At 70.9% G+C, this 56,075-nt stretch carries 48 protein-coding genes, 1 tRNA gene and 1 pseudogene (2 of these 50 only partly in view); 26 read left to right on the forward strand and 24 right to left on the reverse strand.

What is annotated here, in order from left to right:
- On the forward strand, positions 1-212 hold the 3' portion of the coding sequence (gene ku / locus ACT3UL_RS02020) for a non-homologous end joining protein Ku (RefSeq protein WP_444576452.1). The gene continues 814 nt to the left of window position 1, outside the view; the window shows 212 of its 1,026 coding nt (coding positions 815-1,026); its start codon lies beyond the left edge, outside the window; the stop codon is at positions 210-212.
- Positions 213-254: 42 nt separating this feature from the next.
- Positions 255-551 (forward strand): hypothetical protein, encoded by a 297-nt coding sequence (locus ACT3UL_RS02025; protein ID WP_444576453.1) that lies wholly within the window; start codon positions 255-257, stop codon positions 549-551.
- Positions 552-1,029: 478 nt separating this feature from the next.
- Here ACT3UL_RS02025 and ACT3UL_RS02030 read toward each other — a convergent pair whose 3' ends face one another.
- On the reverse strand, positions 1,030-1,527 hold the full coding sequence (locus ACT3UL_RS02030) for a hypothetical protein (RefSeq protein WP_444576454.1): 498 nt from the start codon (positions 1,525-1,527) through the stop codon (positions 1,030-1,032).
- A gap of 440 nt (positions 1,528-1,967) precedes the next feature.
- Here ACT3UL_RS02030 and ACT3UL_RS02035 point away from each other — a divergent pair, with 440 nt between their 5' ends.
- A complete protein-coding gene (locus ACT3UL_RS02035; RefSeq protein WP_444576455.1) occupies positions 1,968-2,933 on the forward strand; it encodes a hypothetical protein in 966 nt (321 codons plus the stop codon).
- 16 nt (positions 2,934-2,949) lie between these two features.
- Here the strand turns inward: ACT3UL_RS02035 and ACT3UL_RS02040 are convergent, their stop codons facing one another.
- The 3 genes from ACT3UL_RS02040 to ACT3UL_RS02050 all read right to left on the reverse strand — a co-directional run bounded on the left by ACT3UL_RS02040 (position 2,950) and on the right by ACT3UL_RS02050 (position 5,855).
- Positions 2,950-4,164 (reverse strand): M20 metallopeptidase family protein, encoded by a 1,215-nt coding sequence (locus tag ACT3UL_RS02040; protein WP_444576456.1) that lies wholly within the window; start codon positions 4,162-4,164, stop codon positions 2,950-2,952.
- 84 nt (positions 4,165-4,248) lie between these two features.
- Complete coding sequence (locus tag ACT3UL_RS02045; protein WP_444576457.1) at positions 4,249-4,911, reverse strand: NAD(P)-dependent oxidoreductase; 663 nt, start codon at positions 4,909-4,911, stop codon at positions 4,249-4,251.
- Positions 4,908-5,855, reverse strand: coding sequence for an EamA family transporter (locus tag ACT3UL_RS02050; protein WP_444576458.1), 948 nt, complete (start codon positions 5,853-5,855; stop codon positions 4,908-4,910). The genes ACT3UL_RS02045 and ACT3UL_RS02050 overlap by 4 nt, the downstream gene beginning before the upstream one ends.
- A gap of 70 nt (positions 5,856-5,925) precedes the next feature.
- On the opposite strand from ACT3UL_RS02050, the gene ACT3UL_RS02055 reads away from it, so the two are divergent.
- The 12 genes from ACT3UL_RS02055 (at position 5,926) to ACT3UL_RS02110 (ending at position 18,863) form a co-directional block, all read left to right on the forward strand.
- Positions 5,926-6,444, forward strand: coding sequence for a MarR family winged helix-turn-helix transcriptional regulator (locus tag ACT3UL_RS02055; protein ID WP_444576459.1), 519 nt, complete (start codon positions 5,926-5,928; stop codon positions 6,442-6,444).
- A gap of 2 nt (positions 6,445-6,446) precedes the next feature.
- Complete coding sequence (locus ACT3UL_RS02060; protein WP_444576460.1) at positions 6,447-7,349, forward strand: SDR family NAD(P)-dependent oxidoreductase; 903 nt, start codon at positions 6,447-6,449, stop codon at positions 7,347-7,349.
- 149 nt (positions 7,350-7,498) lie between these two features.
- Positions 7,499-9,247: an ABC transporter transmembrane domain-containing protein gene (locus ACT3UL_RS02065; protein ID WP_444576461.1), complete on the forward strand. Its 1,749-nt coding sequence runs from the start codon at positions 7,499-7,501 to the stop codon at positions 9,245-9,247.
- Complete coding sequence (locus ACT3UL_RS02070) at positions 9,244-11,034, forward strand: ABC transporter ATP-binding protein (RefSeq protein WP_444576462.1); 1,791 nt, start codon at positions 9,244-9,246, stop codon at positions 11,032-11,034. The genes ACT3UL_RS02065 and ACT3UL_RS02070 overlap by 4 nt, the downstream gene beginning before the upstream one ends.
- Before the next feature lie 139 nt (positions 11,035-11,173).
- On the forward strand, positions 11,174-11,488 hold the full coding sequence (locus ACT3UL_RS02075) for a putative quinol monooxygenase (RefSeq protein WP_444576463.1): 315 nt from the start codon (positions 11,174-11,176) through the stop codon (positions 11,486-11,488).
- A gap of 262 nt (positions 11,489-11,750) precedes the next feature.
- Complete coding sequence (locus tag ACT3UL_RS02080; protein ID WP_444576464.1) at positions 11,751-12,647, forward strand: hypothetical protein; 897 nt, start codon at positions 11,751-11,753, stop codon at positions 12,645-12,647.
- Positions 12,644-12,991: a GntR family transcriptional regulator gene (locus ACT3UL_RS02085; RefSeq protein WP_444576465.1), complete on the forward strand. Its 348-nt coding sequence runs from the start codon at positions 12,644-12,646 to the stop codon at positions 12,989-12,991. Before ACT3UL_RS02080 ends, ACT3UL_RS02085 begins: the two co-directional genes overlap by 4 nt.
- Before the next feature lie 124 nt (positions 12,992-13,115).
- Positions 13,116-13,928 carry a DUF1684 domain-containing protein gene (locus tag ACT3UL_RS02090; protein ID WP_444576466.1) on the forward strand — a complete coding sequence of 271 codons (813 nt, stop codon included), beginning with the start codon at positions 13,116-13,118 and terminating at the stop codon, positions 13,926-13,928.
- A gap of 54 nt (positions 13,929-13,982) precedes the next feature.
- Positions 13,983-14,795, forward strand: coding sequence for a TVP38/TMEM64 family protein (locus ACT3UL_RS02095; protein WP_444576467.1), 813 nt, complete (start codon positions 13,983-13,985; stop codon positions 14,793-14,795).
- Between the two features lie 255 nt (positions 14,796-15,050).
- On the forward strand, positions 15,051-17,255 hold the full coding sequence (locus tag ACT3UL_RS02100) for a PTS sugar transporter subunit IIA (protein ID WP_444576468.1): 2,205 nt from the start codon (positions 15,051-15,053) through the stop codon (positions 17,253-17,255).
- A gap of 4 nt (positions 17,256-17,259) precedes the next feature.
- A complete protein-coding gene (locus ACT3UL_RS02105) occupies positions 17,260-18,405 on the forward strand; it encodes a mannitol-1-phosphate 5-dehydrogenase (protein WP_444576469.1) in 1,146 nt (381 codons plus the stop codon).
- A gap of 185 nt (positions 18,406-18,590) precedes the next feature.
- Positions 18,591-18,863 (forward strand): HPr family phosphocarrier protein, encoded by a 273-nt coding sequence (locus ACT3UL_RS02110; RefSeq protein ID WP_444576470.1) that lies wholly within the window; start codon positions 18,591-18,593, stop codon positions 18,861-18,863.
- Positions 18,864-18,966: 103 nt separating this feature from the next.
- Here the strand turns inward: ACT3UL_RS02110 and ACT3UL_RS02115 are convergent, their stop codons facing one another.
- Entirely contained in the window at positions 18,967-22,536 is a 3,570-nt protein-coding gene (locus ACT3UL_RS02115) for a glycoside hydrolase domain-containing protein (protein ID WP_444576471.1), read from the reverse strand.
- Between the two features lie 472 nt (positions 22,537-23,008).
- Entirely contained in the window at positions 23,009-24,727 is a 1,719-nt protein-coding gene (gene ptsP, locus ACT3UL_RS02120) for a phosphoenolpyruvate--protein phosphotransferase (protein ID WP_444576472.1), read from the reverse strand.
- Between the two features lie 144 nt (positions 24,728-24,871).
- Here ptsP and ACT3UL_RS02125 point away from each other — a divergent pair, with 144 nt between their 5' ends.
- Positions 24,872-25,825: an SDR family NAD(P)-dependent oxidoreductase gene (locus tag ACT3UL_RS02125; protein WP_444576473.1), complete on the forward strand. Its 954-nt coding sequence runs from the start codon at positions 24,872-24,874 to the stop codon at positions 25,823-25,825.
- Positions 25,826-25,932: 107 nt separating this feature from the next.
- On the opposite strand, the gene ACT3UL_RS02130 is transcribed toward ACT3UL_RS02125, so the two are convergent.
- Positions 25,933-26,020 (reverse strand) — tRNA-Ser (locus ACT3UL_RS02130).
- A 77-nt stretch (positions 26,021-26,097) separates the two neighbouring features.
- Here ACT3UL_RS02130 and ACT3UL_RS02135 point away from each other — a divergent pair.
- Together ACT3UL_RS02135 and ACT3UL_RS02140 are read left to right on the forward strand one after the other, a co-directional pair.
- Positions 26,098-27,075 carry an MDR family oxidoreductase gene (locus ACT3UL_RS02135; RefSeq protein WP_444576474.1) on the forward strand — a complete coding sequence of 326 codons (978 nt, stop codon included), beginning with the start codon at positions 26,098-26,100 and terminating at the stop codon, positions 27,073-27,075.
- Between the two features lie 2 nt (positions 27,076-27,077).
- Positions 27,078-28,055: an NAD(P)H-quinone oxidoreductase gene (locus ACT3UL_RS02140; protein ID WP_444576475.1), complete on the forward strand. Its 978-nt coding sequence runs from the start codon at positions 27,078-27,080 to the stop codon at positions 28,053-28,055.
- On the opposite strand, the gene ACT3UL_RS02145 is transcribed toward ACT3UL_RS02140, so the two are convergent.
- On the reverse strand, positions 28,010-28,876 hold the full coding sequence (locus tag ACT3UL_RS02145; protein WP_444576476.1) for an HAD family hydrolase: 867 nt from the start codon (positions 28,874-28,876) through the stop codon (positions 28,010-28,012). The genes ACT3UL_RS02140 and ACT3UL_RS02145 overlap by 46 nt on opposite strands.
- Before the next feature lie 103 nt (positions 28,877-28,979).
- Positions 28,980-30,242, reverse strand: a complete 1,263-nt coding sequence (gene serS, locus ACT3UL_RS02150) for a serine--tRNA ligase (protein WP_444576477.1) — start codon at positions 30,240-30,242, stop codon at positions 28,980-28,982.
- A gap of 63 nt (positions 30,243-30,305) precedes the next feature.
- On the opposite strand from serS, the gene ACT3UL_RS02155 reads away from it, so the two are divergent.
- Entirely contained in the window at positions 30,306-31,550 is a 1,245-nt protein-coding gene (locus tag ACT3UL_RS02155; protein ID WP_444576478.1) for a diacylglycerol/lipid kinase family protein, read from the forward strand.
- On the opposite strand, the gene pheA is transcribed toward ACT3UL_RS02155, so the two are convergent.
- The 6 genes from pheA to ACT3UL_RS02185 form a co-directional block, all read right to left on the reverse strand.
- Entirely contained in the window at positions 31,541-32,539 is a 999-nt protein-coding gene (pheA, locus tag ACT3UL_RS02160) for a prephenate dehydratase (protein WP_444576479.1), read from the reverse strand. The genes ACT3UL_RS02155 and pheA overlap by 10 nt on opposite strands.
- Before the next feature lie 81 nt (positions 32,540-32,620).
- Positions 32,621-33,208, reverse strand: coding sequence for a GNAT family N-acetyltransferase (locus tag ACT3UL_RS02165; RefSeq protein WP_444576480.1), 588 nt, complete (start codon positions 33,206-33,208; stop codon positions 32,621-32,623).
- A gap of 112 nt (positions 33,209-33,320) precedes the next feature.
- Entirely contained in the window at positions 33,321-33,860 is a 540-nt protein-coding gene (locus ACT3UL_RS02170; protein ID WP_443397795.1) for a GNAT family N-acetyltransferase, read from the reverse strand.
- Positions 33,857-34,438 carry a GNAT family N-acetyltransferase gene (locus tag ACT3UL_RS02175; protein ID WP_444576481.1) on the reverse strand — a complete coding sequence of 194 codons (582 nt, stop codon included), beginning with the start codon at positions 34,436-34,438 and terminating at the stop codon, positions 33,857-33,859. The genes ACT3UL_RS02170 and ACT3UL_RS02175 overlap by 4 nt, the downstream gene beginning before the upstream one ends.
- Positions 34,438-34,866, reverse strand: coding sequence for a GntR family transcriptional regulator (locus ACT3UL_RS02180; protein ID WP_444576482.1), 429 nt, complete (start codon positions 34,864-34,866; stop codon positions 34,438-34,440). The genes ACT3UL_RS02175 and ACT3UL_RS02180 overlap by 1 nt, the downstream gene beginning before the upstream one ends.
- The gene (locus ACT3UL_RS02185; RefSeq protein WP_444576483.1) at positions 34,863-35,819 is read right to left on the reverse strand and encodes a hypothetical protein; all 957 of its coding nucleotides are present in this window, start codon (positions 35,817-35,819) and stop codon (positions 34,863-34,865) included. The genes ACT3UL_RS02180 and ACT3UL_RS02185 overlap by 4 nt, the downstream gene beginning before the upstream one ends.
- A 200-nt stretch (positions 35,820-36,019) precedes the next feature.
- On the opposite strand from ACT3UL_RS02185, the gene ACT3UL_RS02190 reads away from it, so the two are divergent.
- The gene (locus ACT3UL_RS02190) at positions 36,020-38,104 is read left to right on the forward strand and encodes a hypothetical protein (RefSeq protein WP_444576484.1); all 2,085 of its coding nucleotides are present in this window, start codon (positions 36,020-36,022) and stop codon (positions 38,102-38,104) included.
- A 45-nt stretch (positions 38,105-38,149) separates the two neighbouring features.
- Here the strand turns inward: ACT3UL_RS02190 and ACT3UL_RS02195 are convergent, their stop codons facing one another.
- From ACT3UL_RS02195 to glsA, 4 genes and pseudogenes are all read right to left on the reverse strand, one after another.
- The gene (locus ACT3UL_RS02195; protein WP_444576485.1) at positions 38,150-40,027 is read right to left on the reverse strand and encodes a glycosyltransferase; all 1,878 of its coding nucleotides are present in this window, start codon (positions 40,025-40,027) and stop codon (positions 38,150-38,152) included.
- Positions 40,024-40,854 (reverse strand): DUF5926 family protein, encoded by an 831-nt coding sequence (locus tag ACT3UL_RS02200; protein ID WP_443353707.1) that lies wholly within the window; start codon positions 40,852-40,854, stop codon positions 40,024-40,026. Before ACT3UL_RS02200 ends, ACT3UL_RS02195 begins: the two co-directional genes overlap by 4 nt.
- Positions 40,855-41,346: 492 nt before the next feature.
- Positions 41,347-41,982: pseudogene (locus ACT3UL_RS02205) on the reverse strand (GNAT family N-acetyltransferase); the annotation flags it as partial.
- A gap of 174 nt (positions 41,983-42,156) precedes the next feature.
- Complete coding sequence (gene glsA / locus ACT3UL_RS02210) at positions 42,157-43,194, reverse strand: glutaminase A (RefSeq protein ID WP_444576486.1); 1,038 nt, start codon at positions 43,192-43,194, stop codon at positions 42,157-42,159.
- A gap of 88 nt (positions 43,195-43,282) precedes the next feature.
- Here glsA and ACT3UL_RS02215 point away from each other — a divergent pair, with 88 nt between their 5' ends.
- On the forward strand, positions 43,283-46,156 hold the full coding sequence (locus ACT3UL_RS02215) for an FAD-binding and (Fe-S)-binding domain-containing protein (protein WP_444576487.1): 2,874 nt from the start codon (positions 43,283-43,285) through the stop codon (positions 46,154-46,156).
- Positions 46,157-46,477: 321 nt separating this feature from the next.
- Here the strand turns inward: ACT3UL_RS02215 and ACT3UL_RS02220 are convergent, their stop codons facing one another.
- Both ACT3UL_RS02220 and ACT3UL_RS02225 read right to left on the reverse strand, forming a co-directional pair.
- Positions 46,478-47,872 carry an FtsX-like permease family protein gene (locus tag ACT3UL_RS02220; protein WP_444576488.1) on the reverse strand — a complete coding sequence of 465 codons (1,395 nt, stop codon included), beginning with the start codon at positions 47,870-47,872 and terminating at the stop codon, positions 46,478-46,480.
- A complete protein-coding gene (locus ACT3UL_RS02225) occupies positions 47,869-48,615 on the reverse strand; it encodes an ABC transporter ATP-binding protein (RefSeq protein WP_444576489.1) in 747 nt (248 codons plus the stop codon). Before ACT3UL_RS02225 ends, ACT3UL_RS02220 begins: the two co-directional genes overlap by 4 nt.
- A gap of 130 nt (positions 48,616-48,745) precedes the next feature.
- Between ACT3UL_RS02225 and ACT3UL_RS02230 the strand changes: the two genes are divergently transcribed.
- The 3 genes from ACT3UL_RS02230 (at position 48,746) to ACT3UL_RS02240 (ending at position 51,606) form a co-directional block, all read left to right on the forward strand.
- Positions 48,746-49,966, forward strand: a complete 1,221-nt coding sequence (locus ACT3UL_RS02230; protein ID WP_444576490.1) for a sensor histidine kinase — start codon at positions 48,746-48,748, stop codon at positions 49,964-49,966.
- The gene (locus ACT3UL_RS02235) at positions 49,966-50,652 is read left to right on the forward strand and encodes a response regulator transcription factor (protein ID WP_444576491.1); all 687 of its coding nucleotides are present in this window, start codon (positions 49,966-49,968) and stop codon (positions 50,650-50,652) included. Before ACT3UL_RS02230 ends, ACT3UL_RS02235 begins: the two co-directional genes overlap by 1 nt.
- Positions 50,653-50,823: 171 nt before the next feature.
- On the forward strand, positions 50,824-51,606 hold the full coding sequence (locus ACT3UL_RS02240; RefSeq protein WP_444576492.1) for a metal-dependent hydrolase: 783 nt from the start codon (positions 50,824-50,826) through the stop codon (positions 51,604-51,606).
- A 170-nt stretch (positions 51,607-51,776) separates the two neighbouring features.
- On the opposite strand, the gene ACT3UL_RS02245 is transcribed toward ACT3UL_RS02240, so the two are convergent.
- On the reverse strand, positions 51,777-52,208 hold the full coding sequence (locus ACT3UL_RS02245) for an Lrp/AsnC family transcriptional regulator (protein WP_444576493.1): 432 nt from the start codon (positions 52,206-52,208) through the stop codon (positions 51,777-51,779).
- Positions 52,209-52,386: 178 nt separating this feature from the next.
- Here ACT3UL_RS02245 and ACT3UL_RS02250 point away from each other — a divergent pair, with 178 nt between their 5' ends.
- Positions 52,387-53,415 carry an ornithine cyclodeaminase gene (locus tag ACT3UL_RS02250; protein WP_444576494.1) on the forward strand — a complete coding sequence of 343 codons (1,029 nt, stop codon included), beginning with the start codon at positions 52,387-52,389 and terminating at the stop codon, positions 53,413-53,415.
- A gap of 2 nt (positions 53,416-53,417) precedes the next feature.
- Positions 53,418-54,413, forward strand: coding sequence for a citrulline utilization hydrolase CtlX (gene ctlX / locus ACT3UL_RS02255; RefSeq protein ID WP_444576495.1), 996 nt, complete (start codon positions 53,418-53,420; stop codon positions 54,411-54,413).
- Here ctlX and ACT3UL_RS02260 read toward each other — a convergent pair.
- Complete coding sequence (locus ACT3UL_RS02260; protein WP_444576496.1) at positions 54,391-54,933, reverse strand: AAA family ATPase; 543 nt, start codon at positions 54,931-54,933, stop codon at positions 54,391-54,393. The two genes, ctlX and ACT3UL_RS02260, sit on opposite strands and share 23 nt — an antisense overlap.
- 47 nt (positions 54,934-54,980) lie before the next feature.
- A protein-coding gene (locus ACT3UL_RS02265) for an iron ABC transporter permease (protein WP_444576497.1) crosses the window boundary here: on the reverse strand, positions 54,981-56,075 show its 3' portion. 1,083 nt of this gene lie beyond the right edge of the window; only the last 1,095 of its 2,178 coding nucleotides appear in the window; its start codon lies beyond the right edge, outside the window — the gene reads right to left on this strand; its stop codon occupies positions 54,981-54,983.

Raw genomic sequence — 56,075 nt, forward strand, 5'->3', positions numbered from 1 at the left:
CGGAGACGAAGGCAGCACAGACGACGAAGGGGGCGGAGAAGACCGACGGACCGAAGAAGTCCGGGAGCTCCAAGAAGTCCGGCAGTGCGACAAAGACCGGTAGTTCGAAGAAGTCCGGCAGTACGAAGAAGTCCAGTAGTTCGAAGAAGTCCGGTAGCTCGAAGAAGTCCAGCAGCTCCAAGAAGTCGGGCAGTTCAAAGAAGTCCGCATAGGCGTCAGCCCGTACGTCGGCCCCCGCGAGTAGCCTGGCGCACGTGATCGACCGCGCCGGCCCCCAGCCCACAGCCATCGAGGTCAGGGGCGCCCGCGTCCATAACCTCCGCGATCTGGACGTGGACGTGCCGCTGCACCGCGTGGTGGGCATCGCCGGGGTCTCCGGCTACGGGAAGTCTTCGCTCGCGATGGGCGTGCTCTACGCCGAGGGCTCCCGCCGCTACCTCGACGCACTGTCCCGGGAGAGCCGGTTCACGGGATCACCTCGCGCTGAGAGCGGGGGTCTCGCGGGATGGGGATTGCCACGGTGGGTGGGGCGGCGAAGTGAACTGGCATGATTGCGGCCAGGGCTGCCGCGAGCTTAGGCGACGGTGGCCTATCCGCGCGGCAATCCCCGCCCGACCCCAAGCCACGTAGCTGCCCCCCATCTGCGAAGAACCGGGAAACCCTTGCGTGCTTCAGCATCTCGGGCAGCTCATTGAAGGACTCGAGGCCAACGTCCGCGGCGAGTTCGGTGCACTTCACGGGCAGAGCGAGCAGCCGGTGGACCCTCACCAGCTCCACCAACGGCGCCTCGCAGCGCAATCATGAGGATGAATCACTGCTCTTACGAAGGGCTGCAAAGACTATTGCGACCAGTGAAAAAGCGACGGCCGGCCAAATCTCGAGCAAGGTCCCACCAAGCGTTCTGCCTGTCAGAGCCGAATAGACCCAGACCCCGCCTCCAATAAGGATAAGCCAGAGAATCAGTCCCGTGACCAGACGGAAGGCTTTGTCTTCGAGGTTGGGCGAGATCTGCACGACGCGGCTCCCTTATTAAGGCTTCGGTGCGTTCTTCAGCGGAGCAAGCTGCGCAGCAGTCAGGCCAGCGGCCGACAATGCAGCGATAATCTTACCCTTGTACTTCCAGATCAATCGCGCAACCTTGATCACTACAGCCGAGCCAAGCGGGATGCCGACGCAGCTCATCACCGCATCCGCCAGCTGCATCATGACTGTGTTCTTGGTTGTCCCATTGCGGAAGATCCATGCGGATGCCAGCGCGCACTGAACAAGCGCGGCCGGGCCCGGGAGCGGAATTTTTGGAGTCGGCAACTCCCCCGTCGCCTGCCGCGCATACTTTACGACCTGCTCTTCGGGAAGTTCACCAAGTTCATCGAATGCCTTCTCGAGCTCCTCGTAGCTTTCGAACTTTGGTATCGAGGCGTCACATGATGCGGCCTCCCCAGCTGACTGCGTCTGACCGGGTTTTGGCACGGCGATGGCGGAACTCGAAAGTCCGGTCCCAACGCCACCGAGAACCAGCCCGGGCACAACTCGAAGCATAAGCGAACGACGGTCCATTTTGTCCTCTTCATTGAGTGAATACGAACGAGTGAAATACGTTACAAGCCCGCGCACTTATTCGTCAAATTGGCGCTCAGCACGCCCGCATCGTGAAGGACGGAGCCTGCTGATGCCCGTCTTGAGCGCGCTGGATGCGTGCCGTCGAGCCGTTCGTCATTGCTTCAACTCCGTTTTGTCAACAGTGCACCTCTGCCGAACTACCGAGCACCTCGGGACGCCTACCTCTAGGCCGGGTCCACCTCCACGTGCCGAGGCTCGTCGCCTCGGGTTCATGCCGAGATCGAGGAGTCCGAGAGCTTCGTGCTCGGCGGATCCCTCGAAGGCCGCGAGCAAGTGACGGAGGACGTCTTCACCATCGGCCGCGGGCGCCTGCGCACCACCAGGCCTGCACGGTTCGTGAGCTCGACATGGAGATCCCCCGCGGCCGGTTCACCGCGGTCACGGGCGTCTCGGGCTCGGGGAAGACCACGATGGTGCTCGAATCGCTGGTGCCGGCGCTGCGTGCCCGGATCGACGGGCGGCGCCCGCCGGCCCATGTGGACGAGATCGAGGACACCGGGCTGCGTCGGGTCCACCAGATCGATGCCACGCCGATCGGGGTGAACGTGCGCTCCACCGTCGCGACCTACAGCGGCGTGCAGGACGACCTGCGTCGGGCCTTCGCCCGCACCGACGCGGCCCGCGAGCAGGGGTTCACGCTCGGGGACTTCTCCTACAACACCGGCTCGCTGCGCTGCCCGCGCTGCGAGGGCACCGGGCGGGTCTCGCTGGACGTCCAGTTCCTCCCGGACATCGATATCGACTGCCCCGAATGCGGCGGGCACCGCTACGCCCCGGAGGCCGACGAGATCCTGCGACCGCGCCCGGATTCACCCGTCGGGGTGTCTCTGCCCCATCTGATGTCGCTCACGGCGCACGAGGCGCTCGACGCGGTCGGTGATCTGCCGGCGGTGCGCAAGAAGCTGCAGGCCCTGGTCGATCTGGGGCTGGGCTATCTCACGCTCGGCGAGGACACCCCGGCGCTGTCCGGTGGGGAGGCGCAGCGGCTCAAGCTCGCCGGGCAGATCGACCGCCGCCAGGACGACGCCCTGTTCGTGTTCGACGAGCCCAGCGTGGGCCTGCACCCGCGGGACGTGCGCACCCTGCTGTCCGTGCTGGATCGCCTCGTCACCCGCGGCGCGACCGTCGTGGTCATCGAGCATGATCTGGACATGGTCGCCAACGCCGACCACGTGATCGACATGGGGCCCGGCGGCGGCGAGGCCGGCGGCCGGATCGTCGCGACCGGCACCCCGGCGGATGTTGCCGCGGTCGAGGCCTCGGCCACCGGCCGGTATCTGCGCGACCACCTCGCCGCGGACGACGACCGCTGACCCCCAGCATCGCCGCTCAGATCCCGGGGTCACCCTCCCCCACCTCGGCCCGCAGCCGGTTCCAGGCCAGGGTTGCCAGCAGCAGCGCCTGGTCCGCGAGCACGGAGTCGTCGAAGCGGGCCTGCGGGGAGTGGTTCGAGGCGGGCAGCTGCTCCGGGTCGAGGTCCTTCGCCGCTCCCACGTAGCCGTACGCCCCGGGGATCTCCGCGAGCACGCGGGAGAAGTCCTCGGACCCGGTGCGCGGGTTCGCCAGCTCCTGGTAGCGCTCCGCGCCGAACAGGGCGCGGGCGGTGTCCGCGAAGGTCGCCGCCTCGACGTCGTCGTTGATCGTGGCGGGGAGGACCGTGCGCATGGTGGCGTGCACCGTGAGGCCGTGGGCGCGGCCGATGTCGGTGACGAAGCGGGGCAGCTCGGCGACCAGCGATTCGGTGGTGGCGTTGCTGAACGAGCGCACACCGGCCCGGAAATGGGTCTGATCGGGGATGATGTTCGGCGCGCTGCCCGCGTGGATCTCTCCGACGGTGAGCACCACGGGGTCGAAGGCGCTGTAACGGCGAGTGATGTGGGTGTACAGCGCGGAGACCATCTCGGCGGTGGCCGGCACCGGGTCCAGGGCCTCGTGGGGGCGTGAGCCGTGGCCTCCGCGCCCCACCACGCGCACGTCGAGCACAGAGTAGGCGGCCATCAGAGTGCCGGGGCGACTGGCGATCGTCCCGCTGGCAACGTCCGCGGCGACATGGATCCCGTAGGCGGCGATCGGCCGCTCCCCCGCCGCGTCGAGCACACCCTCCCGCAGCATCACACCCGCGCCGTCGTAGCCCTCCTCCCCGGGCTGGAACATGAAGATCACGGCACCGGGAAGGTCCGCGCGCCGGGCGGCGAGCAGCCGCGCCGCCCCCACCAGCCCGGCGACGTGCAGGTCATGACCGCAGGCGTGCATCGCCCCGTTGGTCGAGGCGAAGGGCAGGCCGGTGTCCTCCACGAGCGGGAGGCCGTCCATGTCCCCGCGCAGCAGCACCACCGGCCCGGGACGGCCGCCGCGGAGCACTGCGATCACCGAGGTGGTCTCGGCTCCCAGCGTGATCTCGAGGTCGAGATCGGCGAGCGCGTCGAGCACGAGCTGCTGGGTCACGGGCAGCTGCAGCCCGATCTCGGGGGTGGTGTGCAGCCGCCGCCGCAGATCGATCAGCTGCTCGAGGAAGCGGTCGTCACCGGGGGCGAGGTCTGCCATGCGAGGGTCCTTCCACGTGATCAGGGGTTATCCCATCCTGGCCCGCTGGCGGACCTGCCGCCACCGCGTCCCGCGCGCCGCACCTCAGGCACCGACAGCGATGACCCCGCGGAGCATGCGCGGCCCCTCGACCTCGTCGAGCACGGCGAGCGCGAAGTCCTCCATCGAGATGCGGGAGGTGCCGTCCGCAGCGATCACGAGGTCGGGGACGGACCCGTCACGCCCGAGGTGGAGGCGATAGGAGCCCTGGCCGAGGCCCGGCGCGCGGTCCGCGCCGGCCGGGAAGTCCGCGGCAGGCGCGAAGTCCGCCGCCGGCGCCAGGTAGGTCCAGGCACTCTCCCGACCGGCCGCCTGCAGGATCTCGAGCTGGCGGGTGCTCGCGGCGGCGATCGACCGGATCGTCGGGGGCACCCAGCGCGGGTCCTCGAGCGCCGTCCGCCCGGTGCCGGGCACGCGCAGCGGCGAGGCGCCGCCCACGACCAGCAGGCGGGCGCCCGCCCGGGCCGTTCCGGTGGTGAGACCCGCGGTCACCGCGACCACGTCGGCCTCTCGCCCGAGCGCCGGCCGTGTCGCCGCGATGACGACGTCCATGCGCGCCGCGGCCGCGGCCACCGCTTCGGTGTCGGAGGCATCCACCCTCATCCCCGTCGTCCGAGACGCGATGGTGATCGCGTGGCCCCGCCACTGCGCCTCGGCCGCGATGCGCGAGCCTGCCGCGCCGGTCCCCCCGATGATCAGGATCCTCATGCCGACCCCTCCCGTCGGCGCGACGTCCTCTGGGCGGCGACCACCGCGATCAGCGCGAGGGCGAAGCCACCCAGCTGGACGGCGGTGAGCTGCTCGCCGAGCACGAGGTATCCGAGCACGGCGGCGACCAGGGGTGAGAGCACCGGCAGGAAGGCGGCGCTCCCGGCCGGCATCCGACCCAGCCCCCGGAACCACAGCGCATAGGCGAGCAGCCCGCCCACGAGCGTCAGCCAGGCGTAACCCGCCACGGCCTGCGCGTCGAGCGCCGGCGGCGCACCTTCGACGGCCACGGCGAGCGGGAGGATCACCAGACCACCGGCCGTGAGCTGCCAGCCCGCGAAGGCGATCGGGCCGACGGGTGGGCGCCACTTCTTGGACAGCACGGTGCCCACCGCCATGGACGTCACGCCGCCCAGGCCGGCGAGGACCCCGAGCGGATCGAGCGCGGCGTCGGGCCCGAGCACCATGGCTGCGACCCCGAGGACGGCCATGATTCCCCAGGTCAGCCGTCGTGCGGTCGGTCGTTCCCGGAGCAGGACGGCGGCGAGCACCGCGACCAGCAGCGGCCCGGTGGCACCGAACACTCCCGCCACTCCCCCGGGCAGCAGGTAGGCGGCGAGGAACAGCAGCGGGAAGAAGGCGCCGATGTTGAGCGTCCCCAGGAGCAGGGAGCGCCACCACCAGTGACCGTGCGGGAGAGCGCGGCCGAGGGCGAGGGCGAGCAGCCCGGCGGGCAGCGCCCGCAGGACCCCGGACCACAGGGGATGGTCTGGGGGCAGCAGCTCGGTGGTGACGACATAGGTGGTGCCCCACGTGATCGGGGCGATCGCGGTCAGGGCGACGGTGAGTGCCGCAGCCGAGCCGGGCAACGGAACCGGCGGGACCCCGTGACCGCGCGGAGGCGAACCGTCGACCTTGAATCCTTCGACCTCTAACTGTTTCATGGTTGAGAATCTAGACACCCGGTAGGCTTGCATCAAACAGTTAGGCATCGAATATTCTGGAGGCGATGACATGGCCGACCGCGTGAGCGACTTCCTCGCCCAGTGGGCCCGGGAACGCCCGGACATCGACGCGACCCCGATGGGGGTGATCGGCCGCCTCTCCCGCGTCGGGGAGATCGTCAGCCGCACCCTGCAGGCGACGTTCCAGGAATACGGCCTGCATCGCGGGGAGTTCGACACCCTCGCCACCCTGCGCCGCTCCGGGACGCCGTTCACGCTCACGCCCGGCGAGCTGGCCGCATCGAGCATGGTCACCGGCGCCGCGATGACCAACCGCCTGCAGCGCCTGGAGGACAAGGGCCTGCTCGAACGCACGATGGACCCCTCCAATCGGCGTCGCGTGCTCGTGCGCCTGACCGACGCCGGCCGGGAGCTGGTGGACGAGGTCGTGGTCCCGCACGCACACGGCGAACAGGAACTGCTGGACGCCCGCCTCAGCCGCACGGAGCAGACTCAGCTGGCGATGCTGCTCGAACGCTTCCTGGAGAGCTCGGGCGACACCTCCATCCACGACGCGACCAAGGACTGACCATGGACCAGAGCACGACAGACACGTCCGCACCGACCCCGACCCCGACCCCGACCCCGACCCCGACCACCATCGTCATCACGGGCGCCTCCGACGGCATCGGCGCCGCCGCGGCCCGCCAGCTCGCCGGCCCGGGCAACCGGCTGCTCCTCGTGGGCCGTTCACCGGAGAAGACCGCGGCCGTCGCGCATGACGTCGGCGCCGAGCACTTCGTCGCCGATTTCGCCCGCCTCGACGACGTGCGCCGCCTCGCGGAGGAGCTCTCGGAGGCGACGGCCGGGCACGGCATCGACGCGCTCGCCAACAATGCAGGCGGGATCTTCGGTGACCGCACCCCCACCGTCGACAGCTTCGAGAAGACCATGCAGGTCAACCATCTCGCCCCGTTCCTGCTCACCAACCTCCTGCTGCCGCGCCTGCTGGCCGGGGGCGCCGCGATCGTGAACACCTCGAGCGTCGCGCACCGGCTGTTCGGGCACCTCGACGTCGAGGACCTCGACAACGCGCGCCGCTACAGCCCGCGCAAGGCCTACGGGGACGCGAAGCTCGCCAACGTACTGTTCTCCCGCAGCCTGCATGCGAAGTTCCACGACCAGGGGATCTCCTCCGCGGCGTTCCACCCCGGACTGGTGCGCACGAGCTTCTCCGCCGGCTCCCGCAGCCCGATGCGCTGGCTCTACCAGTCACCGCTGGCACGCCTCGCGCCGATGATCAGCTCCGAGCAGGGCGGCGCGACCCTGGCCTGGTTCCTCACCGGCACGCCGGGCTCGACCTGGACCTCGGGGCGCTACTACGACCAGGACCGGCCCACGACGCGCGTGAACCCACAGGCCGACGACCTCGAGCTCGCCGAGGCGCTGTGGCAGCGCAGCGCAGAACTTGTGGGGCTGCCGCACACCGCCTGAACGCGCGCCGCGCACGGCACCCGGGACCGCGTCCCCCTGGGTGCCGGCGTCCGCCCTCGCACCCGGGGCCCCATCCCCTTCCACCCCAGGTTAGGGTTGCCTTCATAGCGCCGGACCCGGCCGCGACGACTCTTCTCCTCGAAGGCCCCATGCCCACCTCGCCCACCAGCGGCTCCCTGCTCCGACGAGCCGTCGGTCGTCGGCTGCGCTTCGTGATCCCCGGACTCGTGCTGATGTCCACCTGGCAGCTCTGCGAAGCCCTCGTCCCGATCTCGATCGGACTGATCGTGGACCACGCGATCGTGCCCCGGGACCGCACCGCCCTGCTGCTCTCGATCGTCGGCCTCCTGGCGCTGTTCACGGTGCTCTCCTTCGCCTATCGCTTCGGGGCGCGACGGATGAACACGGCACTGCAGCTCGAGGCCCACGAACTGAGGGTCGAGGTGGCACGCCATGCGCTGCTGACCCGCGGCGCGCTCGACGGGCGCCGGCCGGGCGCGGTCCTGTCGCTCTCGTCGGCGGATGCCGACGTCGCCGCGATGATCTTCCGACAGCTCGCCTCCGGGGGCTCCGCGCTCATCGGCATCGCCGGCGCCTCCGCGTACCTGCTGTGGGTCGACCTCCCGGTGGGCCTGGTCGTGATCCTCGGGGTCCCCCTCGCCCTCGTGGTCGTCGCCGGCCCCTCCCGGGCGATCTCCCGGCGCAGCGGTGATCAGCAGGCGGCGGTCGCCGAGGCCGGCGCGGTCGCGAGCGACACCATGGGCGGCCTGCGGATCCTCAAGGCCATCGGCGGTGAGCGCTGGGCCTCGCAGCGGTACCACCGCGCCTCCGCCGACGCGGCCGCCGCCGGGGTCCGCACGGCCGATGTCTCCGGTCGAGTCTCCGGCCTGGGCGCCCTCGGCGTCGGCGTCATCCTCGCGGGGGTGGTGCTCATGGCAGGCTGGCGTGTGACCACGGGCGACCTCAGCGTGGGCCAGCTGGTCTCGGTGATCGGCGTGGCCGTGTTCTTCTCCGAGCCGATCCAGACCCTCACCATGACGATGACCGTCTTCGCCCGCTCCCATGGCGCGGCCGGGAAGATCGCGGACTTCCTGGGCGGCGGTCGATCCGTCGAGCCGACGGGGCCGCTGCCCACCGGCTCCGCGATCGCCGTCGACTCCCTGGACCTCGGGATCCACCACATGGTGGACCTGCGGATCAGCGACGGGGTGCTGTGCGTCCTGGACGTCTCGGAGCCCGCGGCGGCCCTCCGGCTCGCCCGGGCCCTCTCGGGCGGTGCGGGCGCAGATCGGGTCCTCGTGGGCGGCTCCCGCCGCGACGAGATCGCCCGCCCCCTGGCCGGGTCGATGATCAGCGCGCCGCATGCGGCGGATCTCTTCGCCGGCACGATCCGTTCGAACATCACGATGCTCCACGACCCGGGCACCCCGGTGCCCGATTCGGTGCTCGCCGCCTCAGGGACCGCGGAGGTGCTCGGGGTGGTCACCGGCGGCCTGGACCACGAGGTGCGCGAGGCGGGCAGCAACCTCTCCGGCGGCCAGCGCCAGCGGATCGCCCTGGCCCGTGCCCTGTACGCGGACCCGGAGGTGCTGGTGCTCGAGGATCCCACCAGTGCCGTCGACTCGGTGACCGAGTGGCAGATAGCGCGGGGCGTGCAGCGGGAGCGCGCCGGCCGCACCACCCTCGTGCTCACCTCCTCCCCGGCCTTCCGTGCCCTGGCCGACGAGATCCACGAGATCCACGAGATCCACGCCGAGGGATCCGCCGATCCGGACCCGGATCCAGCGGCGGCGGCCTCGGCCGTGACTCGCGTCCCGACCCTGACGGGCCCTGACCGCGAGCAGGCCGGCGAGCAGGCCGGCGAGCAGGACCACGAGACCGCCGGGGGTGAGCGATGATCCTGCCCACCGCCTCCCGGCGGCGAGTCCTCGCGGCTCTTCGCCCCCTCCTGTCCGGCCGCCTCCTCCTGCTGCTCCTGATCGCCGTCGCCGGGTTCGTGACCGCGCTGGCCGGCCTCGTCGGCCCCTGGGTCGTGGGCGGGCTCGTGGACGCGCTGCGCGTCGAGACCTCGATGCGCCCGGTGGTCCAGGGCGCCGTCTGGATCCTTGTCGCCGGCATCGTGGGCGGTCTGGGCACCTGGTTGAGCCGCTGGTGGATGGGCGCGCTCGCGGAGCCGGCCGTCGCATCGCTCCGGGAGGACGTCCTGGACGCAGCCCTCGCCGTCGACTCCTCCGTGGTCGAGAGCGGAGGGCGCGGAGATCTCGTCTCCCGTGTCGCGGAAGATTCCCGCGTGGTCACCGAGGCCGCCTCGGCCATCCTGCCGATGTTCCTGCAGTCGCTCTTCGTGGTGGTGGTCTCCGCCGCGGGCATGACGGTGGTGGATTGGAGGCTGGGTCTCGTCGGCCTCGTCGCCGTCCCCATGTACGCGTTGACGCTGCGCTGGTACCTGCCCCGCTCCGGGCCGATCTACGCCCAGGAGCGGATCGCGTTCGGTGTGCGCTCGCAGCGCATGCTCGGCGGCATCGGCGGCGCCACCACCCTGCGGGCGTACGAGGCCGAACGGGTCGAGCTCGAGCGCATCGACGCCGCGTCGGCCGATGCGCGCACCCTCTCGATCGACGTGTTCCGCTTCCTCACCCGCGCCTTCTCGCGCAACAACCGGGCCGAGGCGGTGGTCCTCGCCGCCCTCCTGGTGGCCGGGTTCCTCCTGGTCGAGTCCGGTGGGCTGACGGCCGGCGGCGTCGCGACCGCAGCGCTGCTGTTCCACCGCCTGTTCAATCCGATCGGCGCACTGGTCGGCATGTTCGACGAGATCCAGTCCGCCGGCGCCTCGCTCGCACGGATGGTCGGCGTGATCGACCTGCCGTCGTCGTCGACACGATCAGCACGTGCGGCAGAACCAGTCGGCATCGCGGCGATGGCGGGCGCCCTGACCCTCGAGACGCTGCCGCCGGCGGACGGCTCGCTGCTGCTGGACGGCGTCGAGCACTCCTACGAGGTCGACCACCCCGTGCTCGCCGCGGTCGATCTGCGGATCGCGCCGGGCGAGGTGGTCGCCGTCGTAGGTGCCACCGGCGCCGGCAAGTCGACGCTCGCCCAGATCGCCGCCGGCACCGTGCTGCCCACGACCGGGACCGTCCGCCTGGGAGCCGACGCCGTTCGCGACCTCTCCGCCCCTGCACTGCGACGACGGATCTCGATGGTCAGCCAGGAGGTACACGTCTTCGCCGGCACCCTCGCGGAGAACGTGCGCGTGCCCGCCCCGGAGGCCGACGACGGTGCCGTCCTCGCCGCCCTGAGCACCGTCGGGGCCCACCGCTGGGTGAGCAGTCTGCCCGACGGCACCGACACCGTGGTGGGCGACGGCGGGCAGCCGCTGACAGCCATGCAGGAGCAGATGCTGGCTCTCGCCCGCATCGTCCTGGCGGATCCGGAGTTCGTGGTCCTCGACGAGGCGACGGCGGAGGCCGGCTCCTCCGGCGCCCGGGATCTCGAGACCGCGGCACGCGGGGTGCTCACGGGCCGGGGCGGGCTCGTGGTCGCCCATCGCCTGTCCCAGGCCGTCACCGCCGACCGCGTGCTGGTGATGAAGGGCGGCAGGATCGTCGAATCAGGAACCCACGAGGAGCTCAGCCACGGCGACGGCCTCTACGCGACGCTCTGGGAGGCCTGGACCGCACGGTGAGGGCGATCCGCCGCGAGGCGTCGGCCCCACAACCGTCGCCGTCGCGGAGGTCGCCGTGCTGGGACGGGGTGGAGTCGAGCGGCTCGACCAGGCAGGATGGATGCTCAGGACCCCACCCCGATCAGCACCAGGAGCCCCCATGACCGCTGTCGTCGTCACCGCCATCTTCTACCCCAAGCCCGGCAAGAAGCAGGAGCTCGCGGACGCCATGCAGCGCGGCATCGCCGCCGTGCACACCGAGGAGGGCTGCGAGCTCTACTCCATCCACGACGCCGAGGACGGCACGATCACCATGATCGAGAAGTGGTCCTCCGTCGAGGCGCTCGACGCCCACGGTGACAGCGACCAGGTGAAGATCTTCCGCGCCGACGTCGCCGACCTCGTCGAGAAGCCGGGCCTGGTCACCCGCATGACCCCCATCCCCGCCGGCACGGAGGCCCAGGGCCTGCTCTGAGCGGACAGAGCTGCTGCACGACCAGCTCGACAGCGCGGCGGCCGACGGGACCATCCCGTCGGCCGCCTCTGTTTTTCAGCGGCCGCCACCAGGGTGACCATCGGTGCCGCTACAGCCAGCACAGCCACCACGCCGGCACCCCATCGAGGCCACCCTCGAGACCGCCGCGGGCCGGTGGCGCTGACTTGCTCACCCTCGATAACGTACTAATCAGCTGATACGGTTTGTGTCACCTGACTGATACGGATCGAGGTTTCTTCCGATGTGGTTCCTGTACATCCCCCTCGTCGTGGGCGTGCTCGGCGCGGCGCTGCTGAGACTCGTCCTGCGGAGGAGGCTCCCCCGCCTCGCTCGGCCGGTCGGCCTCGTGACCGCTCTGGCTGCCGGCGCCTCGTCGCTGATCATGATCGTGTTCTCGACGTCCCCGTTGATCCCGATGTATGTCACCGACCTCCAGTCCTTCCCCTGGGACGTGTACGCCGCCGTACGCTTCGTGCTGCCGCTGGCGCTCGGGGTCCTCACGGTGCTCCTGCTCGGACTCCCTGCGCGCGGCCGTCGCTCCAGCGGTGCCCAGCTGACGCGGCGCACCTGGACCTCGTTCCTGAGCGGGCCATGGATGGTGACCCTCGGGATCGTGCTCGCGCTCGTCGTCACCATCACCGTGGCCACCGGTCTGGTCTCGGAGCGTGATGAGGCCGGCCACTTCACGCGTTATGTCATCGAGCTGGGCAGCGGGGGCGCGGAGACCGACTTCTACGGTTGGCACTACTCCCTGGCGCCGATGATCACCCTGGTCCTCCTGCTCGCTGCCACAGTGATGGCATGGGCGGGCATCGCCCGGCCGCCGCATCCGGAGGACGTCGAGCAGGACATCGCGCAACGCCGCCTGCGGAGCACGAACGTCGCCCGCATCACGACCGGAGCGCTGCTGCTCCACCTCGCGTCGGTCCTCCGTCTCCTGAAGTCGACGTCCACGATGAGTCTCACCGTCGGTGCCGAATCGGGAGAGCACTTCTCCACGGGTTCGGCGTTCTCCGACCTGGCACCCTTCCTGGAATATGGCGCCCCGCTCCTCGCCGCGATCGGCCTGGGGCTCTGGGTCTACACCGCGCTGACGGCTCTCCCTCGGTCCGCGAGAACCTCCCGGGAGTCGGCATGATCATCGAGATCACCCCGGCCGGTGGGAGCCCGGCCGAGCAGATCCACGACCAGATCGCCGGGCTGATCACGACCGGCGCCCTCGCCCGTGGGGACCGCCTGCCCTCCGTCCGGCAGCTCGCCACCGATCTGCAGGTCGCCCCGGGCACCGTGGCGAAGGCCTACCGGGCGCTGGAGGCCAGCGGGCTGATCGTCTCCCGCACCGGCTCCGGGTCCCGGGTGAGCGACCAGGCCTCCCCCGTCTCCCCCGCCGTCGCCCGCGCCGCGCGACGCCTCGCCTCGAGCTCGCGCGAGGACGGTCTCGACCTGGACGCCGCCATCCGGGTGCTCCGCGCCGTGTGGTGACCACCGCGTGGTGACACCGCGAGCTCCCTGCCGACTGCTTTGTGTCCGCAGATCACGCGCCCCGTGCACGGCAGCCCCCTCCAGAGGCAGACTCGAGGCACACGCACCGAGCGAGGAGACGCCCATGAGCACCACCGCCCAGACCCCCGACAGCGCCACGACCACCTGGCAGGGCTTCCGCCGCCGTCGCGACGAGTCCCTGGCCGCTCCCCACGGCATCCTCGCCCAGGTGGGGATCCGGTGGATCGATCCTACGGCCGGCCCTCAGCGCCTCGAGGGCGTGCCCGGCAGCTGGGAGATCGTGGAGGATCGGGCAGTCGTCCACCTCGAGGGCACAGAGCTGACGGTGCTCGCCGATGCCCCTGACGTCGAGGTCCACGAGGACGCCGACCGCACCACCGTGACCGTGACCGGCACCGGCGATGTGCGCCTGGCCAGCTACGGCGAGGACGTGCAGATCGACGTGATCCGTCGCGGTGGGCGGATCGGCCTGCGTCTGCTCGACCCGTCGGCCCCGCGCCTGACCGCCTTCGACGGCGTGCCTACCTTCGACTACGACCCGGCCCTCGTGCTGACCGGCACCTGGCGGCGCGAGACCACCACCGTGACGGTCGACTCCGCGATGCCGTGGCTGCAGCAGGAGCTGCCCTCCCCCGGTGTGGCCACCCTCGAGATCGACGGCACGGCCGTGGACCTCGTGCTGACCGGGGAGTCGAGCATCCTGTTCACCGACGAGACCTCCGGGACCGACACCGCCGACTGGCGCCAGGTGAGCGCGCAGCTCGACGACGACCAGGTGCGGGTGGATCTCAACTATTCCCTGAACTTCCCCTCGGCCTTCAGCGCCTGGGGCACCTGCCCCAGGCCGCCGGCGGGCAATCACCTGCCGCTCGCGGTGCGGGCCGGGGAGTCCCGGGTGGAGCCCACGGAGCGCTGAACGGCGGAAACGGCGGGAACTGCACGAACAGCGCCAGCACCTTAGGATCGCGGGATGCTCGAGAACTCCTCCGCGCGCCCCGCGCAGCCCGCATCCGGCCCCGCTGAGCCCGGAGCCGATGCGACCGGAACTGCTGCGGCAGAGGCCGCTCCGGCCGGAACTGCAGCAACAAGATCCGCCGATGACCGTTCGTCGGGCCGGGGCCGACGGGGCGGCGTGCCGTGGGGGTCCGTGCTGCGCAACGTCGCCCTCGTGGTCGCCGTGCTGGCCATGATCTGGCTCGCGCTGAACGTGCGCCTGCCATCGCTCGACGAGCTGCGCGCCGAGTTCGCCGAGCTCGGCGCCTGGGGTCCGCTCGCGTTCATCGGCCTCTACGCCGTCGTCGCCCTCACCCCGATCCCGGTGACGATCATGGCCGTGGCCGGCGGGATGCTCTTCGGCCTGCCGTTCGGGACCGTGCTGTCGATGATCGGCGTGGTGCTGGGCTGCTGGGGCGGCTACTGGATCGCCCGCGGCCTGGGGCGCGAGACCGTGATGCGGGGCCTGGGCTCGCACGCGGACATGGTCGAGGACCAGCTGGAGAACGGGGGCTTCTACGCCGTGTGCACCCTGCGCCTCATGCCCGGCATCCCCTACTGGCCGGTGAACTACGGCAGCGGCGCACTGGGCATCACGAGCCGCGACTTCCTCATCGCCACCGCCCTGTCGGCGCTGCCCGGCCAGATCTCCCTCATCGCGATCGGCTCCTTCCTCGCCAACCCCGACATCGGCCACGGCATCGCCGTGGTGATCTCCTGGATCATCGTGATCGTCCTGACCTTGATGTCCTACCGCCGCTGGCGGGCCACGCGTACCGCCGACGCCTGAGCGCCCCGTCCCGTCGTTCGCTCCCCCACTCCGATTCCTCGGCACGGACTCCTCCGCGCCACCTCGACGGATGCCGAGTCCCGGGCTGCCTGTTCCGTGCCGTCGCCAGGACTAGACTGCTCTCACGCCGCCGGAGCTACTCCTCAGATCCATGCTCGGAGATCGCCCCGCCCGGCCGCAGTGCGTCAGTCGGCGCACGCCGTCGCCCTCCGGAGACCCCGGCCCGTGGTCCCCGGCCATCCCTGAGGACGTGTCATGTCTACAACGACCGAGGCCAAGCGCGGGTTCAGCCCGCGCGTGGCCCTGCAGAAGGTCGGCACCTCGCTGTCGAACATGGTGATGCCGAACATCCCGGCCCTCATCGCCTGGGGCATCCTCACCGCCTTCTTCATCGAGGACGGCTGGACGCCGAACGCTCCGCTCGAGAGCGCCGTCGGCCCGATGATCCATTACCTGCTGCCGCTGCTGATCGCGAACACCGGCGGTCGCATGATCTACGAGGCACGCGGCGCCGTGGTCGGCGTCATCGCCACCATGGGCGTGATCGCCGGCTCCGACTGGCTGATCGCCCAGGACAACGCCGCAGCGCTCAAGGAATGGCTCGCCAGCGGGAAGGCCGAAGCCGACTTCGCGGCCCTGCCCCAGGTGCACATGTTCATCGGCGCGATGATCATGGCGCCGCTCGCGGCCTGGATCATGAAGAAGCTCGACAAGCTGTGGCAGGACCACATCCCCGCCGGCTTCGAGATGCTCGTGAACATGTTCTCCGCCGGGATCTTCGGCTTCATCATGCTGGCGGCCGGCTTCTTCGGCCTCGCCCCGCTGGTGAACGCCCTGATGACCCTGCTGGCCAACGGCGTCGCCGCACTGATCAACGCGCACCTCCTGCCGCTGGTCTCGCTCCTCATCGAACCCGCGAAGGTCTTCTTCCTCAACAACGCCATCAACCACGGTGTGCTGACCCCGCTGGGCATCGCCGACGCCGCCACCAACGGCAAGTCGGTGCTGTTCCTGCTCGAGTCGAACCCCGGACCGGGCGTCGGCATCCTGCTCGCCTACACGTTCTTCGGACGCGGCGCCGCACGGGCCTCCGCACCGGGCGCCGCGATCATCCAGTTCTTCGGCGGCATCCACGAGATCTACTTCCCCTACGTGCTCATGAAGCCGATCCTCATCCTCGCCGCGATCGGCGGCGGCATGTCAGGCGTGTTCGTCAACGTCCTGTTCAACACCGGGCTCAAGGCCCCCGCCTCCCCGGGATCCATCCTCGCGATCTACGGCGTCGCCGCCCGCGACTCCTACCTGGGCATCACCCTCGCCGTGCTCGCCGCGGCCGGAGTGAGCTTCCTGCTCTCCACGCTGTTCCTCAAGATCGGCAAGCAGGACGACGGCGACATCGCCGCCGCCACCGCCAAGATGGAGGAGATGAAGGGCAAGAAGTCCTCCGTCGCCGGCGCCCTGACCGGCGCGGGTGCCGGAGCCGGAGCGGCCGCCGCGGCCGACGGCTTCGGCCACACCGGGCGCATCGACAAGATCGTCTTCGCGTGCGACGCAGGCATGGGCTCCTCCGCCATGGGCGCGACCGTGCTGCGCAAGAAGGTGCGCGCTGCCGGCTTCGACGACGTCGAGGTCACCAACAAGGCGATCTCCTCCCTGAACGACGAGTGGGACGTCGTCGTCACCCAGAAGGAGCTCACCGACCGGGCCCGTCAGCGCACCGGCTCCGCCGTGCACGTCAGCGTGGACCAGTTCATGAACTCCCCGCGCTATGACGAGGTCGTCGAGCTCGTGCACGAGCGCAACGATCCCCAGGCGGAGACCGACTCCGAGCCGGTCGGCGCAGGAGCGACCGCCGCCACCGTCGGTGCCGGAGCAGCCGGAGCAGCAGGCGCGGGCGCTGGCGAGGGCCACGGCCGTCGTGCGGCCGAGACGACCGCTCCCCAGCACGAGTCGGCGGGTGCCGCCGGAGCGTCCGAGGCCCCTGACTCCTCCGACGCCGCTGCCGCCTCGGACACCTCGGCCGCCTCCCCGGAGATCCTCTCCCCCGAGAGCATCGTCCTCACCGGCACCGCGACCGATTCCGCCTCCGGCATCGACGAGGCCGGTGCCCTGCTGGTGGGCGCAGGCGCCGTGGACCAGGGATACGTCGACGCGATGCACGCCCGCGAGGCCACGGTCTCCACGTTCATGGGCAACGGCCTGGCCATCCCCCACGGCACCAATGACGCGAAGTCCACCATCAAGCGTTCGGCGATGTCGTTCGTGCGCTACCCCGACGGCATCGAATGGAACGGCAACCCGACCAAGTTCGTGATCGGGATCGCCGGGGTCGGCAACGAGCACCTCGAGCTGCTCCAGAAGGTCGCCATGACCTTCTCCGATCCCGCCCAGGTCGAGCGCCTCGAGCAGGCCACCAGCGCCGAGGAGATCCTGGCGATCTTCGGCGACGAGAAGGAGTGATCGTATGACCAAGGCAGTGCATTTCGGCGCGGGGAACATCGGCCGCGGATTCGTGGGCCTGCTGCTCCACCAGGCCGGCTACGAGCTCGTGTTCGCGGACGTCGCCGACGCCCTGATCACCCAGCTGCAGGAGGCGGATTCCTACGAGGTGCGCACCGTCGGCCAGAACCCGACGCGGACCGTCGTCGACGGCTTCAGCGCAATCAACTCGACGAAGGATCCCGAGGGCCTGACCGAGCAGATCGCGTCGGCCGACGTCGTCACCACCGCCGTCGGCGCGCACATCCTGCGCTTCGTCGCACCGAACATCGCCGCCGGCATCGCGGCCCGCCCCGCCGGGGCCCCCCGCCTGGCCGTGATGGCCTGCGAGAACGCGATCAACGCGACCGATCTGCTGGAGCAGGAGATCCGCGCCAACTACCAGGGCGAGGACCTCGACGACAAGGCGCTGTTCTCCAACACCGCGGTGGACCGCATCGTGCCGGTGCAGGCCGAGGGTGCGGGACTGGACGTCACCGTGGAGGACTTCTACGAGTGGGCCGTGGATCGCACGCCCTTCGCCGGCCAGGAGCTGGACGTCCCGGGCATCACCTGGGTGGACGACCTCGGCCCGTACATCGAGCGCAAACTGTTCACCGTGAACACCGGTCACGCCACCACCGCCTGGTTCGGCTGGGCCGCGGGTCATTCGACGATCGCCGACGCGATCTCCGATGCCGCGGTGCACGGCCGGGTCACCTCGGTCCTCACGGAGACCTCCGAGCTGCTGGTCGCCAAGCACGGCTTCTCCGAGGAGGACATGGCCTCGTACCGCACGAAGGTGCTGGGCCGTTTCGCGAACACCGCCCTGCCGGACCCGGTCGAGCGGGTGGGGCGCGCGCCCCTGCGCAAGCTCTCCCGGAACGAGCGGATCATCAGTCCGGCCGCCGAGCTCGCCGAGCGCGGGCTGGGACATCAGGGCCTGCTCGCCTCCTTCTCGGCGGCGCTCGCCTTCACCCCCACAGGTGACGACGAGGTGGACCGGCTGCAGGAGATCCTGCGCTCGCAGGACGCCGACGCCGCCGCGGCCGAGATCACCGGCCTGGAGCCTTCGCACCCGCTGTTCGCTGCGGTGCGGGATGCTGTCGCCGCGAGGCAGTCCACCCTCTGAGGACCGGCCGACGGGCGCCGCGCGGTGGGGACACTTCCCACTCCCGCGCGATGGCCCGCCCCCTGGGCCCCGGGCTCACGGGGCGGACCGGTATATTTTCTGAGGACACCGTATGAACTCGGCGCGGGAGACCGCGTCACCCCTCCGTCGCGAACCGCGCGGCGGCCCGTCGAAAGGCACACACCATGGCAGAGCGCACCGTCAAGATCGCCAGCGCCTCCGGGCTCCACGCGCGCCCCGCGGGCATCTTCGCGCAGGCCGCCGGCGAGCAGAGCGCGACCGTCACCATCGAGAAGTCCGGCGGCAACGCCGTGCAGGCCTCCAGCATGCTCATGCTCATGACCCTGGGCGCCGGGCACGGCGACGAGGTCACTCTGCGCGCCGAGGGCGACGGGGCCGATGAGTCGGTCAACGCCCTGGCCGATCTCCTCGAGAAGGATCTCGACGCCGAGGCCTGAGCCGGGCTCCCCGAAACCCTCGATATGCACCGTGAACGGTGCATATCGAGGGTTTCGATGATTCTGGTGCCCGCTGAGGAGGGCGCGACCTCGGGGTTCGGCCTCAGCCGGCGCTCGCGCCTCCCTGCTCGAGCTCGCGCAGCGCCTGCTCCCGGAGCCCTGCCATGGCGGCCCAGGCCTCCGGGGTGTCCGCGTCGTCGGCGGCGATCCGGCTCAGCAGCTCGTCGGCCCGGGCCGCATCCTGCTCCCGCAGCAGCCGGAAGATCTCCGCATCGTCCAGTCCGTCGCGCAGCGATTCCCAGCGCAGCGAGGAGATCGGGCCCTCGGCGCCGGGGTAGACGATGTACTCATCGCCCTGGCCATAGCGGTGGCTCGGGTTCTCCAGCACGTCCGCGGGCCACGAGTTGTACGTCCAGCGAAGGTAGCCGTCCAGGCCGTACCGCGCCACCTCCCAGCCCAGCATCCGGGAGGACATCGGCGGCGAGGCGGTCACCGTGTTGGGGCGCACCGGATCGTAGAAGGTGTAGAACAGCGTGGGCTCCCCTCGCTCCAGCCGCGCCGCGATCAGCTCGGCGGGCACCTCCGCGAGGAAGCTGTGGTTGAAGGAGATCGAGTGGGCGATGTCCGCCTCCTCGAGGGAGTTCGCCGCGAGGGAGATGCGGCCGTCCCACTGCGGGGCGACATCGTGGATGACCTCGAACACCGCATCCATGAGGGCCTTGGGGCGCTCGTCGAAGGCGAGCGCCGCCCGGTCCCACCAGCCGCGGTCCACGAGGTGCTCGTGCATCGTGGTGAGGAACGCTCCCCATGCCTCGCGGTAGCGCTCATCGCCCAGCTCGACCTCCTCGTCGACCTGCTGTCCGCTCCGGGTGTCGACGTAGGTGAGGCGCTGGTCGAGCCGGAACTGGATCATGGCGAACAGGTGGATCGGCCCGGTGATTCCGGCCCGTTCGTGCTCCTGGACGCAGCGGTCGAACTGGGTCGTGTCGAAGGTGAAGGTGGTGCCGTCCCACTGCCAGCCCACCAGGGACAGGTAGGAGAAAGCCGTCTGCGGCACGATCTCGCCGGTGTCCGGGTCCTCGATCAGCCAGGGATCGTCCACCACGACGGCGTTGACGACATCCTGCCCATGGGCGGCGAGGTCCTCCAGGTACGGGCGGCAGGCGATCCAGTGCTCCTCGCTGAAGGTCGTCAGGCCCTGGGCATCAGCGATCGCGTCGGGGTGCCACCACAGGTCCAGTGTGAAGGGTCGCTCCGCGAGCGGGGCGAGCGGCACCGCCGGGATCGTGACCTCCACCGGGTAGCTGCCCAGCGGCCGACGGTCCTGCAGCACGGTCAGGCGCACCGTCTCGGTGCCGCCGGGATGATCCGGCGGCACGGCGATGCTCACCCACAACGGGGACCTGCTGCCTGCGTCGACGTGCGCCGGCAGCGGCGTCAGCGGATCGGTGGTGCTGGTGCCGGTCGACGCACCGCCCGGCTCCACCTCCACGATCTCCTCGACCCTAGAGGCGCTCACCGACAGCTTCCGGCCGCGGGCCGTCACGTCGAGCGCTCCAGCGCGCGGGGCCGTCACGACCAGCTGAAGGCTCGTGCGACCACCCGGAGGAATCGTCAGCGCCAGGCGCGTCCCGTCGGGAAGTGTCTCCGGCGTCGGGTCATCCGGGCGCACGCGGACGAAGGCGGAGGTGCGAGCATCCCCCGTCGGCAGGGAGACGACGGCGTCGGCCTGCGCGGCCGGGCGGTCCCCGAGGTCGAGAGGGACCAGCTGCGCGTCCGACTCGACAGTCCCACCGTCGGCGGTGCCCTGCGCGTGGAACCGGGGTTCCCAGGTCGCGTCGTCGAGATCGGTCTGTTGGAGCCGGTATCCCAGCTGGTCACGACCACGGATCATGGCGGTGGCTCCGGGATACAGGGAGTCGACCGTCGCGGAGCCGCCGGTGGAGGAGCTCACCTCGATCGCGTCCACCGTGGTGCCGCCGGCATTGCGTACGCGCACCCAGGGCACGGCGAGGTCGCCGAGCAGTGAACGGTGCTCCTCATCGGGGTAGATCGCGTCGATGACCGGCGTGAGCTCGAGGGCCGCGACGGGCGCGGTCCCGGCGATGTCGAGGACGACCGACGCTGGCCGGGCCGCGTGCACCTCTCGCACCCCTCCGCCGACGGCCGGCCCGAGGGCGGGCACGATCATCATCGCCGTGGCCTGCAGAGACAGCGCCCGCGGCCCCGCCAGGCCGGCCGGCACCTCGACGTCGAGGGAGACCTCCGTGCTCGCCCCGGGAGCCAGCTCCGCGACGGCGGCGGGCGCTGCGGTGACGCCGTCGGGCGCCGTGAGCGAGACCTCCGCGCCCGACGCCGGCTCGGTGCCCTGGTTGGTCACGGTGACCGTCACCGTGGTGCTCGTCCCGGCCGCGAGGGACGTCTCCGCAGGGATCTCGAGCAGCAGCGGCGCCGGGGACAGCGCCCCGACGTCGATCCGGCGATAGCTGATCGTCGAGTAGCCCTCCCGCTCGTACAGCAGCCCGAGCACGCCGGGCTCCCCCTCCAGCGCCACGATCGTCGAGTACGCGGACGCGTCGTCGTCGAGCAGGAACGAGGCAGGCCAGGTCGCTCCGTCGTCGAAGGAGATCCGCAGTGTGAGCTGGCGCCGGATGTCCGCGTCGGCGCAGTTGCTCAGGGCGAGCACGCGGGCGGCCGGATCCTCGGGGCCTGCATCGGGGAAGACGCGGACGATGGCCCCGTTGTTGCCGGGGTCGATCTGCTCGGGGATCGTCTCGAACGCGGTGAAGGTCGCCCCGCCGTCGGTGGAGATGGCCTGGCGGCGATACCCGCCCGCGGCACGGGTGTTCAGCAGCACCGATCCGTCGGAGAGCTCGGCGAGCTTGTTCTCGTCGGCCCCCGGTCCTGCCGGTACCCCGTGCTGCCAGCTCTCCCCGCCGTCGTCGGACCAGGTCGCGACGGCGTAGTTCTCGCCCTTGATCCGGACCACGTAGGACTGCATGATCCTGCCGGTGAAGCCGGTGCCGGGCGTGCGCAGCTGCAGGCCGGTACCGGAGGAGGCGAACATCCCTGCCCAGGCCGGGTCCTTGATCTGCGCGGTGACGCGGCGGTGCTGCCAGGTCAGGCCGTGGTCGTCCGAGACGAGGTGCTCCGCCTGGGTGATGTCCTCGTCCTCGGGGTCGTTGCCCATACCGGAAGCGGCAAAGCCGGCATGCACCGAGCCAGTGCAGAAGCAGTGCAGGCGCCCGGTGACGTGATCCGTGAGCAGACTCGGATCCCCGGCGGACCAGGTGGCGTCGGCACGGATCGTGCAGGTCGGCTCCCACGTGGCGCCGCCGTCGGTCGAACGACGCATCACGACGGTGATGTGCGCGGGCAGGTCATCCATCGAGTCACGGGCGTCGAACACCGCGATCAGGCTGCCATCAGCGGCCTGGGTGAGCGCGGGGATCCGTGCACGGAGGGCACGAGGAGTGCCCCAGCGGGCGACGTCGACGAGCGGGCCGAGCGCCTCGGTCTCGACCGGGGCGGCCTGCGCCGCGCGGGGTGCGCCGAGCATGCTCCCGGCGACCACCGCCGTCGTCCCGAGGGCTGCGCCTCCCAGGACGGTGCGGCGGGAGCAGCCGTCGTCGTCGCGAGGCAGGGGGCTGGGGTGGCTGGGGGCGTCGGTCATCGTGGTCCCTCTCGGACGGCGGCACGGAGCCCGCCACCTGGATCACGCCGACGGGTCCGGGCTCAGGTTAACCGTTCAACACGGAAGGGGTGCCGGGAACTCGAGACCTCGGGACCTCGCGGTCCCGGGAGGGGAGACAGGGACCTGTGGCGCGAAGGCGCGGGGGCAGGGCGGGAGCCAGACGCGAGGGGGCGAGGCGAGAGCCTGCCGCGAGGGTATGGGGCGGGAGCCAGACGCGAGGGGCGAGGCGAGAGCCTGCCGCGAGGGTATGGGGCGGGAGCCAGACGCGAGGGGGCGGGGCGAGAGCCTGCCGCGAGGGGTCACGGGGCGCAGGGCACAGATGACGACGATGACACGCCTCCCGGAACGCCGAATCCACGAGAACGTGCCGTGATGGGCACGTTCTCGTGGAGTCGACGACCGCGAACACCGTGTCGCGGGCTGCGTCGGGCGGGACGCCTCACTCAGGCGCTCAGAGGCCCAGCTCGCCGAGGATCGGCAGGCCGGCGCGGACGAGGTGGTTGGCGTCCTCGGCGGTGCGGGCGGCGACGGCCTTCGCGGCGAGCTCCTTGGCCTGCTCGAGCGTCACGGTTGAGAGCACCTTGGCGACGGCTGGCAGGGAGCGCGGGGTCATCGACAGGCTGTTCACGCCGAGCCCCACGAGCACGACCGCGAGGCCCGGGTCGCCGGCGGCCTCGCCGCACACGCCCACGGGCTTGTCGGCCTTCTCGCCGAACGCCTCGGGATCGCCCCCGGCAACGCGGGCGCCGTCGCACGTGGCCTTCACGAGCGCGAGGACTGCCGGCTGCCACGGGTTGTTGAGGTGGGCGAGCGAGCCCAGCTGACGGTCCGCGGCCATCGTGTACTGGGTGAGGTCGTTGGTGCCGATGGACGCGAAGTCGCAGACGGCCAGCTGACGGTCCGCGGTGATCGCGGCCGAGGGCGTCTCGACCATGATCCCGGCGGGCTCCAGGCCCCGCTCGCGGCACAGCGCCGTGAAGTCCTCGGTCTCGGTGACCGTCGAGATCATCGGAGCCATCACCCAGGGCGTGGCCTCGGACTGCTTCGCGGCCGCGGCGATCGCGTCGAGCTGGTTGGTCAGCACCGAGCGCTTCTCCCAGGAGGTCCGGTAGGCGCGCACACCGAGGGCCGGGTTGGGCTCATCGGCATCGGTGAGGAAGGGCAGCGGCTTGTCGGCTCCGGCGTCGATCGTGCGCACCACGACCTTCTTGCCCGCCATGTGCGCGAAGGCGGCGGAGTACGCGGCCGTCTGCTCCTCGACGGAGGGTTCGTCCTCGCGATCCAGGAAGAGGAACTCGGTGCGGAACAGGCCCACGCCGTCGGCGTGCGCGGCGGCGGCCTTCTCGGCGTCGGCCGCGTTGCCGATGTTGGCCAGCAGCTGCACGCGGGTGCCGTCCTCCAGCACCCCGCCACCGCCCTCGTAGGTCAGGGGATTCTTCTGCAGCTCGGTCCAGGCCTCGGCGAAGCGGTGATGCTCCTCGGTGACCTCGTCGGTGATGGTGCCCAGGCCCGCGTCGACGAACACCTCGGTGCCGTCAGCGAACTCGTGGATGCTCTTGGCGGCGACGATCGCGGGCAGGCCCAGCTGTCGGGCCAGGATCGCGGTGTGCGACTGGGGTCCGCCGTCGGAGGTGACCAGGGCGATCACGCGCTCCGGGTCGAGGGTGGCGGTGTCCGCCGGGGCGAGGTCGATCGCGGTGAGGATGAAGGGCTCCTCGAGGTCGGGAATCCCGGGGGCCTGCTCGCCGCGCAGCTCGGCGACGATGCGGGCGCGCACGTCGCGCACGTCGGTGGCGCGCTCGGCCATGTAGCCGCCGAGGCCCTCGAGCATGCTGGCGACCTGGTCACCGGCCTCCCAGACGGCGCGGGCCGGGGACTTGCCGCCGGAGAGCACGAAGCCCTGCGCGGTCTGCGTGAGCGAGGGGTCGGCGGCCATCTGCGCGGTGGCCTCGAGGATCTTCTTCCCGTCGCCGCTGGCGCGCTCGGCCAGGCGGATCAGCGCGGCCTGCACAGCGGCGGCCGCGGCCGGGATGCGCTCGGCCTCGACGGCGGGATCGGCGCCCTCGGGCAGCTTCTCGGTCGCGGGCGGCTCGGCGACCGGCGGCGCCATGGTGCGGATCGTGCCGACCACGCGGCCGGGGCTGACTGCAACACCTGTGTACTGGGCCATCGCTGATTCTCCTTGCGGATCCGGGGGCTGCGCCGCAGGAGCCGGACGGCCTGCCAGGCGACTGCTCCATGCTACGCGGAGTGCCGTGCCCTCCGGAGTGCGGTGACCCGGCGCCCATCCAGCCGACGTCCCTACGATGGCGTGATGAGCGCCATGGAGTGGGAGCACCTGCCCGAGCCCGATCTCACCGGTCGCACCGTCGTCATGACGGGCGCGAGCGACGGACTGGGCCGGGAGGCGGCGCTGCAGCTGGCCCTCTGGGGCGCAGATCTCGTGCTGCCGGTGCGCACGCGCGCCAAGGGCGAGGTGGTCGCGCAGCGGATCGTTCGGGAGACCGGCCGACGAGGAGCGGTGCGCCTGACGTCGCTGGATCTCGCCGATCTGTCGTCGGTGCGCGCGGGCGCCGAGGAGATCGAGCGTCTCGTCGGCCCGAGCGGGATCGACCTGCTGATCCACGTCGCCGGCACGGTCACCCGGCAGCGCCGACAGACGGCCGACGGATTCGAGATGATGACCGCGGTCAACGCCCTGACTCCGTTGCTACTGACCGAGACGCTGCTGCCGCTGGTGCGGGAGCGGGTCGTGGTGGTCGCCTCCGATGCGCACACCTTCGGGACGATCGACCTGGAGGATCCCCACTTCCGGCGCGGCGGCTGGTCGCTGCGCGCCGGGTACGGACGCTCGAAGCTGACGACGATGCTGTGGGCCCGGGAGCTCTCCGGCCGGCTCCGGGCGGAGGCCTCAGGAACGGACGGCTCAGGCGTGGACCTGCAGCTCGTGCATCCGGGCTGGGTGCTCACCAACCTGCAGAACGCGACCGGGTCCGCACGGCTGGACCGACTGGTCACCGAGGTCACCCGGCCGATCGCGATGTCGGCGCAGCGCGGCGCCGCCTCAGTCCTGTTCGCCGCCACCCAGCCGCTGCCCCCGGGGTCGTACATCGGCCCCGACGGTCGCGGTGCGCTGCGCGGTCGGCCGACGTTCCTGCGGCGTTCGGCGGCCGCCCTGGACCCTGACCTCGCTCGGGAGGTCTCGGACTGGGCCCGTTCCGAAGTGGGCCTGCCCAGCAGGTCCCGGGATGGCGGCGCCCGGCGGTGAGCCGACCTGCGGTCGACGACTCGCGGACCGCGAACCGAGGTCGACCCTCGGACCACGATCGGCCCCGGAGCAACTGCACGAGATGCCCGGGGCCGGTCATCGATCGGCGGAGGGTGCGGGATTCGAACCCGCGGTACGGGGTGACCGCACATTGGTTTTCAAGACCAACTCATTCGGCCGCTCTGACAACCCTCCCCAGGCCCGGAGGCCCTCGAGAAGTGTACCGGGACTAGGGTGGCGGGATCTGCACCCGAGGGAGAGGATCACCCCGCATGCGCGCCGTACTGATCGACTCGAAGGACTCCGACGCCCGCTTCGTAGAGGATGCCGACGAGTCCCTGCTCACCGGGCCCGTGGAGCTGGACGTGCTCTTCTCGAGCTACAACTACAAGGACGCGATGGCGATCGCGGGCAAGGGCATCGCCCGCTCCTTCCCGCTGATCCCCGGCATCGACGTGGTGGGCCGGGTGACCGCCTCGGAGGCCGAGCAGTATTCGGCCGGCGACCTCGTGATCCTCAACGGCGACGGCATCGGCGAGTCCCTCCACGGTGGCTTCGCGACCCGGGCCCGGGTGCGGCCCGACGCCCTGGTGCGCCTCCCGGCGGAGATCTCCCCCGACCGCGCCGCGGCGATCGGCACCGCCGGATTCACCGCGATGCTCTCGGTGCTGCGGCTCGAGGACACCGGGATCGAGCCCGGCAGCGGCGACGTGCTGGTCACCGGCGCCTCCGGCGGCGTCGGGTCGATCGCGGTCGCGCTGCTCGCCGCCCGCGGCCACCGCGTGGTGGCATCCTCCGGGCGGGACGAGGAGAACGGCGAGTACCTGCGTGATCTCGGCGCGGCCGACGTCATCCACCGTTCCGAGCTCTCCGAGGAGCCCGGCAAGCCGATGCAGTCGCAGCGGTGGGCAGGAGCGATCGATGGCCTGGGCAGCACCACGCTCGCCAACGTCCTCGCACAGACCGCCTGGGGCGGCACGGTCGCGGCCTACGGGCTCGCCCAGGGCACGGACCTCCCCAGCACCGTGCTGCCGTTCATCCTGCGAGGAGTGACCCTCGCGGGCGTGAACTCGGTGGAGGCCCCGCTCGCGCTGCGCGAGCGCGCCTGGGAGGCGCTCACCCGGGAGCTGGACCTCGACCTGCTCGATTCGCTGACCACCGGCATCGGCCTGTCGGAGGCGATCGCGTTCGCCCCGCGGATCCTCGCCGGCGAGACCCGTGGCCGCACCATCGTGGAGGTGACCCAGTGACCATGCGCGCGCTGTCCATCACCGAGGATCACCAGCTCGAGCTGGTCGATCTCCCCGAACCCGTCACGGCACCCGGCGAGGTGCTGGTCGACGTCGTCGCCGCCGGGGTGAACCGTGCGGACCTCGCCCAGGTCGCCGGGATGTATCCCCCACCGCCGGATGCGTCGGAGCTGCCGGGGCTCGAGGTCTCCGGTCACCGTCGCGACACCGGGGAAGCCGTGGTGGCGCTGCTGGCCGGCGGCGGCTACGCCGAGGTCGTCGCGGTGCCCGAGGGGCAGCTGCTCCCGGTGCCCGAGGGGATGGACCTGGTCGACGCCGCCGGCGTGGTCGAGGTGTGCGCGACCGTCGTCTCCAACCTCGTGCTCGAGGCCGGCCTCGTCGAGGGCGAGACCGTGCTGATCCACGGCGGCACCGGCGGCATCGGCACCATCGCGATCCAGCTGGCACGGCACCTCGGTGCCCGCGTGCTCACCACCGTCGGCTCCGACGAGGCGATCGCCACCACCCGTGGCCTGGGTGCGGACATGGCCTGGAACCGGCACACCACCGATCTGCTCGAGGCGGTGCGCGAGACCGGCGGGGCCGACGTCATCCTCGATGTCGTGGGCGGTCCCACGCTCGCGGACAACGTCGGGATGCTCCACGAGCACGGACGCCTGGTCATCATCGGCACCCTGGGCGGGGCGAGCGGCGAGCTGCCGATCGGCCTGCTCATGGGCAAGCGCGGCCGGGTCATCGGCACCACACTGCGCTCCCGCCGCACCGAGGCCAAGCGCGAGATCCTCGAAGCCACCCAGGCCCTGGCCTGGCCGCTGCTCGCGGACGGCTCCCTGCGGATCCCGATCCACGCCCGCTTCCCGTTCGAGCGGGCCGCCGAGGCCCACGCGGTGCTCCGCGAGGGCGGCCATCTGGGCAAGGTCGTCCTGGAGGTCGCTCAGCCGAGCAGGGTCTCCAGCACCAGCACGGTGCCGTCCTCGTAGACGGAGTCCGTGACGGTGTCCGCCACGTCCTTCACGCCCTGGGGCGCCTGGCCCATGGCCACGCCCACGCCGGCCCACTGGAGCATCTCGGTGTCGTTGAAGCCGTCGCCGACGGCCACGGTGTGCGCCGGCTCGATGCCGAGATCCGCGCGCACCGTCTCCAGGGCGGTGGCCTTGGAGACGCCGGGGGCGGCCATGTCGAGCCAGGCCGTCCAGCCGATCGAGTACTCCACGCCGTGCACACCGGATTCGGCGATGACCTTGCTGAACTCCTGCGGGCTGAGGTCCGGCACGTGCACCACCACGCGCACCGCCTCGAGCTCGAGGAGGTCCTCCAGCGGCTTCTCCTGGGCCTGCACGCCGAAGCTGGCGTCCTGGAAGCCGGTCGTGGCCTGGAAGGAGCCGTCGACCATCTCGACCGCGTAGTGCGCGTCGGGTGCGACCTCCCGCAGGGTCCGCAGGGCGTGGCCGGGCCGGAAGGCACGGGTGTCGATGATGCGGTACCCGCCGTCGGCCGCCGGATCCAGCTCCAGGGTGACCGCCCCGTTGGAGCAGACCGCGTACCCGCGGGTGATGCCCGCGGCCTCGACGATCGGGAGCGTCGCTCCGAGAGAGCGGCCGGTCGAGATGACGACGGTGTGCTCCGTGGCGGCGCGCTGCAGCACGCGCCGCATCGGCGGGGACATGACGCCGTCGTGGTCGACGAGGGTGCCGTCGACGTCGAGTCCGATCAGCAGTCGCTTCCCGGGCAGGTCGCCGAGGTGCTCCTCCAGACGGGTCCGGGTGGCATCGCGGTCGGTGATCGCCGTGGCTGCATCCATGCCACCGAGTGTCTCAGCGCCGTCTGACACCCGGGTGAACCGGCGGTGACGGACGGCGTCGCGCAGGCGTCGCAGTGCTCCGCGTCCGGAGAGTCGGGTCATGTCAGGCCACGACCTCGAAGGTCTCGCGCCCGCCGAGGTAGGGGCGCAGGCCCTCGGGGACCACGACGGAGCCGTCGGCCTGCTGGTGGTTCTCGAGGATCGCGGCGATGAAGCGCGTGGTGCCGAGGGTTCCGTTGAGCGTCGCGACGGGGCGCAGGCCGTCGTCGGTGCGCTCGCGGATGTTCAGCCGCCGGGCCTGGAACTGGGTGGTGTTCGAGGTGGAGGTGAGCTCGCGGTAGGTGTTCTGGCTGGGCATCCACGCCTCGCAGTCGAACTTGCGGGCGGCGGAGGTGCCCAGGTCACCGGCGGCGGTGTCGATGATGCGGTAGGGCACGTCGATGCGCGCCATCATCTCCCGCTCGAGGTCCAGCAGGCGCTCGTGCTCCGCGTAGGAGTCCTCGATGCGGCAGTAGCTGAACATCTCGACCTTGTGGAACTGGTGCACGCGGATGATGCCGCGGGTGTCCTTGCCGTAGCTGCCGGCCTCGCGGCGGTAGCAGGCGCTCCAGCCGGCATAGCGGATCGGGCCGCCGGACAGGTCGAGGATCTCGTCCTTGTGGTAGCTGGCCAGCGCCACCTCGCTGGTGCCGACGAGGTACAGGTCGTCGTCCTTGTCGAGGTGGTAGACCTCGTCCGCGTGCTCGCCGAGGAAACCGGTGCCCTCCATCGACTCCGGCAGCACCAGGGTCGGGGTGATCATCGGGGTGAAGCCGGCGTTCGTGGCCTGGTCGATCGCGGAGTTCAGGATCGCGAGCTCGAGCTGGGCGCCGACGCCGCGCAGGAAGTAGAAACGGGCACCGGAGACCTTCGCGCCGCGGGCCATGTCGATCGCGCGAAGACCCTCGGCGATCTCCAGGTGGTCCTTGACCGGGTGGTCGAAACGGGGGTTCTCGCCGACGGTCTCGCGCAGCTCGAAGTCCTCCTCGAGGCCCTCCGGGGCGCCCTCGGCGAGGTTCGGGATGGCGCGCAGGGCGCTGTCGCGGGCGGCGATGGCCTCTCCGGCCTCGCCCTCGAGGCGCTTGACGTCGGCCGCGAGCTGCTTGACCTCGGCCAGCAGCGCCTGCTTCTCCTCGCCCGTGGCCTGGGCGACCTTCTTGCCGAAGGCCTTCTGCTCGGCGCGTGCGGATTCGAAGGACCCTGTCGCCTCGCGCCAGCGCGAATCGGCCGCCAGCACGGTGTCGACGGTGGCGGGGTCTCGTCGGCGCGCCCTCTGGGCATCGCGGACGGCATCGGGATTCTCTCGCAGGAGCCGCAGATCGATCATTGCACCAGGGTACCCGCGCAGGAGGCGGCGCCAGTCGGCACTCGCCGTCAGTACTCTGTGACCATGGATCAGACCCTGCTCTACCTCAGCATCGCCTCGATCGTGATCACGGTCGTGACCGTCGTGCTGCTCGTCGTGGTGCTGCGGCACCTGGGGCGGCATCGTCGCGAGATCGCCGCGCTGCGGGCCGCGACCGAGGGATCACGCTCCGAGGCACGTGCAGGGACCGGTCCCGCCGGGGACGGCACCTCTGCCGACGCAGCGGGGGCCGACGGGACCGACGCAGACGGGAAAACGGGGGCCGACGGGGACGCGCATGACTCCTCGCCCGCGGACAGCATCCGACGGGTCGCTGTGGTCCTGAACCCCTCCAAGTTCCAGGACGCCGAGATGTTCCGCACCCGCGTGCGCGAGGCCGTCGAGAAGCTCGGCGACGCCGAGGTCGCGTTCTACGAGACGACGGTGGAGGATCCGGGCCGCGGCCAGACCCGTCGGGCCCTCCAGGAGGGCGCCGATCTTGCGGTCGCCGCCGGCGGCGACGGCACCGTGCGACTGGTGTCCTCCGTGCTCGCCGGTACCGAGACCCGGATGGCGATCATCCCCGCCGGCACCGGCAACCTGCTGGCCCGCAACCTCGACATCCCGCTCGAGGATCCCACCGCGGCGATCACCGCGGCGCTGAGCGGCAAGGACCGACGGATCGACGTGGGCTGGCTGCGCAGCGGCGGCTCCGTCTCCGAGGCGGCCGCCTCCGCCGAACAGATCTTCCTGGTCATCGCCGGGTTCGGAGCGGATGCCGAGATGATCGGCCACACGGACGACACCCTGAAGAAGCGCCTGGGCTGGATCGCCTATGTGGTCGGCGGCGTGCGCACGATCCTGGGCCGCTCGGTCGACGTCATGCTGGACTTCCCCGACGGCACCCGCCACGCCCACAAGGCGCGCACCGTGCTGCTGGGCAACGTGGGCAGGCTGCCCGGCGGCTTCGTCCTGATGCCGGATGCCACGGCGGACAACGGCCGCCTCGAGATCGTGGTCGCCGGATGGAAGGGCGCCGCCGGGTTCAGCCAGGTGCTCACGGAGGTCGTGACCCCGAAGCTGGTCCCGAAGGGCAGGTTCGCCGAGCGCACCCGGCTGTCCACCATGAATCGCTACCAGGCCACCGAGGTGCGCGTCGCGACCACGAAGGCTCAGCCCGTGCAGCTCGACGGCGACACCGATGCCGAGGCGACCCATCTGATCGCCCGGATCGACCCGGGCGTGCTGCGCCTGCGCGTTCCCGCGGGAACGGAGCGGGATCAGCCCTGAGGAGGCTGTCGGTCCGTGCTCGATGACCCCGGCGAGGGCGGGGTGACCATGCCGGTCAGCGATTCGATCCAGGCGTGGGCCTCGTCGTAGGTGGCGTCGGCGAACTCCTCGCGTGTCTCGGGGCTGATCCCGTCGATGCGCGGGTAGGAGCCGAGGTAGTGCACGACGGGGCAGATCCGGTGCAGCGCCCGCAGCGAGGCGGCGACGCGACGGTCCTCGATGTGCCCCTCGACGTCGAGCGAGAAGGAGTACCGGCCCAGGAAGTCGCCGATGGGTCGGGACTCGATGCGGGAGAGGTTCACCCCGTTGGCGCTGAACATCTCGAGGGTCTCGAGCAGAGCGCCGGAGCGGTTGTGGGGCAGCTGCACCACGAGGGTGGTCTTGTCGGCGCCGGTGCGGGCGGGGATCCGGCCCTCGCGGGTGACGAGCACGAACCGAGTCTGGGCGCCGGCGTTGTCCTCGATCTGCTCGGCGAGCACCGTGAGCCCGAAGTGCTCGGCGGCCAGCGGCGAGCAGACGGCGGCGCGGCCGCGGGCCTCCTCGAGGCTCATCGCGGCGAGGTCGCGGGCGGCCGCGGCGGTCGACGACGCGGTGGCGACGTTCGCCGAGGGGACGTTGCCTCGCAGCCAGCCCTGGACCTGGGCCTGGGCGTGGGGGTGGGAGGAGACGACGTGGAGGTCCTCGAGCGGGGTCTCCTCGCGGGCGGCGAGCACGAAGGTCACCTGCACGATCTGCTCGGCGACGATGGTGATGGAGTCCGTCGCGGCGAGCACGTCCAGCGTGCCGGAGACACCGCCCTCGACGGAGTTCTCTATCGGCGCGATCAGCGCGTCGATGTCCCCGGCGAGCAGGTCGGTGGTCGCGGTCGCGACCGCTGTGAAGGGCACCTGCTCCACCGTGTCCGTGAACTCACGGGGCATGACCGCCAGAGCCTGCAGGAGCGCCTGGTGGGTGAAGGTGGTCTCGGGGCCGAGGTATCCGTACCGCATGGGAGCAAACACTACTGCTCAGGGGCGTGGTGCCGTGGTGCGGCCCAGAACGGGCGGCCCGTCGACCGGCCCGGGCGCGTCCTACGGGCGCGGCGGCTTCGCCCCGTCACCTATCCAGTAGCGCCGCTTCCCCTGGAGAGTGTTCTCGTACTGGCCTCCGGCCTTCTCGATCGTGCGACGGGAGGCGAGGTTGCCCTCGTCGCAGGTGAACAGGACGGGGTCGATGCCGAGGTCGCGCGCCTCGATCAGACCGAGCTCGAGCGCGGCAGAGGCGATCCCCTGCCTGCGGGCCGACGGCCGCACCGAGTACCCGATGTGCCCGCCCTGATCGAACAGGTAGGTGGTCAGGCGATGGCGGATCGCGAGGAAGCCGAGGATCTCGGCTCCGGCCCGGTGCTCGTCTGCGGAGCTTCCCTCGCCCTCCCCGTCGGCCGCGACGATCCAGCGGCTGGTGCAGTGCACCCAGGGCTCGTCGAGCTCGGTGCTCGGGTCCTCCTCGGCCAGACGCGCGGTCACGAAGTCGATGAACTCGCCGTCGCCCACTGGCGGGGCGGTCGGATCGGCGATGCTCGATCCGTCCATCGCCGTGCCCGCGTAGTCCGCGAGGCAGTCGACGAAGGCCGCATGACGGGAGACGGAGGGTGGGACGAGGCGGAGGGCTGGGCTCATCGGCCCAGGATGCCAGGCCGGCGGAGGACCGGACGCCGAAGTCCGGTCCGGTCCGGTGCAGTGCGGCGCGACCGGTGCGGGGATCCATCGGTCCCTGGGCCCGGAGTCGAGCTCAGCGCAGGTCGAGCACCCAGCGGTCGACAACCCGCTCCGGATCGGCGGGATGACGCTCGGGAGGCCCGGACGGTGACGCCCCGATCCCTCGCGCCACGGCCTGCGACGGGGCGTTGTGCGGCGCGATGAACAGCACGAGCTGCGAGATCCGCTGGTCGCCACGGGCGCAGTCGACGAGCGCTGAGGCGATCTTCTGCCCCAGGCCTCTCCCCCGATGAGCCGGGAGCACCCAGTAGGTCATCGCGGCGTGGCCCCGCTCGACTCCGGGCGCCAACCGATTCAGACCCCCGCCGCCGAGCAGGCGCCCGCCCCCGTCCCCGTCTTCGGCCCCGTCCTTGTCCCCGCCCGAGGCCGTGCCGTCGACTGCGGCGAATTCGCGGATCGGGCCGTCGCCGCTCCACCGCGAACACCGGCTCAGGAACGCTTCGAGCGCCGCGCGATCCCAGGGGCCCCCACTGATCTCCCGCGCCAGCGCGTCGTCCTGGCCGGCCAGCAGGGCATCGGCATCCCGTGGATCCAGTGCTCGGAGACGGATCATCGAGTCAGCCGCTTCCCCATCACGACGTCACCGGGAGCCTGCGATCCGATCACCTGCCAGCCGCGGCTGCGATACAGGGAATAGGTCGGGGCGTCGGCGTCGTCCGTGGTCCCCAGTAACGCCCGGTCGTGCGGGAGACCCTCGAGCATCGCATCGTGGAGCAGCCCGCCGATGCCCCGTCCCTGCGAGCCAGGGTCCACCGCGAGCTCGACGAACTCGAAGTGTCCTCCGACCCAGGGGGCAGCAGCTGCCCCGAGAGTGCGAAGCACGAAGTCAGACCAGAACTGTCCCGGCCTGCCGGTATATCCCCAGGCGAAGCCGACCAGCACTCCGTCGGATTCAGCCGTGACAAGGCGATAGTCCTCGCGAGCGCGGTGGCGTTCCCAGATGGTGCTTCGCCAGTCCTCGACGTCGCGCACCAGATCGAAAGTAGTGGCCCACACGTCCATGACTCTGTCGCGGAAAGCTGCGGCGTCCTCTGACGCATGCGTCGCGATCCGGACGGCGGCGAAAGCAGAGCCTGGTCCCTCCCCCGGTGTCGGCTCCGCGCCGTCCTGGTTCTGCGACAGGTGTGCCATCACTCGTTGGTCGCGGGGGCTTGTCCCGCCAGGGCTGCGCGCACCGACGCCATGATCTCGACGTCGCCGTGGCCCTTGGCACGTGCGTCGGCGACGGGTCCGGCGAACAGCGCGACGAGGTCCGGGTCGGCGACTCCCCCGGATTCCCGGCCTGTCGTCGCGGCGGACCTCTCACTGGCCGCCACGGCTCCCGGCGCCACGGTGGTGCCCGCTCCGCGCCGCGTCACGATGATCTGCGCTTCCTCGAGGAGCTTGTAGGCGCGGGCCACGGTGCCGGGGGCGAGGCCGAGGTCGCCGGCGAGCACGCGGATGGCAGGAAGCTTGTCACCGGGGGTCAGCTCGCCGGAGCGGACCTGCTCGACGATCTCGCGGCGGACCTGCTCATAGGGCGGGGTGGGGTTGTTCATGTCCACCACGATATTGCTCATGGGCGCGCCTCCTGGGTGAACGGCACGATCGATCCGGTCGCTGTGTCGCGCGGGGACCGCACTCCGGGGGGCGAACTGCGGCGGGCGAGCACTTCCGGGAAGACCACCATGACCAGCCCCATCGCGATGGCGAGAAGGCCCACGAAGACTCCAGCACCACCAAGGGCGGCGCAGAACTTCTCCAGCATCGTGGTGCGCGCGAGCCCATCTGCAGTGAGCATCCGGGCCACGAGGAGGGCCGCGACCGGGAGCAGGTACAGCGAGGAGGCGAGCACCAGGGAACCGACCACGGAGGTCGAGGAGCGCCGGCGCAGCAGGATGTCCTGAGGATCGTCGCTGGGTCGGCGCACGAGAATCATTCGGAGCACCAGCACCACGGCAACGCTGACCACGAGGATTCCGGTCCAGATCGGAAAGGTGTAGTGATAGCCCGGGAACGGCGTGAAGGAGGATCGCACGACCTCCCCGGACGGGAGGGCTCGGACGGACGTGTACGCCCGCCCACCATCGGCCATCGCGAAGCAGACCACGGAGACTGCCAAGAGCATGCCGATCGTCACCGCCACGACCACCAGGGCGCTGCGCGGGACGACATCGTTCAGCGTGCGACGGACCAGAGAGGCGCGTCGGATCGCGGCATGCGGCGCGGGCAGGGTTCGCTCCCCGACAGCGATCGCGAGGACCAGCACGAGAGCCGCGGAGGCCGGACCGAGTGTGGCGATCGCTCCATAGGCGAACGGGCCGTACGACGGGATCTCGCTGACGGCGACCGCCGCGAAGGCGGTGAGCACGACCAGGCCCAACATCGAGCCGATCCACCGTGCCGCGAGGGCACCTGGGTGCAGGCCCGTTCGGTCAGCGCCCAGGATCCCGGCGAGCACGAGGACCCCGACCAGGATGAGGGCGAGACCTGCCATGGCCGGGGCCACGAGAAGGACGAGCGTTGCGGTCATGGCGGGCTCCTGACAGTCATCTTGTGCCGAACACTTGACACAATGCCGGATGGCGCGATCTTGTGTCAAGAGTTCAGCACAATCGGGCTTTCGCGCTTCTCGCGAAGAACGCGGGAGGACTCCGTGAGGGAAGCGTGCAGTCCCTGCACCGGGCGTCTCTTCGCCGTCCCGCGGCCAACAGCGCCCCGTAGCATCGTCCTGTGCTTCCCCACCTGCCCGTCTCCTCCCCCGCCCGTCGGCTCCGTGCCCTGCCGGGGGTGCTGCTCGCCCTGGTGCTGAGCGCGCTCGTGCTGGGCCTGGCCCCGACCGCGCAGGCCGACGGCCCGCAGGAGGCCGACGCCCCGGTGCGCCTGGTCCTCACCACCGCCGGCCTGACCTGGGAGGACCTCTCCGCGGAGCAGACGCCGAACCTGCAGTGCCTCGCGGATCATTCCGGGGCGGGCGCCATGAACACCACCTCCACCTCCGTGGTCTCCACCGAACGCCAGGGCCTGGAGACCCTGCACACCGGCTATCGCGGTCTCGCCGCGAAGGCCCCCCGCTCGGCAGGGATCCCCGATCCCCCGGTCGATCAGTGGCAGCAGCTGCCCGTGGGCACCACCGAGATCGATGCCTCCGCGGAGGTGGACCCCGAGCGAGCCGGTTCCGGGCAGTCCGATCCGGAGCAGATCTCCGCGGAGACCGCCGACGCCCTCGCCGGCGAGGACATCGTGCAGGTCGATCTCGGCTCCGTGCCCGACCACGATGATCCCGCCCGCGACCATGCCCTCATCGAGCTCGACGACCGGGTCGGCGTCGTGCTGGACGCCGCCGGCGGCTGCGAGTCGGCCGATCTCCCGCGCACCCTTCTGGTCTCCGTCGCCGCGACCGATCCGTCGGACCCGGACGAGATGGAGCGCACCGGCGCGGTCGCCTCCCGCACCGTGGGTCTGCAGGTCGCGCTCGACTCCGCGTTCCCGGGTCAGGCCCTGACCAGCGGCGCCACGAAGCAGAACGGCGTCGTGATGATGACCGATGTGGTCGCGACGATCCTCGCCTCGTACGACGTCACCGCCGACGGGCTGATCCCCGGTCAGCCCTTCCGCGGCACGGACCACGACGACCCTCAGCTGCTCGCCCTGGACCGCTCGCAGGCCGCCGCGATCGTCGACTCCGCGACCGTACCGGCCCTGGGCTCCTGGCTCGCGCTCGGCGTGATCGGCCTCGTGATCTGCCTGGTCCCGGCCCTCGCGCGGCGCCGGCGGCTCGCTGCCGTGGGCCGCGCCCTCGCCACGATCGCCCCGCTCGCCCTGCCCGTCGGTCTGTGCGCCTCCATCGTGCCGTGGTGGCGCGGAGAGCACGACGCCCTGGCGCTGACCGCCGTGGTCTGGGGCGGGTGCGCGGTGCTCTCCGCGATCGTGCTCGGCGGGCCCTGGCGACGCCACCGGTTCGGTCCGCTCGGAGTCTCCGCCGCCCTGGTCGCCGTCATGATCCTCGGGGAGTCCGCGCTCGGCTCGAGGTTCCAGCTGGGGTCCCCGCTCGGGGCGCAGCCGATCTCCGGCGGACGCTTCTACGGCTTGTCGAACCACCTGTACGGGATGGTGTTCGCCGGCGCGATGATGGCGCTGCTGTGCCTGTTCACCGTGCTGCGCACGCCGCGCGCCCGGGTGGTGTGGACCCTTGTGGTGGGCGCCGCCGTGGCGATCGTGTGCGTGGCGCCGTCGATGGGCGCGGACTTCGGCTCGATGCTCGCCACCGTCCCCACGTTCGGACTGCTCGCCCTCCTGGTCTCGGGGATCCGGCCGAAGGTGTGGCACATCATCGCGCTCCTGGCGGGCGGTGCGGTCGCCGTGCTCGGGGTGTCCTTCCTGGACTGGCTGCGACCGCCCGAGGACCGCACCCACCTGGGGCGCTTCATCGACGAGCTCCTCAGCGGCGAGCTGGTCTCCGTGGTCGTGCGCAAGCTCGCGCAGAACATCGCGATGACCACCGGGTACTGGGCGCTCGCGCTCATCATGCTGCTGGCCGTGCTCGCCTCGATCGCGATCCTCGCCCCGCGCCGCTTCCATCTCGCCCGGCTGGTGGCGCTCGATGCCGAGCATCCTGCGGCCTACCGGGTGCGGGTCGCCCTCGTGGCCGGCACCTGGCTGGGCTACGCGGTCAACGACACCGGGCCGGTGCTGGTCGCCGCTGTCTTCGGGATCTGGCTCGCCTTCCTGCCCGTAGCGCTGCCTGCGCCCCGGCCGACAGGCTCTGCGGACACGGAGCAGACCCTCGCGGTGCAGCAGACGCAGTCGGCGCAGTAGGCAGGGTCGCGAGCTGTCGTTCGCCGAAGGCCGGCGAGCCCGGGCTCAGGAGTCCGAGGCGTTCTCGGCGTCGACGGCGGCATGGACCACGAGCGAGGCGTACTCGTCACCGCTCAGCGGTGGACGGATCGAGCTGGGCAGCTCGGGCTCGGGCACGGTCAGGTGCGACGCGATGATCACGGCGTGCTCGGGGCTGAAGCGCTCCTGGACCGGGGCGGCCTCGAGTCGGGCGGCGAGGGCCTCGAGATCGATGCCCGCGAGATACACGACGTCATCCGGGGCGAAGTCCCCTGCGACAGGCAGCTTCCGCAGCCGACGCTCCAGCGCCTCGAGGTCGAGATCTCCGAGGGCTCGGGTCTCCTCATCGGAGAAAGTACCGCTGACCGGGAGCGCTGCAAGGCGCGCGCGACGGCGATCTGCCAGGTCGGCGGCGGGCTCCCGATCCGTCGACGGTGTCGACGCCGGAGGTGCGGTCGGGACCGGTGCCGTATTCGACGCTGCGGTCGGGGCCGGGGCCGACGGTGAGACTGGGGCCGACGGCGAGATCGTGGCCGACGAGGACGGTGAGTTCGGGGCCGACGAGGAGGACACGAAGGGAGCCTGTTCGGCCTCCGGCTCCGGCTCGGCCTCCGAGGCCGGAGCACTCGGCTCGTCGGGGGCGGCGCCCGGTACCGGATCGAGGTCCCAGGCGTTGACCTCTTCGGCAGATTCCGGTTCCGGCCCCCGCTTCGCCCCCGGCCAGACAGCCCGCACAGACGTCGGGCGCGGCTGGACGGTGCCGCTGTCCCGCTCGGTTGCGGCGCGCCGCTCCCAGGCGGGCTCCGCAGCGATGTCGGGCTCCGGGTCGGTGGTCGGATCGACGTCGTCGGCGCCTGCGGGATCTACCTCGTCGGCACCTGCGGGGTCGACCTCGGGCGTCTCACCCGTCGACGCCTCATCCATCGGCGAATCGTCCGCAGCCAGCTCGGCGGGATCGACGCTCGGCTCATCAGCGAGATCGACGGCGGGGTCGACGCTCGACTCAAGAGCGGTGTCGACGGCGGGCTCGACAGCCTGCTCATCGGCGGGGTCGACAGCCGACTCATCGGCCGGATCGTCCGGCAGGACATGACGGCGGCGGGCCAGTGCCCGCACCACATCGCGCAGCTGGGCGGCGCGGTGCAGCTGACCGCGCAGATCCTTGCCGGTGGCGCGGTGCGCCAGAGACGTCTCGATCTCCTTGACCCAGAACCCGCCGGTCAGCGCGTCGATCGTCAACGACGTCTCCACGCCCCACCCCGGCGCGAGCGGCTGACAGGCGTCCCAGGTCTCCCGGGTGATGCAGCGGGTCCCGGACAGCGGCTGAGTGGCCTCCCAGCCGGTGGCACGCAGGATGCCGCGGCGGGCGGTGCCCACCACGATGCCCATGCCGCCGGCCCCGGCCTGGGGCGGCAGCAGGGCGATCGCCATGTCGACGCCCTCACCGAGGACCGCATCCGCCAGGGGCTGCGCGGTGGTGACGGAGGATTCCATGTCAGCATCCAGGAACAGCAGGGCGCGCGGCGTCATGGCCTGGCCGTCGATCACGGGCAGCGGCCCGGTGTGCCCCGGCGAGCGCGGCTCGGCGTGAAGCTCCTCGGAGAAGCCCGCGCCTCCGTCGGCGCGTTCGGCATCCTCCCGGAGCGCGACCACCTGCGCACCGGTCGCCATCGCCGCCGCCTTGCCGCGGTTGGTCTTGTGGCGCACCACGAGGGCGTCGGCCCCCATGGCGACCGCAGAGGTGGCGTCGGTCGAGCCGTCGTCGACGACCACGACCAGGTCCACACCCTGGATCTCGTGGGCGGCCCGGATGGTCGCCTCGATCCGCTCCGCCTCGTTCTTGGCGGGGATCACCACGGCCACCCGCTCCGGGCGGTGGGCCGTCAGCGGCCCCGCCGCACTCATCGCAGGGTCACCTGTCGGGCCACGATCCCGCCCCGGGCGCGACGCTCGAGCGCGGTGAGCGGTTCTTCGGTGTGCAGCGCCTCCTCGAAGCGGGTGCGGAACGCCTCCGCCTCCGCCTCGACGCCTTCGGCGCCGAAGCCCTTGGGCAGATCCCACACGGGGATCGCGAGACCCTCGGCGCGGAAGGAGCCGACGTACTTGGTGCCCTCGCCGACCCCCGACTCACGGCGCGCGTGCAGGCGGGTCACCGCGTCGATGACCTTCTCCTCGTCGGCGTCGAGCACCCAGCGCAGGTGCTCCTTGGGGCCGGCATCGACCCAGTAGGCGTGCTCGAGGCCGGCGACGGCGCGGGTGGGCATGATCGACTGGTTCGCCTCCTGGATCGAGGACTCGATCTCGGGGGTGCGCTCGGCGCTCGGGTCCAGCCAGAACTCGAAGGTGTCGTGCACGGTGATCGTGAAATCGCCGGTCAGGTCGAGGATCTCCTGCAGACGCGGGGCATCGTCGTCCAGGGTCACCGAGGTGATCGGGTTGCCGGGCTCGAGGGCGAGGGCCTGCTTGATGGCCTGCCCGATCCCACGGGAGAGGTCCCCGCCGGGGTAGGCGGCCTGGATGCCCACGGTGATGCTGCCGTCGGTGCGCCGCACAGCGGGCCACGCCATCGGCAGGATCGTCGCGATCTCGACATCGACCGCGCCGTGCTCGGCGGTGGTCTTCGCGGCCATGGTCGCCGCGGGGATCAGCTGGCGCATCGCCACCAGATCCTGTTCGTTCGGCAGCCCCTCGAAGGGGCGAAGGACCAGGGCATCTCGAGAGGTGGAACTCATGGCGGCAAGTCTACCGATCCGCAGGCGTGCCCCGTCGGATGCTCGCGCCACGATTCCTGTGCCGCGCCCCGCGCGATCAGGATCGAACACGGGCGAGGAGGCGAGTGCGGCCTCGAGCACGCGCAGATCCGCCGGATCCATGTCCCGTCCGTGACCGGGGCGGGGGTGCTCGGGGCGACGGGTGAGGTGGACCGGCACCGTCGCCAGTCCCAGCCTCCGGGCCACGGCGATGCGGTGATTGCCGTCGATGGTCGCGAACTGCTCGTTGAAGGCCAGATCGATCGGGGTGCGCATGCCCTCGCGACCGATCAGCTCGGTCAGACGGTCCAGGTGGGCGGGGGTGTCCAGAGTGGGGGTGCCCACGCGCTCCCGGTCCACGGCCCGGTACCGGGCCACGAGCTCGGTGGGCAGCTCGACGCTCTGCTGGCCCATCGGGGCGGCGCGGCGCTCCATGAGCAGCTCGGTGTCGTCGTCCGGATTGCGGCCGATCACCCCGAAGCCGCAGCTCTCATAGAGCCGACGGGCGGGCATGTTGGTCTCGACGACCGCGAGGCGCAGCCGGGTCATCGGGTGGTGCGCGGCGAGGTGGTCGACGCAGGCGGCGATGAGGGCGCGGGAAGCCCCTGTCCGGCGGGCCTCCGGCGCCACCCATACCGAGATCAGCTCCGGCAGCGAGCTGGCCCGCTCAGGAAACATGAGCCGGGCCATTCCGACGGGCCCATCGGCGGTCTCGACGACGAACGAGACCATGGGCGCGGAGACCCCGGCACGCCAATGCTCCTCCGTGTCCCGAGCGAGAACCTCGGCCAGGGTCCTGCCGAAAGCCCAAGGAGAGTCGGCCAGGGCGCGCAGACGCAGCTCCCGCCACACGGGCCAGTCATCGGGCGCCAGCACCTTCGCGGAGATCATGCCGCAAGGTTCGCATCCGACCGAGCACGCCACAAGCGAGCACGTCGCGAGCAGGCCTCCAGCGGAGTTCAGCACCCCCGACACGGCTTCTGCGGCCGGCTCCGTCCTGCTTCTGCACAGACCTGCGTACCCCTGCCCACCCAAGCACGCCGCATCGATCCGCAACTGCGTCGAGTGGCGCCAGGTGTGCAGGCTGCCCGTATATGGGCGAGCCTGCATGCCTCGCGCCACTGGATACGTCAGCGGGAACAGGATGCCGGTTCACGGGGACGGGGCGAGGCAGGCCAGGCGAGGCGAGGCAGGCCTGGCCAGGCCAGGCAGGCCCAGCTGGACTAGCGGGACACAACCGGGTTCAGCCCGGCAGCTCCCGGCCCCTCGCCTCTTTCCCCCACCTCACGGATGAGTGCCGACCTCCATCAGCTCCTGGGCGCACTCCTCGAGGTCACGCGGCACCACCCCGTCGAGCATGTGCAGGGCGAAGTCGGCGCTGAGCCGCTCGAAGAAGTAGGTGCCGCGCACGGAGTTGCCGTGCAGGTCGAGCTGCGGGGCGTAGCTGGCGATGCCGAAGCGGGAGGGCAGCGCGGCGATGATCCCGCCGCCCACGCCGGACTTCGCGGGCAGTCCCACGTCGCTGACCCAGTCGCCCGCGTTGTCGTACATCCCGCAGGTGAGCATCACGGAGAGCACCTGTCGGGCGGCGACACGGGAGAACACCTTCTCTCCGGTGAGCGGATTGGTGCCGCCCGAGGCGAGGGTCGCGGCCATCACGGCGAGATCGGTGACGGTGGTGAGCACTGCGCAACCCTCGATGTATCCGCCGACCACTTCGGTGGCGTCCTCGGTCATCGAACCGGCCGCTCGCAGCATGTACGCGAGGGCGAGGTTGCGGTCGGCGATCGTCAGCTCCTCCTCCCTGGTCTCGTGATGCAGCTCGAGGGGGCGCCCGGCGGCGGCATCGAGCACGTCGCGCAGGCGCTGGGTGCGCTCGGCCTGGGTGGGGCCCAGCATCGCGTGGGTGCGGATCGCCCCGATGTTGACCAGCGGGTTCTTGGGCTTCTTGGAGTGCCGGTCGATGCTGAGGGCGTTGAACTCCTCCCCCGTCGGCTCCTCGTCGACCACGGAGTCGACGTAGTCCATCCCGTGGAGATCGATCGCGGCTCCGTAGGCGAAGGCCTTGGAGATCGACTGCACCGGGAAGGCGTGGTCGGTGCCGGCGGAGGTGATCTCGCCGTCGATGGTGCAGACCGCTACGCCGAGGTGGTCCTCTCGGGCGCCGGAGAGGTAGGAGAGGTCCGGGATGTCGCCGACGGATTCGGCGCTGCCGGAGATCCCGCGATCGGGGAGGACCTCGTCGTCGGTGGTCTCGGGCGCTGTCGCGGTGGACAGCGCGATCGAGAGGCGGCTCAGGTAGGTGTTCAGTGCGCTCGTCACGGATCCGACCGTACAGGCCGCCTCCACCGGCGACCTCATGCGGCGAGAAGCCGCCTCGCGCCCCCGACCACCCGCGATACCGTGAGGCATGACTGTCGCACCCCTGCTCGACACCGATGTCGTCGCCCGTCATGCGCTCGCGCACGACGCCTCGCACTACCTGCTGCTGCCCGAGGCCGTGACCTCCCCCACCGACGAGGACTCCGTCGTGGCGCTGCTGCGGGAGGCGATGCGGGCGCGTCGGCCCCTGACCTTCCGCTCCGGCGGGACCAGCCTGTCCGGACAGGCGCAGTCCGAGGCGGTCCTGGCCGATGTGCGCACCCACTTCCGCACCGTCGAGGTGCTCGATCACGGCGAGCGCGTGCGCGTGGGGCCCGGGGCGACGCTGCGCCAGGTCAACGCACATCTGCTGCGGCAGATGCGGCGGCTGGGGCCGGATCCGGCCTCCGAGGTCGCCTGCACGATCGGCGGAGTGATCGCCAACAACTCCTCCGGCATGGCCGCCGGGACCGCCGAGAACTCGTACCGCACGCTGGAGTCGCTGCGCTTCGTGCTGCCCTCGGGCACGATCGTGGACACCGGGCTCGAGGGGGCCGACGCCCGCCTGCGGCGTGAGGAGCCCGATCTCCATGAGGGCCTGGTGCGCCTCATGCGCCGCGTGCGGGACAGCGCCGAGTCCACCCGCGTGATCCGTGAGCGCTTCGCGCTGAAGAACACGATGGGCTACGGGATCAACGCCCTGCTGGACTTCGAGACCCCGGCCGACGTGCTCGCCCATCTCGTGGTCGGCTCGGAGGGCACCCTCGCCTTCGTCTCCTCCGCCGTGTTCCGCACCGTGCCGATCCAGAAGCACATCACCACCGGGCTGCTCGTGCTGCCGTCGCTCGAGGCCGCGACCGCCGCGCTGCCCGAGGTGGTCGGCGCCGGGTTCGCGACCGCGGAGCTGATGGACGCCCGCTCCCTGATCGTGGCGCAGGGCCTGGCCGGGGCGCCCCAGGAGATCCTCGGCCTGGACGTCGAGCGCCATGCCGCCCTGCTCGTCGAGCACCGCAGCGACGACCCCGCCGAGCTCGCGCAGCGCGCGGCCGATGCGGTGGGGATGTCCGAGGGGCTCGGCCTGTCGGTGCCGCTGGAGATGACCACCGACGCCGCCCGTCGGGCCGCGATGTGGACCACCCGCAAGGGCCTCTATGCCGCGATCGCCGGCGCCCGCCCGGCGGGCTCGACCGCCCTGCTCGAGGACGTGGTGGTGCCGGTGCCCGAGCTCGAGGCCACCTGCCGCGGCCTGCAGGACCTGTTCGACCGTCATGACTACGACGAGTCGGTGATCTTCGGGCACGCGAAGGACGGCAACATCCACTTCCTGCTCAACGAGCAGCTCGGTGAGGGATCCACGCGCCTGGAGGCGTTCACGCAGGACATGGTCGAGCTGGTGCTGGACCACGGCGGGAACCTCAAGGCCGAGCACGGCACCGGTCGCGTCATGGCCCCGTTCGTGGAGCGCCAGTACGGGCCGGAGCTGTACGGCGTGATGCGGGAGCTCAAGGCGTTGGTGGACCCGGCCGGGATCCTCAACCCGGGTGTGGTGCTCACCGACGATGCGACCGCCCATATGCAGAACCTGAAGCCCGTGATCGAGATCGAGGAGGAGGCGGACCGCTGCGTGGAGTGCGGCTACTGCGAGCCGGTGTGCCCCTCCAAGGACCTCACGCTCACCCCGCGCCAGCGGATCGTGCTGCGCCGCGACGCGAACCTCGCCGAGCAGCGCGGGGACCTCGCCACTGCGGCCGCGATCCGCAGCGCGTACGAGTACGAGGGGCTGGAGACCTGCGCGGTCGACGGGATGTGCGTGACCGCCTGCCCCGTCGGCATCAACACCGGTGACCTGGTGCGACGCCTGCGGGCGGAGGACGCGAGCGCGGCGCCGAACGCGGCCTGGAAGGCGGCGGCGGGGAACTGGGACCTGCTGACCCGCGGGGCCTCGGCCGCGATGAGCGTGGCCGGGACCCTCCCCCAGGTGCTGCCGCGGGCGGCGACCGACGTGGGCCGCGCCCTGCTGGGCACGGACACGGTGCCGCAGTACCGCAGCGAGCTGCCTCGACGGGGTGGGTCGGTGCGACGCGCGGGCGGCCGCGGCCGGGCCTCGGCCGACATCGGCGCGGTGTACCTCCCCGCCTGCGTGCACACCATGTTCGGGGCCGCCGAGGAGCCTCGCAGCAGTGACGGTGGGGCGTCCGGCGGCTGCGGGGGCAACTGCGCGTGCGGGAGCGGAGGCGGGAAGGGTGGTGCGACGTCGTCGGGTTCGCCGTCGTCCCCGACGACCGCCGCCGGGGTCCCGGCGGCGCTCGATCTCCTCGCCCAGCGCGCCGGCATGCGCCTGGCCGTCCCGGACGACGCCGCCTCCCTGTGCTGCGGCACCCCCTTCTCCTCCAAGGGCATGACCGGCGCCAAGGAGTGGATGCGCGACCAGGTGCGCACCGCCCTGCTCGCCGCGAGCCATGACGGCGAGCTGCCCGTGATCGTGGACGCCTCCAGCTGCACCGAGGGGATCCACCAGGCGATGGAGGGCACCGGGGTCGAGGTGCTCGACGCGATCACCTACGTGCGTCGGCGCCTGCTGCCGCAGCTGAGCGTGCGCGAGCCCGCCGGGTCGGTGACCGTGCACCCCACCTGCTCGACCACCCACTTGGGGGCGACCGACGACCTGATCGCGATCGCCGAGGCCGCCGCCCGCGATGTGGTGGTGCCGGTGGACTGGGGCTGCTGCGGCTACGCGGGCGACCGCGGCATGCTACACCCCGAGCTCACGGCGTCGGCCACCCGGGCCGAGGCCGCCGAGGTCGCCCAGCGCGAGACGGACTGGTACGTCAGCTCCAACCGCACCTGCGAGCTCGGCATGCAGGCCGCGACAGGGAAGTCGTACCGGCACGTGCTCGAGCTGCTGGAGGCCGTGACGCGGTGATGGCCTCTGCCTATGCTTCGACCGAGAGCGGGAGGTGGGCAGGCATGGCGGAGTTACGAATCGAACTGGACCTGAAACTGATCTTGGGCGCCCGAGAGCTCACCGGTGCCAGGTCGCACCGAGCTGTCGCGGAGCTCGCACGTCGCCACCTACTCGCCTCGAAGCAGAAGGACAGCATGGTCGACGCCATCACCGAGTTGGGCGATCTGGAATCGCAGCTCGGGACGCGGGTCGATCCAGCTCCTCCGCGCTGAGGCCCGATCGCGTCATCCGGATCCTGAGAACAGACTGCTTCGACTCCGTTCTCGCCGAGAGAGTCATTCACACCGACACCAAGGATGCACGCACGGACGCGTGCAGTGCTCGATGCGTCGGGAGCACGAGCGCAGCGAGCAGGACAGCCACCGTCAGCACCGCGGACACAGAGAGCTCGACCCATGGCAGGACAAACCGAACGGGCAGCCCATCCGCGGCTGCAGCACGCGGGACCAGTGCGGTGGACACCACCGTCGCAGCCAGACCGATCAGCGCTGCGGAGGCTGAGAGCAGGAAGGCTTCACTCGCCGCCCCAGCCCGTACCTGCCACGGCGACATTCCCGCCGCACGCAGCATGGCAACCTCCCGTCGTCGGTCGCCTGTGCTCAGCGCGAGCACACAGGCCCCGCTGACCGCGCACAGCAGACCGATGACTGCACAGATGACGTAGGTGTCCAGCAGGTTGTACTCCTCCTGCGATCCCAGCGCTCGGGCAATGGCTTCGCTGGTTCGCGCCATACCCGTGATCGACCCGAGGATCCCCGACCCACAGGCAAGTGCCACGACGGTCGATCCACTGATATGCGCCCGGGCGACAGCAGCGTCCCGGGCAAGTGGCCACAGCGGACTGGGCACCGGCAGCAAGCGCGAGACCACCGAGACCACCGAGACCACCAGCGGCACCAGGATCCGTGCCGCGAGGCCTGCCACCCCAAGAGTCAGCACGGCGAGACCGAGCCCAGCCGTCAGCGCCTCGCCGTTGTCGAGGCCCGGTGGATGGCGATACACCGCCTCCACGGTCATGAGCAGGGCAACCAGCCCGAGCCCCGTCACCATCCAGCGGCCGGTGCCGTGACGAGATCGGGGCTCATCCTCTCCCCGCACTGCGCGAATCGCCGGCACCCGTGCTCCACGCAGCGCCGGGACCACCGCGGCGAACAGAGTCGTCAGGAGCGGGACAAGAACAGCGCCGACCAGTGCCATTGGGGCTGCCTGCACGTCGATTCCCGCTAGCTCGGGCAGGATCATCCCGTTGAGCAGCTCCGAGAGCCGACCTCCGACGAGTGCGGTCGCGAACGCCCCTAGGATCCCTCCGCCGAGTGCCGCGACCCCGATCTGGGTCAGGACGAAGACCGCGAGAGCGATCGGCGATGCTCCAGCAAGCCTCCACCGCGCGCGGTCCCTTGTCGTTGCGGCGATCGCTGCCGAGGACACTGCGGCAAGAACGATCACGGATACCGGCACGATCATCACGGCGATGCTGACACCGACGGTCGATACGTGGTCTGGTCTCAAACCCTCATGACGCAGCACCGCCTGAATCTCGGAGTTCGAAGCATCAGTGCCGAAGGCTTGGACCAAACAAGTTCCGATCAGGAGCGACGTCAGGCTCGCTACCAGTGCCGGTGCCCACCAGGAGGCTCTGCCAGCAAGGACACCTGGAAGGATCGCCCCGATCATCGGCTCGATCCTTCCGCGCCGCTCTGCAGGAGCTCCGCGAGCTCCTGCACCGAGCTCCTACCGCGCTGTGCATGAATCCGACCGTCGCGGAGAAGCACCACGCGATCTGCAGAGGACGCAGCGTCGAGATCATGCGTGACCAGGACGACCGCGGCGCCCTCATCCGCTCTGGCCCGGAGCCCGCTCATCACTGCCGCCGATGCCGCCGTGTCCAGTGCACCGGTCGGTTCGTCAGCGAAGACGACCTCCGGCCGGCCGGCGAGCACCCGTGCGAGCGCAGTGCGCTGCTGCTGTCCGCCGGAGAGGCGGGAGGCAGGGGTGGAGGCGAACTCCGTGAGCCCCACCTCCGACAGCGCTGAATCCGCTCGGGGCAGCGCGTCCCGTCGCCGGGCGAGCAGGCCCGGTAGAGCCACGTTCCTGCGCGCGGAGAGATAGGGGATCAGGTTGTAGTCCTGGAACACGAATCCCACCTGCTGGCGATAGAGGCGAGCCATCTGACCAGACCGTGAACGCACCGGATCCACCCCGAGCAGGTCGATCTCGCCGCTGCTTCTCGTCTCGAGGCCGGAGAGGCAGAACAGCAGGGTCGACTTCCCCGAGCCGCTCGGGCCGATGATCGCCGTGAGCATCGAGGGGCCGATCTCCAGATCGACGTCGTCCAGGACTGTTCGCGCGGCAGAGCCGCGGCCGTACGTCTTGGTCAGTTGCCGGGCCATGATCACCGGAGAGAGGCAGGGAGTCATGACCTGAGTCCACGCGACGGGACCGTCTTCGAGAACGACCGAATGACGCCGACTCTCGAGGGCTTCGCACACGACGGAAGGTAGGCGAATGCCTACCCCGACGGCATCGGACACGTCGTAGTGTCGACCTGTGTCCCACGTCGATCATGTCTCGCTGCGCCATCCGCAGACGCTGATGCGCAGCCGAGCACCGTGGGCATCGATCCTCTACCTCGTCCTGCAGGCCGTCGCGGGGGTCGTGTCCCTTGGTGTGGTCTTCACCGTGCTGCTCATCCCCGTGTGGCTGTTCGCGTGGCCACGCGCTGAGGCGCGGCTTCTGCCGCTGGCCAGTCGGCCAGCTCTGCGGGTCGCGCGACGTCCAGGGCAGCTGTGCTGGCAGGACGTGGTGCTGGTCCTCCTCACAGCCGTCATGGCTGTGGCGATGTTCTTCGTCGGCATCGTGCTGGTCGTCGTGATCGGGACCCTCTTCGCCACCCCCGTCGCCGTGCTCGCCGGACGGGAGGCCACTTGGGGCATTGCGGACCAGGTGATTCCTCCGTTGCTCGTGGTCATCGTCTTCCCGATGCTCGGGCTGATCGTGCTGTTCCTCGCGCTGTGGGCGCTGACGGCTCTCGCCTATGGCTGGTCGGGGCTGAGCACCGCCCTCCTGCGGGACGAGGAGTCCCGTCTCGCAGCGCAGGTCGAGGCGCTCGGGGACATGACTGTGCAGCTCGACGACTCCGTCGCTCTGGAGCGCAGGGTCCTGGAACGGAACCTCCATGACGGGGCACAGATGCATCTCAGTGCCGCGGGTCTGCGCCTGGCGATGCTCCAGCTCGAGGCCGAGCATCTGTCTGAAGGCGAGTTACGATCGACGATCCTCTCCGGTCTCGACGAGGTGCGCGAGCAGCTGGACCTCGGCGGGCAGTCCGTCCGCAACGCCGTGAGCGGGCTGGTCCCGACGGTTCTGCGCGACGGCGGCCTTCAGGCGGCCATCGCTGAGCTCGCCCGCGCCGTGCCGCTCGAGACCACGACAGAGTGCACAGTTCCGCGCCTGCCCATGTCGCTGGAACACAGCATTCATCTCATCGCGCACGAAGCGATCACGAACGTCGTGCGGCATTCCGGGGCGCAGACCGTATCGATCCGCTGCACGCTCGATGACCCGATGACCACAGGCACCCCGTCGTTCCTTCGACTTCAGATCGCCGATGACGGACGTGGAGGAGCAGTCTCGACCGGCACCGGGCTCATCAGCATGCGGGCGCGGGCTCGCAGTCAGGGCGGGGTTCTCACGCTGGACAGCCCGGAGGGCGGCCCGACCATCGTGGATCTGAAGGTTCCCGTCACAGCAGATCGAGAGGACGGATGATGAGGATCCTGCTCGCCGAGGACGCCGCCCTCCTGCGTGACGGCCTTGTTGCCCTCTTGGAGCGCGCCGGACACGTGGTGACTGCAGCGGTTCCCACGGCGACCGAGCTCCGGGCCGAGGCCTCGACACTGATCCCAGCAGGAGGGGTGGATCTCGTCCTGACGGACGTGCGCATGCCTCCTGGGCACGGTGACGACGGGTTGCAGGCCGCACTAGAGATTCGTCGGAAGCATCCGACGATTCCCGTCGTCGTCCTGTCCCAATATGTTGAGCAGCAGTACGCCAGCGAACTGCTGGGACTCACTGCGAAAGATGGTCAGTCGGCGTCGCCGACCGGGCTGGGCTATCTGCTCAAGGACCGCGTGTCCAAAGTGCATGACTTCCTGAATTCCCTGGAGGTGGTGCGACGCGGCGGGATCGTCGTGGATCCGCTCGTCGTCACCGCTCTCATGCGTCGCGAGACGAATGTCGTCGCCAAGCTCAGCTCCCGAGAGCTGGAAGTCCTGGAACTGGTCTCCCAAGGGGAGACGAACGATCAGATCTCTGTGCGCCTTCATCTCTCCCGAGGAGCTGTGGTCAAGCACGTCAGTGCCGTCTTCGACAAGCTAGGGATCTCCGAGCAGGACGGCAATCGTCGCGTCCTGGCGGTGATCGCCTATCTTCGAGCTCAACCTCCGGCGCAGTGAGAACCAGAACCAGGAACGAGCTCTGCGGACGACGACGTGCGCCGACTGTCATGACCCACCGGTAGTCTTCCCGGCGGCCCTCCTCCCCCGGTGACGTCCTGCCTCCCACCAGCGGTTCCGCCCGCACCCTTCCCCTGGTGAGGCCACGTCGACGATCTCCCGAGGAGGACGATGCCCATGATGGGCGGACACCACGCGATCAGCGGCACCGCCGCCTGGATGGCCCTGGCAGGCTCGGCCCCCGTGCTCGAGCACGTCGTCGGCCTGGATCTGTGGGACCTCGATCCCGCGCAGGTGACCGCCGGCGCCGTGGTCGCGACCGGCGCGGCCCTGCTGCCGGACATCGACCATCCCTCCGCCACGATCTCCCGCTCCGGCGGCGGCCTCACCAAGGCCATCACGCGGGCGGTCAGCACCATGGCGGGGCATCGCGGCGCGACCCATACGCTCCTGGCCGCGGCGCTCTTCACCGCGCTGGCGATCGCCGTGAACCGGCTCGGCTGGCAGGTCGTCGTACCCGTGGTGGGCGAGGTCCAGGCGGGCGCCGCCCTGCTGGTCACCGTGATGTGCGCGCTGGGCACCCGGGCCCTGAAGATGGTCGAGGGCCGGTTGCTGCCCTGGGCGGTGGGGGTCGCCGCCGGCCTGCTGGTCGCCGTCACCGCGCCGGACACCTCGATCTGGCTCCCCGCCGCCGTGGCCGTGGGCGTGCTGGTCCATCTGATCGGGGACCTGCTCACCACCGACGGGATCCCCTTCCCCACCTGGCCGCTCGTGATCAAGCCCCCGAAGCATCTCGCCTCAGGGCTCTGGCAGCGCAGCGGGGACATCGCCGTGCCGCTGCTGGGCGATGCGGGCAGCGCCCGGGAGTGGCTGGTGTGCACGGTGCTGACCGGGTACGCCGTCGTCGCCACGGTCGCGACCGTGGCCGCGGCACCTTGGGTCCTCGCCGTCTGAGACCGCATCGGGTGCCTCGCCCCGCACCCCGTTCGAACACCGTGCGTCACTGACCGTTCGGGCACCACGCGCCACCGAGAGCTCCGAGCACCACACGTCACCCGTTCCCTCGATTCGTCCCACCAGCGGGACGTATCGAGGGAATCGGCCGGCGCGCCGTCTAAGCGCCTTCAGCGCAGCACCGAGCTGAGCAGCAAACTGGTCTCGCTGTTGACGACGCCGTCGATCGAGCGGATCCGGCGCAGCACGTCGTCGAAGGCCGGGAGGTCGGGGCAGGCGATCTCGGCGACCAGGTCCCAGCCGCCGTTCGTGGTGTGCAGGTTCTGGATCTCGGGGAAGCCTCGCAGCAGCGTGATCACGCGGTTCGTGGAACGCCCCTCCACCTCGATGAAGGACGTGGCGCGCACGGTCGCGGTCTCGGCGTAGTCGCGCACCCGCACCGTGAAGCCCACTATCACGCCGCGTGCGGTGAGCTTCTCGATCCGGCTGGAGACGGTGGCGCGGGAGACCCCGAGCTGGGTGGCGAGGGTGGCGATCGGGGCGCGGCCGTCCTTCCGCAGGGCGGACAGCAGCCGTTCGTCGAGATCCGAGATGCGCTCCATGGACACAATGGTAGATCTGCTCGGGCAGTCTGCGCATCAAGTAGGCAGATCTCGAGCGATCAGTCTCTACCGCCTGCCATCTGCGAAATCTACGCTGGAATCCACCACACCGGCGTGCGCAGAGTCTCCGGGATTCCTGGAGCCCCGTCGCCGGCTCAGCCCTCAGGAGGCGAGTGCGATGACCCAGCTGCTCGACGTCGCCGGCATGGCGCGATGGATCCGGCGCGATGGCGCCGAAGCGATCCTCGTGCGCATGACCGATTATCTCGAGGCGGACTACCGACGGTGGGAGCGCTTCGACAAGACCCCGCGGATCGCGAGTCACACCCCGCTGGGCGTGATCGAGCTGATGCCCACGTCCGACGGGGAGACCTACTCCTTCAAGTACGTCAACGGCCACCCGTCCAATCCGTCGCGCGGCTTCCAGACTGTCACCGCCTTCGGGGTCCTGGCCGACGTCGACACCGGCTATCCCACCTTCCTCGCGGAGATGACTCTGCTGACCGCGCTGCGCACCGCCGCGACGTCGGCCCTCGCTGCGAAGGCACTCGCCCGGCCGGACTCGCGCACCCTCGCCCTGATCGGTGCCGGTTCGCAGTCCGAGTTCCAGGCCCTCGCCAGCCGCGGCGTGCTGGGCATCGAGGATCTGCGGGTGTTCGACATCGACGCGGCAGCGATCGAGAAGGTGCGACACAACCTCGAGCCGCTCGGCTTCCGGGTGCATGCGGCGACCTCGGTCGATGAGGCGGTCGCCGGCGCCGACATCATCACCACCTGCACGGCGGACAAGGCCCGCAACACGATCCTGCGCGCGGACCAGGTGGCCCCGGGCGTGCACGTGAACGCGATCGGCGGGGACTGCCCCGGCAAGACGGAGCTCGATCCCGCGATCCTCGAGGACTCCCGCGTCGTCGTGGAGTTCACACCCCAGACCCGCATCGAAGGCGAGATCCAGCAGATGCCCGCGGACTTCGCGGTGACCGAGCTGTGGCAGGTGCTCACCGGCGCTGCGGGCGGCCGGTCGTCGGCCGAGGAGGTCACGGTGTTCGACTCCGTGGGCTTCGCGATCTCCGACTTCTCGGCACTGCGCTGCGCCCGCGACGCCACCGCCGGCTCCGACCTGCAGTCCGCGCTGGACCTGGTCGCCGATCCGGACGACCCCAAGGATCTCTTCTCCCTGGTGGACGTCCTCGCCCCGGTGAGCTGACGATGAGCGGGCAGGGACCCTCGCACGTCGTCCTGGTGCGCCCTCACCACTTCCATCCCAACGCCCAGACGGCGGCCGACAACGCCTTCCAGCGCCGTCTCGTCGCGCCCGACGCCGACACCGCCCGACCGGCGCGCGAAGAGGTCGAGGGCCTGGCCACGGCGCTCGAGCAGGCCGGGGTCCAGGTGAGCGTGTTCGACGATGAGGGCACCTCCACGCCCGACAGCGTGTTCCCCAACAACTGGCTGTCCACGCACGCCGACGGCACCCTCGCGCTGTACCCGATGTATGCCCCGAACCGTCGGACGGAGCGCCGCGAGGACATCGTGCAGCACCTGCGCACGCACTTCACGGTGCGCCGGGTGGCGGACTGGTCGGCCGCGGAGCGCGAGAACCGCTTCCTCGAGGGGACCGGAGCGATGGTGCTGGACCACCTCGCCCGCGTCGCCTATGCCTGCCGTTCCCGCCGGCTGGATGGCGGCCTGTTCGCGGAGGTCTGCGGCGACCTCGGGTACGACGCCGTCCTGTTCGACGCGACGGACTCTCGAGGGGTGCCGGTCTATCACACGAACGTGCTGATGAGCGTGGGGACCGAGGTGGCGCTGGTAGGCACCGGGATGATCCGGGACCGCTCCCAGCGGTCACAGGTCCGCGACCGGTTGCGGGCGTCGGGCCGCGAGGTCGTGGAGCTCTCCGAGTCCCAGGTGCAGGGCTTCCTCGGCAACTGCCTCGAGGTCACCGGATACGCCGGGACGGCCGACGAGGAACGGCTGCTGGTGCTGTCCACCCGTGCGGCCGGGCACCTCTCCCCCGCACAGCGGAGCCGGATCGAACTCTCATGCCGGATCCTCGCCGTGCCGGTCCCGACGATCGAGGCCGCCGGCGGCTCGGTGCGGTGCATGATCGCGGGGATCCATCTGCCTCCACGTCAGGCTGTGGCCCCGATGAGGAAACCGGTCCTGCACGCCGAGGCGGTCAGTGCTCCGCAGCCGTTGTGAGGTCCGCGAGCACGCGGGCGACCATGTCGCCCTCCGACAGATCCTCGCCTAGCACCTGCTCCCCCGGTGCCCCGAGCACGTCATGCTCCCGGTACCAGGAGGCGACCTCACTGGCCGGGACCTCACCTCCGATCGTCTTGCCCGCGTGACGGCGCAGGGTCTCCGCGAGGCTCACGTCGAGGTAGTAGACGAGGCACGGACCCTCATGGTCGGCGAGCATCTCCTCGAACATGTCGCCATAGCGCTCGCTGCCGAAGATCCCCTCGACCACCGTGATCCGTCCGATCCCGAGGCAGTGCCGGGCCGTGGCCAGGATCAGCCCGGCGGTGTCACTGTTGGCCGCATCGTGCTCCCACAGCAGCTCCCGGCGCAGATGGTCCTGGCCGATCACGGCGACCCTGCCACGCGGCAAGGACCTCTGCACACGACGCGCCACGGTGAACTTCCCCGAAGCGGAGTTGCCGCGCAGGATCACGAGCGCCGGGGCGGACGGGGTGGGAGCGGGCGCGGCGTCGGGCATGAGCCCTATCCTCACACGGGCACTCACGCCGGCACGCGCACGACAACTCACGCGCGCGAACGCCAGAGCAGCCACACGAAGTAGGGCGCGCCGATCAGCGAGACCAGCAGCCCGGCGGGCACCTGCGCGGGCGCGATGAGGGAGCGTCCCAGGGCGTCGGCCAGTCCCACGAGCACCCCGCCCAGCAGCATCGCGACCGGGATCGAGCGCACGTGGCGGCCGCCCACGAGCGACCGCGCGAGATGCGGGGCGACCAGGCCCACGAAGCCCACCACGCCGACGGCGACGACGCTGATCGCGGCGAGCACGGCAGCCAGGCCCAGCACCAGCACGCGGGTGCGCTGGAGCCGCACGCCGAGCAGCCGCGGCGAGTCCTCGTCGATCGCGAGCAGGTCCAGCTCGCGGTGCAGCGAGAGCATCACGGGCACCGCGATCGCGAGCACCACCAGCACAGGGGCCACGTCGCTCAGGGTGCGGCCGTAGGTGGTCCCCGACAACCAGGTGAGGATCCGCGGGGTGTCCCAGGCGTTCGCCTGCAGCAGCAGGAAGGTGGTCAGCGAGCTCATCGCGTAGCCCACGCCGATGCCCACCAGCACGAAGCGCTCCGGGGCGAGGCCGCCGCGCCAGGCCAGCAGCGCGATGACGCCGAAGGTGGCGATACCGGCGGCCACCGCGACGCCGATCATCAGCGGGCGGCTGCCGCCGAGCGCGGTCACCACGATCACGGCGCCGAGGCCGGCCCCGGAGGTGATGCCCAGCAGGCCCGGCTCCGCGAGCGGGTTGCGCACGGTGGACTGGACCACGCAGCCGGCCAGGGCGAGGGCCGCGCCGGCGAGCACGGCCGCGCTCATCCGCGGCACCCGTTCGCCGAGCGCGCGCGCCACGAGCGTCGGCGCATCACCCTGGATCCACAGCGCGAGGTCCCCGGTGCGCAGCCACAGGCTGCCGGCGAGCAGTCCCAGCAGCGCGATGCCCAGAAGCGCCGCGACGCAGGCCGCGAGCACGATCACCACGCGCCGTCGGGAGCGCAGGCCGGTGCGCGCCTGCGGGGGCGGGACGCGTGAGCCGGAGTCCGGCAGGCGCCGGGCCAGCAGGATGATGATGATCGCGCCGAGCAGCGCGGTGGGGATCCCGGTCGGGAC

This window comes from Brachybacterium sp. 107 (assembly GCF_052379725.1).
In the GTDB taxonomy this organism is placed as follows: Bacteria; Actinomycetota; Actinomycetes; order Actinomycetales; family Dermabacteraceae; genus Brachybacterium.

What these genes read in the sequence shown, in the direction of transcription:
- ACT3UL_RS02035 (WP_444576455.1), top strand. Translation starts at nt 1,968, where the DNA reads ATGGAGATCCCCCGCGGCCGGTTCACCGCGGTCACGGGCGTCTCGGGC.
- ACT3UL_RS02040 (WP_444576456.1), bottom strand. Translation starts at nt 4,164, where the DNA reads ATGGCAGACCTCGCCCCCGGTGACGACCGCTTCCTCGAGCAGCTGATC.
- ACT3UL_RS02045 (WP_444576457.1), bottom strand. Translation starts at nt 4,911, where the DNA reads ATGAGGATCCTGATCATCGGGGGGACCGGCGCGGCAGGCTCGCGCATC.
- ACT3UL_RS02050 (WP_444576458.1), bottom strand. Translation starts at nt 5,855, where the DNA reads ATGAAACAGTTAGAGGTCGAAGGATTCAAGGTCGACGGTTCGCCTCCG.
- ACT3UL_RS02055 (WP_444576459.1), top strand. Translation starts at nt 5,926, where the DNA reads ATGGCCGACCGCGTGAGCGACTTCCTCGCCCAGTGGGCCCGGGAACGC.
- ACT3UL_RS02060 (WP_444576460.1), top strand. Translation starts at nt 6,447, where the DNA reads ATGGACCAGAGCACGACAGACACGTCCGCACCGACCCCGACCCCGACC.
- ACT3UL_RS02065 (WP_444576461.1), top strand. Translation starts at nt 7,499, where the DNA reads ATGCCCACCTCGCCCACCAGCGGCTCCCTGCTCCGACGAGCCGTCGGT.
- ACT3UL_RS02070 (WP_444576462.1), top strand. Translation starts at nt 9,244, where the DNA reads ATGATCCTGCCCACCGCCTCCCGGCGGCGAGTCCTCGCGGCTCTTCGC.
- ACT3UL_RS02075 (WP_444576463.1), top strand. Translation starts at nt 11,174, where the DNA reads ATGACCGCTGTCGTCGTCACCGCCATCTTCTACCCCAAGCCCGGCAAG.
- ACT3UL_RS02080 (WP_444576464.1), top strand. Translation starts at nt 11,751, where the DNA reads ATGTGGTTCCTGTACATCCCCCTCGTCGTGGGCGTGCTCGGCGCGGCG.
- ACT3UL_RS02085 (WP_444576465.1), top strand. Translation starts at nt 12,644, where the DNA reads ATGATCATCGAGATCACCCCGGCCGGTGGGAGCCCGGCCGAGCAGATC.
- ACT3UL_RS02090 (WP_444576466.1), top strand. Translation starts at nt 13,116, where the DNA reads ATGAGCACCACCGCCCAGACCCCCGACAGCGCCACGACCACCTGGCAG.
- ACT3UL_RS02095 (WP_444576467.1), top strand. Translation starts at nt 13,983, where the DNA reads ATGCTCGAGAACTCCTCCGCGCGCCCCGCGCAGCCCGCATCCGGCCCC.
- ACT3UL_RS02100 (WP_444576468.1), top strand. Translation starts at nt 15,051, where the DNA reads ATGTCTACAACGACCGAGGCCAAGCGCGGGTTCAGCCCGCGCGTGGCC.
- ACT3UL_RS02105 (WP_444576469.1), top strand. Translation starts at nt 17,260, where the DNA reads ATGACCAAGGCAGTGCATTTCGGCGCGGGGAACATCGGCCGCGGATTC.
- ACT3UL_RS02110 (WP_444576470.1), top strand. Translation starts at nt 18,591, where the DNA reads ATGGCAGAGCGCACCGTCAAGATCGCCAGCGCCTCCGGGCTCCACGCG.
- ACT3UL_RS02115 (WP_444576471.1), bottom strand. Translation starts at nt 22,536, where the DNA reads ATGACCGACGCCCCCAGCCACCCCAGCCCCCTGCCTCGCGACGACGAC.
- ptsP (WP_444576472.1), bottom strand. Translation starts at nt 24,727, where the DNA reads ATGGCCCAGTACACAGGTGTTGCAGTCAGCCCCGGCCGCGTGGTCGGC.
- ACT3UL_RS02125 (WP_444576473.1), top strand. Translation starts at nt 24,872, where the DNA reads ATGAGCGCCATGGAGTGGGAGCACCTGCCCGAGCCCGATCTCACCGGT.
- ACT3UL_RS02135 (WP_444576474.1), top strand. Translation starts at nt 26,098, where the DNA reads ATGCGCGCCGTACTGATCGACTCGAAGGACTCCGACGCCCGCTTCGTA.
- ACT3UL_RS02140 (WP_444576475.1), top strand. Translation starts at nt 27,078, where the DNA reads ATGCGCGCGCTGTCCATCACCGAGGATCACCAGCTCGAGCTGGTCGAT.
- ACT3UL_RS02145 (WP_444576476.1), bottom strand. Translation starts at nt 28,876, where the DNA reads ATGGATGCAGCCACGGCGATCACCGACCGCGATGCCACCCGGACCCGT.
- serS (WP_444576477.1), bottom strand. Translation starts at nt 30,242, where the DNA reads ATGATCGATCTGCGGCTCCTGCGAGAGAATCCCGATGCCGTCCGCGAT.
- ACT3UL_RS02155 (WP_444576478.1), top strand. Translation starts at nt 30,306, where the DNA reads ATGGATCAGACCCTGCTCTACCTCAGCATCGCCTCGATCGTGATCACG.
- pheA (WP_444576479.1), bottom strand. Translation starts at nt 32,539, where the DNA reads ATGCGGTACGGATACCTCGGCCCCGAGACCACCTTCACCCACCAGGCG.
- ACT3UL_RS02165 (WP_444576480.1), bottom strand. Translation starts at nt 33,208, where the DNA reads ATGAGCCCAGCCCTCCGCCTCGTCCCACCCTCCGTCTCCCGTCATGCG.
- ACT3UL_RS02170 (WP_443397795.1), bottom strand. Translation starts at nt 33,860, where the DNA reads ATGATCCGTCTCCGAGCACTGGATCCACGGGATGCCGATGCCCTGCTG.
- ACT3UL_RS02175 (WP_444576481.1), bottom strand. Translation starts at nt 34,438, where the DNA reads ATGGCACACCTGTCGCAGAACCAGGACGGCGCGGAGCCGACACCGGGG.
- ACT3UL_RS02180 (WP_444576482.1), bottom strand. Translation starts at nt 34,866, where the DNA reads ATGAGCAATATCGTGGTGGACATGAACAACCCCACCCCGCCCTATGAG.
- ACT3UL_RS02185 (WP_444576483.1), bottom strand. Translation starts at nt 35,819, where the DNA reads ATGACCGCAACGCTCGTCCTTCTCGTGGCCCCGGCCATGGCAGGTCTC.
- ACT3UL_RS02195 (WP_444576485.1), bottom strand. Translation starts at nt 40,027, where the DNA reads ATGAGTGCGGCGGGGCCGCTGACGGCCCACCGCCCGGAGCGGGTGGCC.
- ACT3UL_RS02200 (WP_443353707.1), bottom strand. Translation starts at nt 40,854, where the DNA reads ATGAGTTCCACCTCTCGAGATGCCCTGGTCCTTCGCCCCTTCGAGGGG.
- ACT3UL_RS02215 (WP_444576487.1), top strand. Translation starts at nt 43,283, where the DNA reads ATGACTGTCGCACCCCTGCTCGACACCGATGTCGTCGCCCGTCATGCG.
- ACT3UL_RS02220 (WP_444576488.1), bottom strand. Translation starts at nt 47,872, where the DNA reads ATGATCGGGGCGATCCTTCCAGGTGTCCTTGCTGGCAGAGCCTCCTGG.
- ACT3UL_RS02225 (WP_444576489.1), bottom strand. Translation starts at nt 48,615, where the DNA reads ATGACTCCCTGCCTCTCTCCGGTGATCATGGCCCGGCAACTGACCAAG.
- ACT3UL_RS02235 (WP_444576491.1), top strand. Translation starts at nt 49,966, where the DNA reads ATGAGGATCCTGCTCGCCGAGGACGCCGCCCTCCTGCGTGACGGCCTT.
- ACT3UL_RS02240 (WP_444576492.1), top strand. Translation starts at nt 50,824, where the DNA reads ATGCCCATGATGGGCGGACACCACGCGATCAGCGGCACCGCCGCCTGG.
- ACT3UL_RS02245 (WP_444576493.1), bottom strand. Translation starts at nt 52,208, where the DNA reads ATGGAGCGCATCTCGGATCTCGACGAACGGCTGCTGTCCGCCCTGCGG.
- ACT3UL_RS02250 (WP_444576494.1), top strand. Translation starts at nt 52,387, where the DNA reads ATGACCCAGCTGCTCGACGTCGCCGGCATGGCGCGATGGATCCGGCGC.
- ctlX (WP_444576495.1), top strand. Translation starts at nt 53,418, where the DNA reads ATGAGCGGGCAGGGACCCTCGCACGTCGTCCTGGTGCGCCCTCACCAC.
- ACT3UL_RS02260 (WP_444576496.1), bottom strand. Translation starts at nt 54,933, where the DNA reads ATGCCCGACGCCGCGCCCGCTCCCACCCCGTCCGCCCCGGCGCTCGTG.